A 57,671-nucleotide genomic window follows, 5' to 3' on the forward strand; every position below is an offset into this window, starting at 1 on the left:
TCAGCCTCACCCTGCTGGTCGCCACACTCGCCTTCCCCGCCCATGCGGCCGGGTCCGGCATGCCCTGGGAAGCGCCGCTGCAGTCGATCCTCGAATCCATCGAAGGCCCGGTCGCCAAGATCCTTGCGACCATCGTGATCATCCTGACCGGCCTCGGCCTTGCTTTCGGTGAGAGCGGCGGCGGCATGCGGAAGCTCCTGCAGATCGTCTTCGGCCTGTCGATCGCCTTTGCCGCGACCTCGTTCTTCCTCTCCTTCTTCTCCTTCGGCGGCGGGGCAACGCTCTGATGGCTGAGGCGACGCCCCTGCCCCCCGGCTACAGCGTGCCGGTGCATCGCTCGCTCACCGCGCCGATCCTGCTCGCCGGCGCGCCAAGGCTTGCGACCATCGTCAACGGCACGCTGGCCGCCGCGCTCGGCATCGGCCTCCAGCTCTGGGTGGTGGGCCTCGTCTTCTGGATCGTCGCGCAGGGAATCTGCGTGTTCGCTGCCCGGCGCGATCCGCAATTCACAGACGTGCTGATCCGGCACATCCGCCAGAAGGCTTATTACGCATGCTGAACCTCCGAGAATACCGCACCCGCCCGGCCTCGCTCGCCGACCATCTCAAATGGGCCTGCCTCATCGCGCCCGGCATTGTCCTCAACAAGGATGGCAGCCTCCAGCGCACCATCGCCTATCGCGGCCCCGACCTTGAAAGTTCGACGGCGGAGGAACTGGTCGCCGTCACGGCGCGGATGAACAATCTCCTCCGCCGGTTCGGCTCCGGCTGGGCGCTGCATATCGAAGCGGACCGGCGGCCATCGGTCACCTATCCCGAAAGCACTTGGCACGATCCGGCGGCCTGGCTGGTCGACGAGGAACGCCGCGCGGCTTTCGAAGAGGCGGGACGGCATTTCGAGACCGATTGCTATCTCACCCTCGCCTGGATGCCGCCGGCCGATCGGACAGCAAGGATCGAGCAGCTCTTCATTGAGGATCCGGCGGACGCCCCCGCGGCCTTCTGGAGCGAGCATCTGACGTATTTCGAAACCGAGACTAGCCGTGCCCGAGACATGATGGCGGACCTCATGCCGGAGGCGCGGTTCCTGAACGACGATGAAACGCTGACTTATCTTCATGCCTGCATCTCTACGGCACGTCAGTCTGTGCGGGCGCCATCCGTGCCGATGTGCCTCGATGCGCTTCTGGTCGACACCTCCCTGACGGGCGGGCTCTCGCCTCGTCTTGGCGAGGAGACGCTGAAAGTCCTGACCATCAACGGGTTCCCCGCAACCGGAGAGCCGGGGCTCCTGTCGGAACTCGACCAGCTCGGCTTTGCGTATCGCTGGGTGACGCGGTTCCTGCCCCTCGACAAGCCGGACGCTGAGAAGACGCTCAGTACTTACGTCCGCAACTGGTTTGCGAAGCGCCGGTCCCTCACCTCCTACCTCCGTGAAATCCTCACCAACGAGTCGGCGACGCTGCTCAACACGGATGCCGACAATCAGGCCGCTGACGCGGATGAAGCCCTGCAGGCGCTCGGCGCCGGCCATGTCGCGTTCGGATACTGCACGACAGCGATTGTGGTCCGGCACGCGGATGCTTCGATTGCCGAGGATCAGATCCGTGCTGTCGAGCGCGTCATCCGCGGGCGCGGCTTCACCTGCGTCGCAGAAAGCGTGAACGCGATCGAAGCCTGGCTCGGCACGTTGCCGGGCGAGGCCTATGCCAATGTCCGCCAGCCGCTGCTGAACACGATCAATCTCGCCCATATGGCGCCGCTCTCTTCGCTCTGGGCAGGACCCGAGCGCAATACGCATCTCTCCGGCCCGCCGCTCCTGATGGCGCGCTCTGCCAGTTCGACCCCATTCAGGCTGGTCACCCATCAGGGCGATGTCGGCCACATGATGGTGGTCGGGCCGACCGGAGCCGGCAAGTCGGTGCTTTTGTCCCTGCTGGCGCTACAATTCCGTCGCTATGAGCAAGCCCAGGTCTTCATCTTCGACAAGGGCGCATCGGCGCGCTGCGCGACGCTCGCAATTGGCGGGACCTGGCACGAGCTTGGTCTAGACGGCGATCTCGCCTTCCAGCCTTTGAGGGATGTCGAAGGCGAAGCGGGCCTCGCATCGGCACAAGCCTGGGTGCTGGGGCTGATTGAGCAGGAAGGTGTCACGGTGACGCCGGAAGTGAAGCAGGCCGTCTGGACGGCTCTGCAGAGCCTCGGCGTGGCGCCGGTCGCCCAGCGAACGCTGACGGGTCTCGCCGCCCTTATCCAGTTGCCGGACCTCCGGCAGGCGCTCGAGCCTTATTCGTTGGCCGGACCCTATGGCGCCCTGCTGGATGCCGATGAGGACCGTCTCGAAACCGGCGACTTGCTCTGCTTCGAGATGGACGCGCTGATGCAGGACAAGCGGCTCGCCGCGCCCGTGCTGGCGCACCTGTTCGCGAAGCTTGAGACCCGGTTCGATGGCCGGCCGACACTGCTCATCCTCGACGAGGCCTGGCTGTTCCTCGATCATCCGATGTTTGCGGGGCGCCTGCGTGACTGGCTGAAGACGCTCCGCAAGAAGAACGTCTCCGTCGTGTTCGCAACGCAGAGCCTGTCGGACATTGCAGCAAGCGCGATAGCGCCTTCCCTTATCGAAAGCGCGCCCACGCGCATCTTCCTTGCCAATGCGCGCGCCGAGGAGCCTTCGCAGCGCGCGGCGTATGAAGGGTTCGGGCTCAATGCGCGCCAGGTCGAGCTGATCGCGCGGGCGACGCCGAAGCGGGATTATTATGTTCAGACACCGGACGGCAATCGCCTGTTCGATCTGGATCTCGGTCCCGTCGCGCTCGCCTTCTGCGCTGCCGGGTCGAAGGCCGACCAGAAACTGATTTCGGAGATTTGTGCTGCGGTCGGCCCGGACGGGTTCGCACCGGCATGGCTTGCAGCCCGCGGGCTTAACTGGGCCGCAGACCTCATCGGAACCGAAGGAGAGATGCCATGCGCCGCCGAATGATTGCCCTTCTGCTGGGGTCTGTTTCTACATTTGGACTGGCCGCGCCTCCTGCCAATGCCTTGCTCGGCGTCGGCGACGTCGTCATCGACCCGACCAATCTCGTCCAGAACATCCTGACCGCCACGCACACGCTCGAACAGATCAACAACCAGATCCAGCAGCTCCAGCATGAAGCGCAGATGCTGGTGAACCAGGCCGAGGATCTGAAGCGGCTCGACTATGCCTCGACCCAGCACCTGAAACGCCTGCTCGAACGGATCGAGACTCTGATGCGGGAAGCCGGCGAAGTCACCTACGAGGTCGAGCAGTCCGAGCGGCAGTACCGCGAAGCCTTCCCGGACTCCTATGAAGACCTCACCAATGAAGAGATCGTGGCGGAAGCCGCAGACCAGTGGCGGATCAGCCGCGACGCGTTCCGCGCCTCGATCCAGGTCCAGTCGGGGATCGTGACCTCCATTGCGGAGGCCCGCAATACCCTGACCGACCTTGTCGGCGAGAGCCAGTCGGCGACCGGGAACCTGTCCGTGGCGCAGGCCGGCAACCAGCTCGTTGCCCTTTCGGTCGAGCAACAGATGCAGATGCAGCAATTGATGGCCGCGCAGTACCGGATGGTGGCGCTGGAAGAGTCGCGCCGGGCGGCCATCGAGGAACAGGCCCGCATCCGCCACAAGCGCTTCGTCGGCGACGGCGTCGCCTATACGAGGGATTAGGGCGATGGAAGACCTCGGCGTCATTGACCAGTTCGTCGCGACATTTTCCGCTTATATCGACAGCGGGTTCGGGCTCCTTCAACCGGATGTCGCCTTCCTGACAAGCGCGCTGATTGCCATCGACATTACCCTGGCAGGCCTCTTCTGGGCCATGGGTCCGGACACGGACATTGTCGGCAGGTTCCTGAAAAAGGTCCTCTATGTCGGCGCCTTCGCCCTGATCCTTGGCAATTTCGCGCTCCTGTCCGACATTGTGTTTACGAGCTTTGCGCAACTGGGGCTCAATGCGACCGGCGGTACGATCACGGCCGAGGACATCATGAAGCCGGGCTTCGTCGCCGCGACCGGGTTCGATGCGGCCCTGCCGCTCCTCGACGAGATCGAGAAGCTCACCGGCCCGCTCGCCTTCTTCGAGAACTTCGTGATCATCGCGGTCCTGTTCCTCGCCTGGGTCATCACGCTGCTCGCCTTCTTCTTCCTCGCAATCCAGCTCTTCGTCACCATCATCGAATTCAAACTGACGACGCTCGCCGGGTTCGTGCTGATCCCGTTCGCGCTCTGGAACAAGACCTCATTCCTTGCTGAGAAAGTGCTCGGCAATGTCATCGCCTCCGGTATCAAGCTCATGGTCCTGGCGATCATTGTCGGCATCGGCTCGACCATCTTCTCGTCCATCACCTCCACGTTCCAACCTGACGAGGTGACGCTCGAACAGGCCGCCTCCGTAATCCTGGGATCCCTCTCCCTGCTGGCGCTTGGCCTGTTCGGGCCCGGCATTGCAACCGGGCTCGTCTCCGGTGCGCCGCAGCTGGGCGCCGGCGCCGCCATCGGCACGGCCGCCGGCGTTGCCGCCGGAGCGGTCGCGGGCGGCAGCCTTGCCAAATCGGCGGTTGGGGCCGCTGCCGGTGGGGCGCGGAGCGCTGTCGGCGCTGCCGCTTCGATGACGGGCGGCGCCCGCACGGCCTACCAGATGAACGCGGCTGCCTCCGGCAAGACCGATGCCGGCGCCGCCGCGGCGGGCATGAGCGGTGTTGCGGGCGCAGGCGTCCGCGCAGCGGCGTCCGGCGCACGGAACCTCGCCGGTCGCATGTTTGGCAATCCCCGGGACAGCCATCAGGCCGGCGCGCGGGCCGCTTTCGCCGCAACAGGCGGCACAGGTCCCGCGGGTCCGCCGTCTCCTCGCGGACCGGACTCTTCCCCGGACTGGGCCCGGCGCATCAAGCGGGACCAGCATGTGCGCGACGCCGGCATGATGGCCGCAACTGCCGTGCGCGATGGCGACCGGCCGGGTGGCGGCACATCGATCGAACTCAGGAAAGACGAGGACTAGGCAATGCTCTGGAAGCGCAACTCCACCCGCTATGGCGAGACCACGGCGCCCGTGACGCCCTACCAGCGCGCGGCGCAGGCCTGGGACGACCGGATCGGCTCCGCCCGCGTCCAGGCGACCAACTGGCGGCTCGCGGCACTGGGGAGTCTGGCCTTGTCCTTCGTACTCGCAGGCGGCCTTGTCTGGCGTTCGACCCAATCGATCGTGACACCTTACGTGGTCGAGCTGACCGGCGAAGGCGCTGTGCGCGCCGTCGGTCCCGCCGACGGGCGTTATGAGCCGACCGATGCGCAGATCGCTTATCACCTCGCCGAGTTCGTGAAGAATACGCGGTCCATCTCCATCGATCCGGTCGTGGTCCGGCAGAACTGGCTGAAGGCCTATGCCTATGCGACCGACCGGGCCGCGGCGACACTCAACGATTATGCGCGCGACAACGATCCGTTTGCGGAGGTCGGCAAACGCTCGGTCTCGGTCGATGTGACGAGCGTCGTGCGGGCCTCGGACGACAGTTTCACCGTGCGCTGGCGCGAGACCGCCTACCGGAACGGCACCGAGACCGGCCAGTCAACGCATACGGGCGTCTTTTCGATCGTCATCGATCCGCCACGCACCGAAGAGGCCCTCCGGGCCAATCCCCTCGGCCTATACGTCCACGGCCTCAACTGGTCGAAAGACCATCAATAGGAGCATACCTTATGAAACGCCTTGCCCTGATCCTGCTTGCTTCCTCGTCTGCCTTGGCGGCATGCGAAACCCTGCCCGCGTCACGCGGCCCCGACATCACGCTGGATGAACCGGACTATGTCGAGGATCTCTATCTCGCCCCGGATGTGGAAGAGACAGAGGTCGCGGACGCCACGCCAGCTCCGGAACCGGTGGTCTACCGCACCTACACGCCGACGATTGTGACGGGTGCCGTGCCCGGCCAGCTGAAGCCGATGCCGACCAAGACTGAGACGCCGTCCCTCAAACCCTATCAGGCGATCGAGGCCGCAAATGGCAAAGCAGCCATTGAGCCTTCGCTCGACAATTACATGAACGCGATCCAGGTCTATCCCTATACGGTCGGCGCGCTCTACCAAGTCTATTGCGCGCCGGAACAGGTGACCGACATCGTTCTCCAGCCCGGTGAGGAGCTTGTTTCCGTCTCGGCCGGCGACACGGTTCGCTGGGTTCTGGGTGATACGGTCTCGGGAACCGGAACGGACTCGCAGGCCCATATCCTGATCAAGCCGACACAAGCCGGCCTCAAGACGAACCTCATCATCACGACGAGCCTGCGCGCTTACCATCTCGAACTCCGCGCCTTCGAAGAAACATATATGGCGGCCGTCTCCTGGCGCTATGCCGACCAGCAATTGGTGACGCGGGTCGCAAGCTCCAGCACGGCGCGCGCATCGGCATCCTCCTCGCCGGCAGGACTGCAGCTCGACCGGCTGAAGTTCCGGTACGACATCGACGGCGATGCGCCGCACTGGCGGCCGGATCGCGTCTTCGACGATGGCCGTAAGGTCTATATCCAGTTCCCGACCCGGCTCGACCAGGGCGAGGCGCCCGCCCTGTTCGTTATCGGCCGGGACGGCAAGTCCCAGCTCGTCAACTACCGGATGTCCGGCGACTACTATGTCGTCGACCGCCTGTTCGCCCGTGCCGAACTCCGCCTCGGAGAGAAGCGCCAGGATGTCGTGAAGATTGCGCGCAATGACCTTGGAAGCACGAAGCCATGACGGAGACAGTTACCCCTCCGCCCCAGCCCTTGGAAATCCGTGGGAAACCACGACCCGTGAAGAGGTTCTCCAAACGGGCGCTGATGGTACTCCTCGGCACCGGCAGTGCGATCGTTCTTGGCTCGCTGGCGTTTGCCCTGCAGGGACCGAAGGAAGATGCTGGCGGTCCTGCGCGCGAGCTCTACAATACCGGGCATAATCCGGAGGCGGATGGATTGGCCGCGCTGCCGAAGTCTTACGGGGAGCTGCCGCCAAAGGAGGACATTCTCGGTCCGCCGCTTCCAGGCGACCTCGGCGGCCCGATCCTGAAGGCTCAGCGCGAAGGGCGCATGGGGCTGCCGGAGGAAGTTACACCTGAAACGGATCCGATGCGCGAGCAGCTGGCGGCGCTTGAAGCCGAGCTTCGGGCACGCGAAGCGGCACTGACGGATGCCGCACGGGGGAGCGGTGTGTTTTTCCAGGTGGGGTCGAGTGCTGGGTCGAAGACTGTTATTGGGAGTGTAGCATCTGAGGCAACGGGGTCGCTGAGATTTCCGGACCTGTCGGCATTTGCGCCGTCCCGAGAGGGTTCGTTCGGATCGTCACTCCGCGAGGATCCGAACCGGCAGGTGCGGAAGCTGGAATTTCTGGGCGAGGAACCGGATCCGTCGATCTACAATCCGCACCGGCTCGAGAGGCCCGTCTCGCCCTATCAGCTGATGGCGGGGACGATCATCCCGGCCACGCTGCTGACCGGCGTCAACTCCGACCTTCCGGGCCAGGTCATCGCGCAGGTGACGAGCCCGGTCTATGACACAGTGACAGGTGAGACCGTGCTCGTGCCGCAAGGCGCACGCCTGATCGGGCGCTATGACAGCGTGATCGCGTTTGGCCAGTCACGAGCCCTCCTTGTCTGGAGCCGGATCGTGATGCCGGACGGCTCCTCTATCCGGATCGACAATCTCGCCGGCGTTGATGCCCGCGGCTATGCCGGTCTTGAAGACAAGGTCGACTATCATTCCTGGAACCTGCTGCAGGGCGTCGCGCTTTCGACCCTGCTTGGCATTGGCGCCGAACTTGGCACCGACGATGAGGGTGATATCGCCCGGGCGCTCCGCCGCTCAGCGCAGACCGGTGCCAATGAAGCCGGTCAGGAAATCGTTCGCCGTAACCTCGACGTCCAGCCCTCGATCACGATCCGGCCGGGCTGGCGCCTCGGAGTACTCGTCAACAAGGACATCGTTCTGAAACCCTATGAAGGAGGACACCAACCATGACCAAGACCAGTCTGAAGATCGGACCGCTGCCGGACAAGACACCGCAGAAGCTGACAGTTCTGATCGAACCATTCCTCGCCGCTGAGCTTGAAGACTATGCGCGGGTTCACAGCCAGCTTCATGGCGAAGACGCTGCCGTACCCGTGCTCGTCCCTCACATGCTCGAAGCGTTTCTCGCGAGTGATAGCGGGTTCCGGAAGGCACGTCGCAGTCTCCCCGACATCTCCCGTTCCACCGGCTGATCAATTCGCCATAAGTGAAGGAACTTAAGCATGCGCCACGAGAATATCTCAATCGGGACCGGCAATCCGCTCGACGTCTTTCCGGACACGCTGCGCGAACGTGTAGGTTCGCTGGCACGGCGTCTCGGCAAACCTTCCGAATATGTCCTGATCGACCTTGTCGAAAGCGCGCTTGCACGCCGGAACCAGGTCGCAAACAACCACAAAGCTTCTGAGGATGTACCGCACTGGTCGAGCCATGGAGATGACGATCTCGTGGACCCGAAGGAAGCCAGCCTCCGAATGAAGCTTTCGGTCTCAACCCTCGCGAAAATGCGGTGCAAGGGCGACGGTCCACCTTACATCAAGCTCGGCTCGCGGTCAGTTTATTACAAAGTGCGGGATGTAGACGCCTACCTTTCCGACCGTCAGTTTCAGTCGACCTCCGAGGAATAAAACAGCCTTTAACCTGCTTTTTGCGCCGGAAAAGCAGGCTACAAGCTTATTGATGGGCGGAGATCGGTTAGACCCTGAAGACCTCATCAGCGACCTCGCTCACACTCGATTTTTGATCATTTTTCGCGATTTTTCGACATTTTGAACGTTATTCGTATTTTGTGAGTGTTTTTCGGGAAGAATACGATTAGATCAGAATTGCGTTTTGAGGGTTTTTCATCGTGCCCCACGAAAACTATGATTTTTCGCCCGATTTGAGGGTTTTTCGCGACCGCCACGTTCCTGAAGGTGTGCGACTGTGCGGCTATGCGGCCCTGATCCACGCCTTCGACCTCGACATCCCGCTCCCGCGCGTGCTGAGTGGAGCAAAGCCAAGCTTTGCAGAGATGACTGCAGATGGTTGGCAGCTCTATTCTCCGCGCCATCTGCCGGATCCAGGTTTCGCCGGACACCTGACCTTCGCGCTCCGCTATGAGCCCGTGGACCTGTTGATCCTTAAAGCCCTCTTCCAGAAGACCGGGGCAGCCCCGGTCGAAGACATGGTTCGCGCCAGTCCGAACGGCCAGTATGCAAGGCGTGCCTGGTTCTTCTTCGAATGGCTGACCGGCACCACGCTCGACCTGCCCGATGCTGGCGCCGTAGGTTACACAAATGCGCTGAACCCGGACATTCAGATTGCGTGCCGTGGGACCAATTCGCAGCGCCATAGGGTCCGGAACAATTTGCCGGGGTCACCGGACTATTGTCCGCTGGTCGCACTCACACCGCCAATCAAGGCATTTCTCGATCGCGACCTTGCCGGCGAGGCAGCGGCAATCATCCGGCCAATCGGTAACGATCTTGTTGCCCGGGCGGCGGCCTTCCTGCTGCTCGCCGACTCCCGGTCGTCCTTTGCCATCGAGGGCGAAAACCCGCCACAGGACCGCCTGCAGAGCTGGGGACAGGCCATCGCCCAGGCGGGACGCAATCGCCTAAGCCACGAAGAGCTCTGCCGCCTGCAGAGGATCGTCATTCCAGACGCTCGCTTCATGCGGATGGGCTACCGCATCGAGGGAGGGTTTGTCGGAGAACGTGATCGCCACAGTGGCTCTCCCCTGCCCGAACATATCAGCGCTCGGGCTGAAGACCTGCAGGCGCTCATGGCGGGGTTGCTCAATTTTGCAAATACAGACGCGTCCGGCCTCAATCCGGTCGTTGCAGCAGCGCTGATTGCATTTGGATTTGTCTATATCCATCCGTTCGAAGACGGTAACGGGCGCATCCATCGATACCTGATCCACCATCAACTCGCTTCCTCAGGATTCAATCCGCCCGGACTCGTCTTCCCTGTATCGAGTGCGTTTCTGTCACGCATCATCGAATACCGGGATACACTCCGCTCCCATTCAGAACGTATCCTGCCCTTCATTCGGTGGCGGGAAACAGAGACTCATAATGTCGAAGTCCTGAATGAGACGGCTGATTTCTACCGCTACTTCGACGCGACACCGCACGTCCAGTTCCTGTTCGAATGCGTCGCCCAGACGATCGAAAGGGACCTTCCGGAAGAGCTGCTGTTCCTTGAACGCTACGACCAGTTCAAGACACGCATTGAACAAAGGCTGGCTTTTCCTGATGCCCGCCTCGATCTGTTGTTTCGATTTCTCAAGCAGAACAATGGCACCTTGTCCCAGCGCGCGCGAGAGAATGAGTTTGCTGCTCTGACGCCTGAGGAAGCGGTCTGGGCCGAGGCGGTCTATGCAGACGCCTTCCCTCCAGTTGCCCCTTAAGCTCGCTTGCGCGCGAACGCATAGGCAGCCTCGACGCCATCTGCCACGGGACGCTGGGAATCGACGAGCAGGTGAGCATAACGCTCCGTGGTAGAGGCCCGCTGGTGCCCAAGATTGGCGCCAATCATCTTCAGCGACTCGCCGGCATTGATTGCGAAGGACGCATAGGCGTGACGGAAATCATGTACTCTGAAGTCCTTGATCTTCGCGCGCGCAGCGATCTTCTCCCAGGTATGGCTGATGCGCTTGATGTGATCAGAGCCGCTTCTTGAAGACGGGAAAACATACTCCGCCTCCTCATCAGCTTCTTCGCTGCGGCGCGTCAGGATCTCTACGCATCGCGCCGACAGGGGCAAAGATTTGTACTTCTTTACACCACCCGTCTTGTGGCGAAGTGGCGGAAGCTTGAGGATACGCCGCTCCAGGTCGACCTCTTTCCATTGGAGCGCCTTGATCTCAGAAGCGCGTGCAGCTGTCAGAAAAATCAGCTCAAGGCAATCAACCTGGTCCTGAGTGATCTCGCCTTCCCCCAACAAGGCATCGATCGCCTTGAACATGCGTTCGGCTTCTTTCGTCGTCAGATAACGGTCCCGAGCCCCATCCTGTATCTTGTTGATCTTGAGACACGGATTGGACTCGACCAGTTCGCGCTTCACGGCCCAGCCGAGCATTGCCGACAAGGAACGCACCGCGTGCGATGCAGCCCCCCGCCCGCCACGAACCCTGCTGCCGGACCCCTTTGCCATTTCTGCTGATACGCCCGTCAGAACATCATTCTGGAACCGGGAAATATGGTGCGGTCTCAGATCACCGACTGTGATCCGTCCCAGAAGACGGCGGGCATGATTGTTGAGGTAGTTCTTGTCATTTGCCCAACTCGACTCCCGCTTGTCCGGTTTGTCGATCGGGCCTTGGTCAAGATAGAGATCGATGAGCTTCGAGATGGTCAGCGCGCCAATCTTCTGCTCAACGCGCTCCAGGGTTTTCTGCGCTGATGGGTCATTTCCCTTGGCCACTTCACCAAGGATTTCCTTCGCCTTGTCTCGGGCGGTTTCCGGCGTCCATGGATCGCCATGCTTCCCAATCGTGTACCAGCGATAGCGGCCGCCGAAACCATAGCCGACGACATAAACCTTGCGCCCAGTTGGATAGACAACGAGGCAAAACCCCTTCTGCTCGCTGTCCCAGATCCGCGTGCGATTCCCGTGCTCAGCGATGGCAGAGTCCACCAGCCGTTTCGTGATGCGGTGTTCCCCAACTCTCTTCGCCACCTACCCAAATCCTCATAGGTTCTTCCAAAAGTCTATGCAAAATTATGATTTGCATGCCATTTGGAAGATAAACTTTTTCGGTATTCTCATATTTTACAAAAGGATGCACCGAAATTCCAGCTAGAAAATAGCTAGAAAACGGACGGAATTCATGGGTATCAATAGGAAACTTGTCCCAACAATGGGAAGGACAAAAATGCGCTTATAATGCTGTTTTTATTACATTATTATCTATTTTCATCTAAGATGAACAACTTGCGAATTTGACCCCTATTAGCTTCCCAAGCTGACGACGAGGGTTCGATTCCCTTCACCCGCTCCAAGCATTTATCCCTGAAAACTTGGACGCGCAGCGTGGGGATGCATCGCCGCGCGTCCTTTCGCGACCGGACTAGCCGACGACCGGGTGGCCACGGCCTTTCATGCAGTCAATCACAATGTCGCGGCGCTCATTGCGCGTTTCGACCATCGTCGCACCAGCACCCGCCACGGCGCCGACAATTGCCCCTGCGACGGCACCTTCCGTGTCATTCACGTCATCGTCAGCAATGCCTGCCAACATGCCCAGCCCAGCGCCGATCATGGCGTTGTTCCTTGTGTCTCCATTGATGTAGCCGCGCTCAGTGGCCACCGCCTGGCAGGATTCGAGATCTGCCGCATAGGTGACGCTGGTCGGACCGTCCGCAACGGGTTCATAGCTCGCACCGGAACTGGCGCAGGCCGCCAGGGCAAATCCGGAGGCGATCAGCGTGGTGAGTTGAAAAGATGTCATGTTGTGGTTTCCAATTTTTATTGAAGGATTTTTTGAAATGGCCGGTTCGTTCCGGTACGGATCAGATGATGCCGTTCACCAGCAACACGCTGGCGAAGATCATCAAAAGGACCGCACCGGTCAGAGCGGCGGAGGTGGAATCGAGCGCGAGCGAACCTGCACGCGCAGAAATACTGCGTGTCATTTGGACTCCTGTGGACTAGACAAGGCCCCTTCTTGCTACATATTATGTAGCGACACATATTGCTACTTTTTCCGTAGCGCAAGAGGGTGAATTCCCGATGAGTGAGAAAAAAGCACAACGGCCGATCATGGCGCTGCTCGACATTCTTGGTCAGAGATGGGTTTTGCGCATCATCTGGGAATTACGTGATGCCCCGCTTACATTCCGCGCCTTGCGGGAGCGCTGCGATCAAATCTCGCCGACGGTGCTGAATCAGCGCCTCGCCCTGTTACGCGAAAATGGATTGGTGGAGCTTGGCGACGCGGGTTACCAGCCCACGCAATCCTGTAGGGAACTGGGCGGTATCCTGATGCAACTCAGCGACTGGTCGAAAAGCTGGGACCAGCCCTCAGGGTCGTAAAATTCAAACGGCCGCCGACTCGTTTTCGACCTGCGCACAATCCAAGATTGTGCAATATCCACTTCAGGCAGCGCAGCGTGACTTCCCGACTCGGTCCGCCGTTGGCCGCGACGTATCGCACTGCACAAGAAACGCTCAGCCTCGGATAATTACGCCCGAATGCAGGCAAGATCCGGATTTTAACACATTCACTCTGTTGTGCGCAGTTCCCGCACTCCGGCGACGCCGACATCTTGCGGGCAGATTCAATAAGTCGCTGGGAGTAAAATGCGATGCGCCGCCTCAACACCCGTTTGAAATTCGGAATATGTATTGCCTCGCTGATTGCGGCATCCATGACGACTGCCGCGCAAGCGCAGGAGACGGCAGCAGAAGAACAGGCGACCATGAAGGCGGTGGTTGTCGAAGGCCGCCGGGTCTCGACCGCCGACACCGCCATCGGGCAGGACGAAGCCACCAACACAGTGGCCGTTACCCGCGAAGAACTCCTCTCCGCACCGGGCGGCATCTCGGGCCTGAAAATGCTGGAATCCCTGCCGGGCTTCAACGTGCAAACCGACGGCGCCCTGGGCCTCTACGAATTCGGTAACTCGGTCACCGTGCGTGCCTTTAACCTCCAGCAGATCGGCTTTGTGCTGGACGGCGTGCCAATGGGGCGGTCCGATGCGTTCGGCGGCAGCCCGATCTTCCGTTACGTGGACAACGAAAACCTTGGCGCTGTGGTTGCCTCCCCGGGTGCAGGTGACGTTTCCCTGCCGAGCTATGCCTCGCTCGGCCCGCTCGTCTCTTACAATACGGTCGACACGTCAGACACGCCCGGCGGCATGATCTCCTACACGATGGGTGATGACGACCTGGAGCGCAGCTTCATCAAACTGGAATCCGGCAACTGGAATGGCCTGTCGGCCTATGTCAGCCGGTCCAAAACGGACAGCAGCCTCTGGCGCGGCCCGGGCACGATCGACCGCGAGCATATCGAAGGCAAGATCAAGTACGAGTTCGACGAAGATACGTTCGTCAAGTTCGGTTACGTTCACAACGACTTCCACGACTACGACTCGCCGTCTGGTCCGGAGTCGGTGTTCCAGAACAACTACTTCTACGGTTATCAGGATGCGATTCCGGAAACCGGCTGTATCAATCCGATGCCGAACGTCTATGATTACAACGGCGATAACGTAATCGACGGGAACGACTTCGCACCGATCTTCACCGGTTCCAGCTGCACCAGCTACTACGAAGATCGCATCAACATCCGTGATGACACGATGTACACCCTGAACTTCCAGACGGATCTGGCCCCCGGTGTCATGCTGACGGCGACGGCCTACCAGGAAGACAAGGACGGCTTCGGCGTCTCGCCGGACAGCTACTCCAACTCACTGAACATCTATAATCGCCAGGTGGCAGCCGGCCTTGATGTCGTTCATCCGCGCGGCGTCCAGTACGGCCTGTCCGAAGTTGGCGGCACGCGTACCGGCCTCGTCGCCGGTCTGGAATGGGAAATCGGCAACCATACGGTCGAATTTGGCGGCTGGTATGAAGACGAAGACTATGACCGTACCCAGCAACGCCTGAACAAGACCAATGGCTCGGCAGATGGTGACGTGATCTGGGATGAGGTTGCCTACTACCGCCGCAACTACACTTCCAACCGCAAGACGACGCAACTTTACCTGAAAGACACCATCAGCCTGATGGACGACAAGCTCAACGTCGAAGTCGGCGTAAAGAGCCTCAGCGTCGACTACTCGCTGAAAGGCTATCGCGACTACAATGACTATGAGGTTTTTGGCCCGCAGAGTGTTGGCGAGACCTACGAAGACACGTTCCTGCCGATGGCCGGCGCGGTCTATGACCTCAACGACACGGATCAGGTCTTTGCATCCTACTCGCAGAACTACGCCCTGCCGCGCGGTGCTGACGATATCTTCTCTATTGCATCCACGGATGCTTCGACAGAACCCCTGCCGGCACCGAAGGGTGAGGAATCCGATAACTACGAAATTGGCTTCCGTACCAACCGCGCCCAGTTCTATGGCTCGGCTGCGTTGTTCCTCACTTCGTTCGATAACCGTCTCGTTGCCGGCAGCGTGATCAATCCGGCCACTGAGCAGCCGGAAGCATTCTACATCAACGCAGGCAAAACCGAGGCCTACGGCTTCGAACTCTCGGGTGTCTACAAGCCGGACTTCCTCGGTAACAAGGTCTATTTCGACGGCAACCTGACCTACAACCATGCTGAATCGAAAGACGCTTTCAGCGGCAACCCGGCTGGCTCAATCCTGGCTGACAGCCCGGAATGGCTGTTCACCGGTGGTGTGACATATGAGCCAACCGAATGGATGGTTGCCAATGTTTCCGGTAAGTACACCGGCAAACGATATGCCGACTACTCGGAAAGCTACGAAATGGATGCTTACACCGTCCTGAGCGGTTACCTCGACCTTGGTGGTCCGAATGATTTCGGTGTCCCGGAAAATGTGAGCCTGCGCTTCAACATCGACAACCTGCTGGATGAAGAAGTTCCGACGGCCTTCGTTTATGCTGGCTCGGCCTACTTCCGCCCACTGAACCCTCGCACCTTCCAGGCGACCCTGACGGTGCGGTTCTGATCATGCCTTACAGCAAACTCTCTCCCAATATGAAACCGAGTGAATACCATGCTAGCTGATGCACTCCCGCTAATCCTGTCCATGCTGGTGGCCGGCGCTTTCGCCGGTCTCCTGGCGGGGCTGTTCGGAATCGGTGGCGGCTTTGTTGTCGTTCCGGCTCTCGCAGCCGTCTTCACCCTCCTTTCGACATCGGGACAACCGATGTCCGAGGACAAAATCATGCACGTGGCCATCGGCACTTCGCTGGCAACGATCATCTTCACCTCTCTCCGGTCTGTACAGGCACACGCGAAACGAGGGGCGGTGGATTTCAATATCCTCAAGCAATGGGCGCCCTGGGTTGTCCTGGGCGTTGTCCTCGGCCTCAGCGTTGCCCGTTTCCTGGACGGCAAGTCGCTGAAGATCATTTTCGGCGTCGGCGTGTTCATCATGGCCTGGCACTTCCTGTTCCCGATCCTGTCCAAGCGCACCGTGTCGGATGAAATGCCGAAGGGCGTCGCCCGCGGTGGCCTCGGCAGCTTCCTCGGCGGCTTCTGCACTCTGTTGGGCATTGGCGGTGGCACACCGGCCATCCTGATCATGACCCTTTCCGGTCAGCCGGTTCACCGGGCGATCGCAACTGCGGCCGGCTTCGGTACGATCATCGCTGTGCCCGGCACGATCGGTTCGATCATTAGCGGCCTGGGTGAAACCGGACTGCCCTTCGGCTCGATCGGATACGTGAACGTCGTCGCGATGCTGGCGATCATCTCGATGAGCATGATCACGGCACCGATCGGCGCGGCACTGGCCCACAGCCTGGATTCTGCAAAGCTGAAAAAGGCGCTGGGCGTCTACCTGCTGTGCACCTCCAGCCTGATGCTGTGGACGGCATTCCACCACGCCCCGGCAAAGAACCCGCTGACGACCGCTTCGGCTGTCCAGGTCACGACGGAACTGCCTCACATGGGCGGACGCTGAGGCGACCTGGCGCCGGACGCTTCCTCTCAGGAAGTGCCCGGCGTAGCTGCCCGGCATTCTTGCCTGACGTAACGCAAGCCGCGCCTGAATGGCGCGGCTTTCTTTTGAGGCTCAAGGAACCCGCTCATGCGCTATTATGAAGACCTGGTGATCGGCACGGTCACAAAATCCGAACGAACCTATGACGTCACCCGCGAGGAAGTGATCGAGTTCGCTGGAAAGTACGATCCTCAGCCCTTCCACCTTGATGATGACGCCGCAGCGAAAACGCATTTCGGGCGCCTGTCAGCCTCCGGCTGGCATACCGCTGCGATGACAATGCGCATGATGGTAGAAGGTTGGAGCACGCAGGAACCGACAGCCGGACTGGGCTCTCCGGGGGTCGATGAGCTGCGCTGGAGAAAGCCCGTCTTCCCGGGTGATACGCTACGGGTGGAATCGAAGCTCATCGGCAAGCGGCGCATGAAAAGCCGACCAGAGATGGGCCTCATGAAGACAGAGCAGACCATCTACAACCAGGATGGCGAAATCGTCATGAGCATGGTGTCCAATGGGCTGATCCAGGTACGAAATCCGGACAGGGACGCCGAATAGCTGGTCTATTCAGCGGGCACCATCGCCGGCTTGTCATCCGGGCGTACGGCGCGGCGGATCACGTCAATATAGTCCTTCGAGATACACTCGAAGCCATCATAGTAGCCGCGTGACGCCAGCAACTGGTGAAGCCGCTTCAGCCTGTAGGGCGGAACCGTAGCGAACATGTGATGCTCCAGATGGAAGTTCACATCGTTCGGGGCAATCAAAACACGCTGCCAGAAAGGCGCAACAGTGGTGCCGGTGTTCAGGCGAGGATCAAGCTGTGTGCGGTCCTTGGCTGTTCCGTGCTCACCAATCTGACGCAGGCGTACGATCGCCGGATAAACAAAGAGCTCTGCAGCCCACCACATGAGATAGGCCCACGGCGCACCCGCCAGCGTCAACACGCCCAACAGCAGGACATGGAAAGTCAGCCACGGCCAGTTGCGGGACAATCTGAAACTCCGAATCTTGCGCATCGTATCGCGGATCCCGGTACGTCCCGTGAAGTCGCGGACGAACTTCCGGCGCAGGCTGTCTTTGGAGACAGGGTAGTTTTTGACGAACACGATATCCGGGTCGTCCGGTGTGCCGGCATATTTGTGGTGCTTCAGGTGATAGGCCCGATAAGCCGGCAGTGAGATGTTCATGGGGGCGCCGACAAGGTAGTGCCCCACGAACTCATCTACTTTCGGGTTCTCGAAGAAGGCGTGGTGAGCGCAGTCATGGTTGATAATACCAAACCCCAACTGGCGTCCGCCGAGGATAGCAATACCCGCAAGAATCGTTAGTGGGTTCGGCCAGATTATCGCTATGGCAAAAGCCGCAGCGACCAGGCCCCAGTTCCAGCTCAACGTTGCGAATGCCCTGAGGTTCGATTTCTTGCGCAATTCACGCAGTTCGTCTTTCGTCAGGACATCAGATAATTTGAGCTGGTTCGCCACGACGGTTCTCTCCCATTGAACTCTTTTACCGTTTATTACATTGTATGGCAGTATAGGTCAATCTGTGTATTATTTTAAGCCTCTCGATCCGAAGGATGTGTCACCGCGCGCGCTGGTCCTGTCATTGATGAGCAGTGCATTCACGGCACCGCAATCGATCGGCCGCCTGATAAACGCGGCCGCACTTTTCGACATAGAGCCGGCAACCCTGAGAGTGGCGGTGGCCCGCCTTCTCAAAGAAGGGCTGCTGGAAAGCCCGGATCGCGGCGTCTACCAACCCGGGCCGAAATCCAGGGCACTGACCAGGCGGGTCCAGGGGTGGAAGCAAGTCGCAGACAGAATCGTACCCTGGCAGGGTGATTGGTTGCTCGCACTGACGGGGCATCTCGGCAGAACTGACCGCAAGCAGTTGCGAGCGCGGGAAAGAGCCCTCGGCTTGTCCGGCTACAAGGAGACGGAATCCGGCTACTGGGTTCGTCCTGCAAATCTCTCGCGCAAACTGGAAGACCATCGCGCCGACTTGATTGGGATCGGCGCAGACGAAGACATCTCCCTACTACGCGTCAGCGACATTGCGCGATCGGAAGGTGCTCCCTGGACAACGCTCTGGTCGACCGAAGACCTCGCCCGCACATACGAGCAGGCGACCGAAATGATGTTGGCCAGTCTCGAACGTCTTCCAGACCTTCCAAAAGACTTAGCCGCACGTGAATCCCTCCTGATTGGCCAGGCCGTCATTCGTGCCATCAACTTTGATCCGCTACTGCCCCCAGAGCTGGCTGATCAGGCTGCATTCTTCCGAATGGTCGATACGATGGTGCGATACAATGATACCGGCCGGAAATGCTGGCAGGCATATTACACCTCCACCGAGAAGAGCTGAGGTGCGAGCCGTTTGACGGCGGCATCTTGAACCTGACGGCAATCGCTCCCACGATTGCCTGCTGAGACTCGAACTGGATACCATGCCTGACGCTCCCGCCCCGCCACCGTTTTCCATTCCGCTGTACCGGCGGATCTGGGTGGCGAATGTTGCGTCACAGTTCGGCAGCCTGATCCAGAGTGTCGGCGCGGCCTGGCTGATGGTCGAACTGGGCGGGACGAAAACCCAGATCGCCCTTGTTCAGGCGTCCGTCACATTGCCTATCATGATCCTCGCGCTGCTCTCCGGCGCCATTGCGGACAACTACCCCCGCCGCCTTGTAATGCTGGCTTGTCAGAGCTGGATGTTCATCCTGTCAGTGGCGCTATGCGTCTTTGCGTGGTTCGGACACCTGACGCCCTGGGCCTTGCTTGGGTTCACGTTCCTGATCGGCTGCGGCACGGCCATGAATGCGCCGTCGTGGCAAGCCACCGTCGGCGACATCGTGCCCCGCGGAACGATCGCGGGTGCTGTTGCCATGAATTCCATGGGCTTCAATATGGCCCGCACCGCCGGCCCGGCGCTTGGCGGCGCGATCGTGGCCGCCTTCGGCTCTGCAGCAGCTTTCACGGTAAATGCCTTCAGCTATCTCGGAATTATATGGGTTCTGTTCAGTTGGCGCCCGGAAAAGCCGACCCGGCCGAGTCTGAGGGAAGATCTCGGAACGGCGATGATGGCCGGGGTTCGCTATGTGACCCTGTCTCCGCCCATTCGCAGGGTTATGTTCCGGGCCACCCTGTTCGGTTTCGCGGCAGCGAGTGTGCCATCCCTCTTGCCATTGGTCGCGAGCCATCTCGTCGGTGGCAGCGCTGTAACCTTCGGCATCCTGTCTGGCTCGTTCGGGGTTGGCGCTGTCATGGGCGCCCTTTCAAATCGACCGGTGCGGGCGCGTCTGACCAATGAAGCCATAATCCGACTGACTGTCCTGGCCATGATTGCGGGGGCCATTGTGATCGCCCTCAGCCCCTGGCTGCTCCTGACCGTGGGGGGGCTGGTCATTTTCGGTTGGGGCTGGCTGCTCGCCATGGCAACAATGAATGTGACGGTGCAGATGTCTGCGCCGCGTTGGGTCGTGGGCCGGGCGCTGTCACTTTACCAGATGTGCGTCTTCGGGACGATGGCCGCAGGAAGCTGGATGAGCGGCTTTCTCGCCGAACATCATGGGATCGCAGAAGCAATCCTGATCATGGCAGGCGTACAGGTAATCGGCCTGATTGCCGGCTTCTTCCTGCGCCTGCCGGAGGTGCAGGATCTCAATCTCGAACTGGTCGGCCGCTGGAAAACACCGGATGTGAAAGTGCCAGTCGAACCGCGTGCGGGGCCAGTGCACATCGCTGTGCATTACCGCATTCGCGAGGAAGACATACCCCGCTTCCTGGCTGCCATGAACGAGAGCCGTCGCGTGCGCCTGCGTGACGGGGCGCGCAATTGGGCGCTGGTGCGAGACTTGAGCGACCCGGACGTCTGGATCGAGAAATACCGGTTCGGCCGATGGATGGATTACGTCCTGCACAATGAGCGGCGCACCCATGCCGACCGGGAGAATCTGATTATCCTGCACACCCTTCACCAAGGCAGCTGGCCCCCACCCATTGTGCGGATGCTGGAACGGCAGGTTACCGGAGTCACGGTTGATCCGGACCTTTCGCCAGAAATATCGATTGACCCCACTCGCAATGACTGACTTCCATTCGCAGTAGCTCTGCATCCAATTGGGCCCTTGATCGCATCTCCTTGTCATTCGGCGCCAACGCGCCAGCCACGATAAGGATGATAAGATGAAACTGCGGGCAAAACACAAACGGCACGCGGGATACTTTTTGGCGGCAGCAACTGTTCTGACTTGCGCTGGAAACGCAGCTGCGGACACAGACCAGCTGGCACCCACTGCCTGTTACATTGCAAGTCATGCACATGACCAAGCAACCGTCTCCCTCCCATTCAATATCGTACACGGAAGAGTCTACATTGAGGCTGAGGTAAACGGTCAGGGCCCATTCACTTTTGCAGTGGATACTGGCGCGAGTGGCCTTGGGCGCGCCGATGCCAGTCTGACCGACGAGTTGAACCTGCCCTTTGCCGACAAGGCCGAGTCCAGCGATGGTGTCACTGTTTCGGACGTAGACACCGTAAAGATCGACTCGCTGAACGTCGGCGGTCTGATCCGCACGGACCTGGAACTCATCAGTCGCGACTATAGCAGCAGCGCCCCAGCCGGCGCAGAGATCTCCGGCATCGTCGGACGGGACTTCTTTGACGACGGATTGCTCGTCATAGACTTTCCGAACAAGACGCTCACTTATTCAAAGACGATAGGCCTTAGCACTGTAAATGAAGGTTCGATCGTCTATGAGCGGCCTTATCGGATTCCGGTCACCATCGGAGACGTCAAAGTGGAAGCCAATCTCGATACGGGCGCAGGCGTGGCGCTCGTCTTGCCTCAGGCGCTCTACGACCAGGTATCCTCCGCCCCACTTGAAACAGCTGGACGGGCCAGGCTGACAAACACAACGGTCGAAACCGGCCTGGGAATCGTGTCCGGTCCCATCACCATCGGAGAAACAGTCACGTCGAACGTAGAAGCTCGCGTGTCGGAGCGTTTCCCGGAACCAGTGGTCGGCGGACACATCCTGCAGGCCTATGTCATCGCCATCGACCAGCGCTCAAAACGCGTAGCTGTCTGTCCCGGCACGTGATCATCAAGAAGGTCAGGCCGGGTGCGGCTCCTGAATGCTTTCGAGATAGGTAATCAGTGCGTCGATTTCATAAGGGCTGAGCACGAACATGGGCATATCCGGGTGACCGACCACGATGCCTTCGGCAAGCGCCTCTTCAAGATTTCGAACCGGGTAGTTTTCGGACAATTGCCGGAAAGGTTTGGCATCCTGATGAGGGCTGTTGCCGGTCGTACCGATAGCGTGACAGGTGGAACACCGCGTTTCCGCAATCAGCCGGCCGACCTTGATCTTGCTGTCATAAGCAAATTGCGCTGCGTCCTCCTCGACCGGGGGCGCAGCTGATGCAGCAGCTTCTGTTTCCGCAGATGGTGTCGAATTGCATGCCACCAACATTGTCAGCCCTGTTGCCAGGCCCATGGCGAGGAGTCCGGTGCGTCGCAGAAGCATGTGAGTCCCTTTCAGTCAGCATCATCAGTCTAGACCCGCCAGGGGCGTACGCCTAGCACCACAACATTACACCCTCGTCAGGCATTGCCGGTCAGCAGGTATCCGATGTGCACCAGGCTCCGACCGACGCGGGCATCAGCACATCCTCCCCCCTGCTGCCCTGCCGATAGACGGTGCACCCTTTGAGCCCAAGATCGTATGCCTTTCGGTAGACCCGCTCGAAAGATTCGTAGGGCATGTCATTGTTGGCATTGATCGTTTTGGAAATGGCGTTGTCGATGAATCCCTGCGCGGTCTCCTGCATGGCGAGATGAGCGTCAGGCGATAATTCTCCCGCTGTGACGAATGCTGGCGGCAGACCTTCACCACCGCTTTCACGCCATAGGCGGAATGCATAGTCCTCAATCGCCATCGTATCATATCCGCCGTCCATACGCCTGACACGTCGATCCAGAGACGCAGCAAACACCGGCTCAATGCCGGCAGAAACATTCCCCGCGAGGAGGCTGATCGACCCGGTCGGCGCGATCGCCAGCAAGTGACTGTTTCGGATACCTTTCTCACGAATCGAGGCTCTCAGCGCTTCAGGCAGACGTCTCGTGAATGGCCGATCAAGAAACGACTCCGCTTCGAACAAGGGAAAGCTTCCCTTCTCTTCCGCCAAATCGACGGACGCTTCATAAGCGGCGTTGCGCATCATGCCGAGAACATGGGCCGAAAATTCGCGTCCCTCATCGCTGTCATATGCGAGTCCGAGCATGATCAAGGCGTTTGAAAGACCGGTGATCCCAAGACCGATGCGGCGCCCGGCATGCGCTTGCTCGGCCTGTGCTTTCAATGGATAGTGTGAAACGTCCAGAACATTGTCGAGAAAACGGACACCCAGCCGCGCAGTTTCAGCGACGCCATCGAAGTCGAATGATGCTCCGTGTGTGAACGGTTCCCGGACAAAACGCGTCAGATTGATCGAACCGAGATCACATGCCCCATAGGGCGGCAAAGGCACTTCCCCGCATGGATTGCAGGCATGAATGGTTTCGGCATAGCCGAGATTGTTTTCGCGATTGATGCGGTCAATGAACAGGACGCCGGGCTCTCCTGCTTGATAAGCCGCATCCAGCATTCTTCCCCAAAGATGCTTTGCCCTGACCACGCGGACGACCTTGCCATCAAACACGAGCGGCCAGTCAGAATCGGCATCAACCGAACGAATGAAATCATCGGTGATCAGCACTGACAGATTGAACCGGGACAGCACGCCCGTCTCAGTTTTCGCGTCGATGAAAGATTCCATGTCGGGGTGATCGCAACGCAAAACAGCCATCATCGCGCCGCGGCGGGTACGGTCTGCTGTCATGGTTTCGCACATCGCGTCCCACAGATGCATGAAGGAGACCGGTCCGCTGGCGACATTTCCTGTGCGGACCGCTGCAGTTCCAGCAGGCCGGATCGGTGAGAAGTCGAGACCAATCCCACCACCAGCCTGCAATGTGATGGCACTTTCGCGAAGAGAGTGAAAAAGGCCATCAATGGAGTCGTCCAGCGCCCCCATAACGAAGCAGTTCAGCAAGGTCGCGTTACGTTCGGTTCCGGCATTGGCGAGGATGCGTCCGCCGGGAAGAAACCGATCGTCCGCCAACAGGTCCTGGAACCTGCCAGCCCAAACATCCTGTCTACCTGGTTCAACAGCCGCTATGGCCTTTGCGACGCGCGCCCATGTTTCTTCGACACGGGTCTCGTTCCTGAACCGGTATTTTCTCTGCCAGATGTCTTCGGATACCGGCGCAAGTGAGTGGGGAGGCAGCAACGAATTCACGGCAGCCGACCTCCCCTCCTCAGCTCAGGACAGTTCGTCCGGTGGCGGATAGCCCATGGCTTCCAGAGCATTCTCGATATAGTCGCTGCCCATTTGCAACTCCTCGAGATAGTCCGTCACGTCGAACGGCTCCGCCTCTCGGGCAGCCCGGCGTGCCGCAGCCCAATCACTCGCCTCATAGTCACCACGGCCGACCCAGATCAATGCGAGGAGGTCGTGTTTGGCATCGATGTTGAGGCCGCGGATCAAGCCTTCCAGTTCATCGTCCAGCACATCTTCGTGTGGCTCTTCAGCTTCGTCCGCAATCGCCTCCAAATCCGTGATCGGATCATCCCCAATATCGCTGTCGACCACATCGTCCTCTTCCATCGGCATTATGCCCTCGCCCTGATATGATTGGGCAAGAACGGCAATCCGATAGGCGACATCCGGGTCTATGGTGAGGTCAAAAGCACGATCGCCCTGAATGACTTTCTTCATCCGAGTCCCCTTAGTGCGACAGAAGCAGAGGCACCTTTGCCTCACGAAGCAAGGTGCGCGTCACACCTGGCAGGAATGCCTGCTGCAGGCGGGAATGTCGGTATCCTCCCATGACGATCAGGTCAGCATCGAATGAGGTCGCAACGTCCATCAGTGCTTCCGCTGTGGAACGGCCAATGCTGTCTTCATTCCTGACTTCGACGTCTCCTACGTGGCGGGCGAGATGAGCTCCGACGTCCCAGGCAGGACCGGCGCCGTGACTTGTATCACCGGGTTTTGCATCAACGGTCGCGACGCAGACTTTTGCATCGTCCGACATCAACAGCAGGCTGTCATGCATGGCACGAGTGGCTTCACGGCTGGCATCCCAAGCGATCATGGCGCGCTCTCCGACTGTCGTACCCCTCCAGTCTTCCGGCACGATCAGCACGGGACGGCCACCTCCAAGCAGAACGCCTTCCAGCATGTCGGCATGCGGTTGCTCGTCAGATTTTCCTGGTGCCCGCACGACGACAATATCGGCATGGCGGGCATTCATCGCAGACAATGCCTCCACCCGGTTCGGAAACGCCTCGAAATGGCGCATTTCCACGGGCGTATCCAGAACGCCCAAATTCTCTTCGAACTTCGTCCATGCGCTGGACATTGTATCCCGCGTCTGCTGAAGAATCGAGGCGTAGACCTCACCAGCTGATCCATCACCATATCCAAGGATCATCGGCGGCAGAACCGTGAACGCGGCGCAGCTGAGGTGAGCATTTTTGGACGAGGCGAGCGCGCGAGCGAAGTCGAAAGCGGCCTTGTCCCCGTCAGGCGAAGCCATACAAACGCTGATATCCTTGATGTCCACTTGAAATCTCCATTCCGGGTAAAATGATCTCAAAGGACAACATAGCGGAAAATCGTCCGATTCAATACGCGTCCCTACGTAGCAGAAGTTTGCGCCTTTATTGGTAATAAGGGGGACGTCAGGGTAGAAAAACATATGAGCACTGCCACCAAGTCCAGCCAGTCAGCCGCCGATCCGGATATTTTGCTGGAAGGCAAAGGTCTGGAACGCTCGTTTGTGACGGGTGAAGTCGCCGTCAGGGCCTTGCGTGGTGTGGACATTTCGCTGAAGCGCGGCGAACTGGTTGTCCTGCTCGGCCATTCGGGGAGCGGAAAATCTACGCTGCTGAATATTCTTGGCGGACTGGACCGTGCAACAGACGGCACGCTCCAGTTCGAGGGCCAGGATCTGACCCATGCGAGTGATGCCGAACTGACCCGGTACCGGCGACGTTCCGTCGGCTTTGTGTTCCAATTCTACAATCTTGTCGCCGGTTTGACCGCCCGGGAGAATGTCTCTCTGGTCACCGAGATCGCCAATCATCCGATGAAACCGGATGAGGCGCTCGAATTGGTCGGCCTGGGTGAACGGGTGAAGCACTTTCCGGCGCAGCTTTCGGGTGGAGAACAACAACGGGTCGCTGTCGCGCGTGCCATCGCCAAACGGCCCCAGATCCTGTTCTGCGATGAGCCGACGGGCGCACTGGACAGCCAGACAGGTATCCGCGTGCTCGAAGCGCTCGACCGCGTGAACCGCGAACTGTCAACAACAATGCTGATCATCACCCACAATGTCGGCATTGGCGACATCGCCGACCGCGTTCTGCGGATGCAGGACGGGGCGATCATTGAGGAGACAAGGCCCAACCGGCGCCTAAAGCCGACGGAGATATCCTGGTGAAGGGCCTTTCACCTCTCGATACAAAGTTGCTGCGTGATATCTGGCACATGCGCGGACAGGCGATCGCCGTCGGGATCATCGTCGCTTGCGGCGTCGCGATCATGGTGATGGCGCTTGGAACACTCAGCACCCTGCGGGCCAGCCGCGATGCATACTATGAGCGCTATCGCTTCGCAGATGTCTTCGCTTCGGTCCGCCGCGCGCCTGAAAACGCAGCGTTGCGCCTCCGGGAAATCGACGGGGTGCAGACAGTGGAAACACGCATCGTGCGGCTCGTGATCCTGCGCATTGAAGGAGTGGAAGAGCCGGCCAACGCCCAGATTGTATCCCTGCCGGACGAGGGCGAAAGCATCCTGAACCGGCTTGTCCTGTTCCACGGACGTTATCCCGAAGCCCGCTCACCAGATGAAATCATCATCTCAAACGCTTTCGCAGAAGCCAATGACCTGAACACGGGCGACGCCATCGAAGCGGTGATGAACGGTCGTCTGAGATCACTGACCGTGGTCGGAATCGGCGATAGTCCTGAATTCATCTATGCGCTCGGCCCCGGCACGTTGCTGCCCGATGATCGCCTGTTCGGAATTTTCTGGATGCGGCGACGCGCGCTGGAAGCCGCTTTTGATCTCGACGGTGCTTTTAATAGTGTCAGCCTGACCGTCGCACCTGGAACCGACACTCAAACCGTAATTGATCAGGCTGATGACGTCCTTGCACCGTATGGAGGCACAGGCGCTTTCGATCGCTCGGACCAGTTGTCCAATGCATTTGTCGATTCCGAGATGAACCAGCTCAAGACAATGGCGCAAATCATTCCCACCGTCTTCCTGGTCGTATCGGCAATCCTGATACATTCCATCCTGAACCGGCTAATCCAGACGGAACGCCAGCAAATCGGCCTGATCAAAGCCTTTGGGTACTCGCGCAGGGAGATCACCTGGCACTATCTGAAATTTGCCATCGCAATCACGACAGGCGGCGTGCTCGCAGGCTGCGCACTCGGCTTCGTACTCCAGAACCTGATCACCCATCTTTACGCCGAAACGTTCCGGATCCCGGACCTCACCTGGCGAGTCGACGCGTTCGCACTGGTTGCCGGATCGGTCGCAGCACTGGGCTCAGCAATAGTCGGCGCGATGAGCGCAGCACTTGGAGCCGCAAAACTTTCGCCAGCCGAAGCCATGCAACCTGCCCCACCGGTGAATTATCATCAGGGCTGGCTACGCTATATTTTACAGATGCGCTGGCTGGACGAACCGACGCGCCTCATCCTGCGCCACATTTTCCGGTTTCCTGCACGTACGGGCGCGAACCTCTTTGGCATTGCCGCAGCGGTCACCCTGCTGATCGGAACGCTTTTCAGCTTCGATGCCATTGATGACATGATGGACCAGATGTTTTTCCGCACAAACGCACACGATGCTGCGGTTACCTTCTTCGAAGCACCCAATGATACCGCAGTGGCAGAACTGTCCCGCCTACCCGGTGTGATGTCTGCAGAAGGGGTCCGGGATGTGCCGGCGAGACTGGTATCGGGCTACAGGTCTGAACGGGTCAGCATCTCAGGGCTACCTGAAGACGCTCAGTTGAGACGCATCCTCTCTGCAGACGGACGGTATGTCGACATCCCCTCCACAGGAATTGTTCTTTCGTCCCAGTTGGCTGGCATGCTGGACGTAACGACGGGCGAGACCGTGACGGCCCATATTCTGGATGCGACCCGGCCGGTCGCGGACCTGCCTGTCACGGCGATCATTGACGAATCTGTTGGCACTCCAGCGTTCATGGACCTGGAGGCGATGAACGCGCTGCTGGACCAGCCGCCTACCGTGTCAGGCGCCTACCTGAAACTGGACCCCCACAATCAAAAGGCATTTGAGAACAGCGTCATCGAGCGCCCGGGAATAGCCGGCGTCTCGCTGCGCGCGGCGGCGACCGCCTCCTTCGAGGAGACACTTCAGGAAACCATCTACATCATGATGGGAATTTATGCCGTCATCGGCGGCGCCATTGCTGCCGGGGTTGTTTACAATGCGGCCCGCATCAGCCTGACAGAGCGTGGACGGGAACTGGCCAGCCTCCGTGTCCTCGGTTTCACGAATAATGAAGTCGGCTACATCCTGCTCGGTGAGTTGGCGATAATTGCGCTAATCGGCATCCCTCTTGGATGTATTGGCGGCATCGGCCTCGCTCACCTGATCGCGACAGCGATGGCAACAGAACTTTATCGGATTCCCGTTACGGTGAATCCCTCAACACTTGGTATTGCGGCACTGATTGTTCTTTTATCCTCCACGATTGCCGCATTGTTCGTCGTCCGCAGGGTCCGCTCACTGGACCTCATTGCTGTTCTGAAGACAAGGGAATGAAGATGCCATCAGTCCGTATACGTATCTGGATAGGGCTCGCCGTTCTGGCATTTCTGGGCTTCATGTGGGCTTTTTCGCCGCGCGCGATTGAAGTAGATGCCGCATATGTTGCACGCGACGACATGACGGTCACAGTGTCTGATGATGGCATGACAAGGGTCCGCGATGTCTTCGTGCTGTCAGCGCCCCTCGACGGTACCATGTCCAGGGTGGAGGTGGAACCGGGAGACCAGGTGACGGTGGGAGAAACCGTTATCTCCACAATACGCCCGTTGTTGCCGCCGCTGCTGCCGGCCCGCGTGACAGCGCAACTGAAATCGAATGTCTCATCAGCGGAGGCAGCGCTCACAGCGGCCCGTGCAGATGCAGAACGCCTTCGCGCCGAACACAATCGTCTCAAGCGCGACCTGGATCGCGCCAAAAAGCTGCTTGAATCCGCGACTGTTTCCCAACAGGCGGTCGACAATGCTGAAGCGGCTGAACGCGAAGGCTATCTCGCCCTGCGCTCCGGTGAAGCTGTCATTGGTGTGCGACGGCAGGAACTCGCTGCCGCCCGCGCAGCCCTGATGCCCAGCGAAACTCAGAATGGCAGCGATACGGTCGCGGTCATCGCGCCTCTCTCCGGCCAGATCCTGACGGTTGACCGCGAAAGCGAGGGGCCGATCGCACAGGGTACTCCCATCGTCGAAATCGGAGACTTGAACTCCCTCGAATGTGTTGCCGACTTTCTCTCGGAAGAAGCCGTACGGGTGAAGCCAGGTGATCCGGTGATGTTTACGGACTGGGGTGGCCCCCCGCTGCCGGGCCGGGTCCGCCGCGTCGAACCTGCCGGTTTCACCAAAGTCTCAGCCCTCGGAATAGAAGAGCAGAGGGTCAACATCATTATGGACCTCAACGACCCGTCGGCACGACAAAACCTTGGGCATGGGTACCGCTTCGTCGCAAATATCGCGGTCTGGGAAGGTGCCAGCCGATTGGTTGTTCCCATGTCAGCGCTGTTCCGGGATGCAGATGGCTGGGCTGTGTTCGTGATCTCCGATGGCAGAGCCCAATGGCAAAGTGTTTCAGTCGGGCATACCAACCGGACGTATGCAGAGATCCTCAGCGGTCTTGACGAAGGCAGCCGCGTGGTTATCCACCCACCTCGCCAATTGGAGCGTGGCGCGAAGGTGAAGATCCGTGCAACGCCCAAAACGCAGCGCGCAACAGACAGCTCTGCCGCCGTCACAGGCTGAAACCGTGTCGGGAATGTTACGCATCGTCTTCTCTCGTCTTCTGGACTATCTTCCCTGAAGGAGGAAACGAACAGGGAGGAAAGAATGCACCTCAGAAATGGAGACTGGGTCGTCGTTTGCGATGCCGGGAAATATGTCGTTTACGAAAATCAAGGCGATACTGACCGGTTGGACCTGCGGATCGTCAGTTTTGACGACCACGTCAATCCGCCCACGCATGGGCAAGGAACCGACAAGCCAGGCCGTTATCCTGGACCAGCGGGACAGAGTTCGGCTGTCGGAAACACTGATTGGCATGAGCAAGAAGAGAAGCGCTTCATCGGAGCACTCGCAGCACAAATGGATGGATGGGCGGGTGCCGAACCCGATCGCCGCTTCGTGCTTGTGGCTGATCCACGTTCGATGGGAACACTTCGACACATTCTCAACGAACACACGCTAAGCCGGATCGACCACTCGATCACAGGTGATCATGCTCATCGTCCTGTCTCAGCCATTGAAGCACTCATCAGTGAGGCATGACGGGTTCAGATGCTGCCGAGCGAAATCGCCGCGATCATAGCCAATAGGCCAGATGAAATGGTGAGGGCGCCAATCAACAGCACCAAGGTGCTGAAGCGCCTGGTTCCTGCCCCCAGCGCCAACACAACTTTGAAAACCGTATTGACCATGACCGCTATCATGATCGCACGTGCGGCGACCTGATCCGACAATTCTCCGGCACTGAGGTGCCCCATCGAGAGGGTCACCGCATCGGCATCGACCGCGCCAGCAAGGGTTGCGACACCAAACACGCCGCTGTCTCCCCACACGGCCTGTGCCAACCGCGACAGAACCAATGCGCCGGTCAGCACGGCTGCAAAAACAAGCGCTGATTTCAGATCCAGCGGGTTCGGCAAGGCCAGCTTCGCTTCAGTTCTGGCTGGCTGGCGCCACAGCATAAAGCCGGCAATGACAACAGTCGCAGCCAGCATCGCCCCGAGAGGCTGCCACAACATCGGCAGCAATGCCGGCCGGATGGCCGCGACGATAAGGGCCGTACGCATGACCATAACGGACCATGCCATGGCTACACCCCCAGCATAGGCCGACGGCCGGCCACCTGCTTTTGACAACTGAGAGAGCGACAGGGTCGCTGCGGTCGAAGAGGCCAGCCCGCCAGCGAAAGCCAGCAGGCCGACACCGGCACGCTCCCCCAGTGCCTTCACACCCACATAGCCCACAAACCCAAGGCCGCTGATCAGGACCACCATCCACCAGATGTGCCGAGGATTGATGACCCGATACGGGCCCAGCCCCACATCCGGCATGGCCGGCAGGATCACGACCGAGATCAGCAACAAACGCAAAAACGCGCTCATCTCATGTGCGTCGATCCGGTCCAGCAACCGGTGCATAGGTTCACGTAACCAGAGAATGAACGCCGTCACGACCGCCCCGCCACCCGCCAGCAGCGGCGACAGCTTTACCGCAACCGCCCCCAGGCTGAAGGTGATCAGCGCCGCAATCATCGTTGTCGCACTCACATTGCGGGACTCTTCAATGTGAGCCTCGAAGCCTTGGCGCAGCAAAAGCGCAAGCCCGATCGCCCCTGCCGATATGATCAGGCCATTCCCGGTATCCAGCGTCGCAGCGAGCCCGCCCACAAGTCCAATGAGACCGAACGTACGGAACCCGGCAACACGGCTCCCGGTCGGGTCGCCACGCTCTTTCCAGCCGCGCTCCAGCCCGATGATCAGGCCAATCGCCAGCGACGCCAGAAGGCTCGCTGATAGAGTCATGACACTTTGGGGCGGCTCCAAAAACTCCTCCCGGCCTGCAAGCCGACAAGTCTAGCGCCAACTCCCCTCCGGGCGCCATCCGTATTCTCCACCGCCGATGGCGACGAATGAACAGCTTGTGAAACCGGCACTTGTGGCATTTGATAATCAGGCATCCGAAGCACGAAAAGGTCCAGACATGACCGACAAGATTACCTTCCTCGGCGGCGTCGGCACGGTAACCGGCTCGAAATACCTGATCGAGACGCACGGTCGGCGCATTATGGTCGATTGCGGCCTGTTCCAGGGTTTCAAGCAATTGCGAAACCGGAACTGGAAGCCATTGCCCATCAAACCGTCTGACATCGATGCCGTGGTGTTGACCCATGCGCATATCGATCATTCGGGCTATCTGCCCTTGTTGGTTCGCGAAGGGTTCAGGGGTCACATCCACGCCACAACGCCGACACGCGACCTGTGCAACATCCTGCTACCGGATAGCGGCTACCTTCAGGAGCATGAAGCCGAATTTGCAAACCGCGAAGGATTTTCCAGGCACCACCCGGCCTTGCCGCTCTACACCCAGGCCGATGCCGAAGCCTGCCTGAAACATTTCCGCACCCATGGATTTGGCGACAAGGTCGAGTTGGGTGATGGCGTCAGTGCGACATTCGTGGAGGCCGGACACATCCTGGGAGCAGCTTCAATTCTTCTGGATACAGGCAGCAACAAGATTGCGTTCTCCGGCGACCTCGGCAGGTACGACAATCCCATCATGCATGACCCCTCCCCGATCACCGAAGCTGACTATGTGCTGGTCGAGTCGACCTATGGCGATACCGTTCACCCGAAGACCGATCCAGAGGACATTCTGGAAGCAATCATCAATCGCACCTTCCAACGCGGCGGCACCGTGATCATACCGTCTTTCGCTGTGGGCCGGTCTCAATCACTCTTGTTCCATATCAGCCGTCTGCGGGCGGCGGGGCGCATTCCGGAAATGCCTGTCTATCTGGACAGCCCGATGGCGATTAATGTCAGCGAATTATTCGTACGCCACGCTGCTGCCCACAAGCTGACCCAGGAAGAAGCGCGCGCCGCCTGCGACGTGGCGACATACACACGCCAGAGCGAAGAATCCCGAAAGCTCGATACTGATCTGATGCCAAAGATCATTATCTCCGCGTCCGGCATGGCCACCGGCGGACGGATCCTGCATCACTTGAAAGTCTACGCACCAGACGCACGCAACACGATTCTATTTGCCGGGTTTCAGGCGGGCGGGACCCGCGGTGCCGCGATGCTGGCAGGCGTGCGAAAGATCAAGATTCACGGCGGCTATTATGAAGTGAATGCGGAAGTTCAGAACCTGCACATGCTGTCTGCGCACGCCGATGCAGACGAGTTGATGCGCTGGCTTGGCAATTTCAGTGCGCCGCCCAAGGAAACATTCATTGTTCACGGCGAAGCAACAGCTTCCGACACTTTGCGGCACAGGGTGAGCGAAGAACTGGACTGGTCCTGCAAAGTGCCCGAACAAGGCGAGACAGTACGGCTGAAATGAAAGACTACACAGCCAACCTGATGCGTGCAAGGCGCCTCGGCGTGCTGACTCAGCACGAAATGATCGCCCTTGTTCATGCCGACTGCCCGGTCTGCCGCTCTGAAGGGATGAGCGCACACAGCCAGGTCACCCTGACTCATGGCGACAAGTCCGTCATTGCCACGCTCTACCAGGTTACGGAGGACTGGTTTCCTCTCGGGTCTGTTGGGCTGACAGATCAGGCGTGGGAACGCCTTGGTCTGGAAGATGGCGCTTTGGTGCGCATCACGCATGCGCCGCCACTCGCCTCTTTGTCATACGTCCGTGAACGTATATTCGACGATGGTCTGACCGATGAACAGATCCGGTCGGTCGTGACAGACATTGTCAGAGGCGCCTATTCGGACATCCACCTCACCGCGTTCGTTACGGCGACGGCCGCAAAGCCACTTTCAACGCGGGAGGTCATTTCGCTCACCCGCGCCATGATCGATACCGGGGAACGGATCGACTGGGGCGTCGTGCCCGTAGCGGACAAACATTGTGTCGGAGGTCTGCCTGCAAACCGGACCACTCCGATTGTCGTATCGATTGTCGCCGCGAATGGACTGCTCATCCCAAAGACATCCTCGCGCGCCATCACTTCTCCAGCCGGGACCGCAGACACGATGGAAACCCTCACGCGCGTAGACCTCGACAGGGAGGAGCTGCGCGAAGTGATCAAGAAGGAAGGTGGATGCTTCATTTGGGGCGATGCGGTCGACTTCTCACCTGCAGATACAGCCATCATACGCGTTGAGCGCGCGTTGAATTTCGACTCTGCAGGTTCAATGGTCGCGTCGGTTCTTTCCAAGAAAATTGCCGCCGGCGCCACGCATGTTGTGATCGACATCCCTGTGGGACCAACAGCGAAAATCCGCAATCGCGCGCAAGCCCGGGAACTTGCAGATCTGTTCCGGAGGGTCGCGGTCACTTTTGGACTTGAGCTGCGCATCGAAGTGACGGACGGGTCTCAGCCTATCGGGCGTGGCATCGGCCCGGCGCTGGAAGCCCGCGACGTGCGCGCTGTCCTCGAACGCACACCGGAAGCCCCGCAGGATTTGAGGGATAAATCTCTCGCACTTGCCGGAGCTGTTCTGGAGCTGACCGGTAAAGCTGAAGTTGGCAAAGGTGTAGCACTCGCCACGGACACGCTGGATAGCGGCCGGGCGTGGGACAAATTCATTGCCATTTGCAAAGCGCAAGGCGGGGTTTTTGAACCACCCGTCGCCGCGTTCCAACGGCCCGTGAACGCGACGCGCAGCGGCCGTGTCGCCTCAATCGACAATCACCGCCTCGCCCGTGTCGCCAAACTTGCCGGTGCGCCGGATGACAAGGCTGCCGGTCTCGATCTTCATGTGAAAATCGGAGACACTGTCCGTCAGGGCTCACCCCTGTATACGCTGCATACCGAGTCGATCGGCGAGCTTTCCTATGTGCTCGACTACGTGAAATCCAATCCCGACATAATTGAGCTGACCAGATGACACGTTTCCTGCTCTACTTTCTTCCAGGCGCAGGTCACCTCGCTGCGCCACTGGCCCAGGAACTTGGTGCCGACATCGGCGAGATCGAATTTCACAAATTCCCGGATGGCGAGACCTACCTTCGCTTCCTGACCCCGCCGGATGGGCGTCATATTGCGCTGGTCGACTGCCTGGATCGTCCTGACCCGAAGCTCATACCATTATTGTTTGCGGCTATGACTGCGAAAGATCTTGGCGCGAAATCTGTCGGCCTGATTGCGCCCTACATGCCGTACTTCCGGCAGGACATCGCCTTCCACCGCGGGGAGTCCATCAGTGCCCGGCACATTGGTTCACTTCTTTCAACGCATCTGTCATGGGTGACAACGCTTGACCCGCACCTGCACAGGCTTGCCGGCCTGGACGACGTTTTCACCATTCCCGGCGAACTCGCTCATGCGACAGCCCCTATTGCTCAGTGGATCAACACGCACATAGAAAGCCCCATCATCTACGGGCCGGACGAAGAAAGCGAGCAATGGGTTAAGTCCATCGCAGAAGCCTGTGGCGCCCCTTATGATGTCTTCCGGAAAACCCGGCTGGGCGACAGGAATGTGCAGATCGAAGTACCGCCCGGCATGGCAGCCAGCGACCATACACCTGTCATCATTGATGATATTATTTCGTCGGGGACGACCCTTGCGACGCTGGTACGTACACTGTGTGAAAGCGGGCAACCACGCCCCATATGCTGCGCTGTTCACGGCATTTTTGCAGAAGACGCCTACGAACAACTGATTGCGGCTGGCGCGGCCAGAGTGGTCACGACGAACGCCCTGCCGCACAAAACAAATGCAATCGATGTGACCGGGGCTCTGGCGGACGCAGCGCGCCGGATCGCCCTACCCGAGGATTGACGCGATCCAAAACCGGTAGGACACTTCCGATTTGGGAGGAATGCCATGTTCGACATGCATACATTTGTTTCGGACTGCCGCGACGCCATTGCGGAAGATCCGACCCATCGCACTGTGCTGGAAGTCATGGAAGCCGCGTTTCAAGACCCCGGCGCCATTCTCGAAGCTGTTGGCGAGCCAACCGGCGCGGGCATCGACGTACTGCACAGATCAGATACGCTGACAGTCCTGAACGTCATCTGGGGCGCCAACTCAACCCTGATGCCCCACAATCACGAGATGTGGGCAATTATCGGGATCTATACGGGGCGTGAAGACAACATTTTCTGGCGCAGAGTGAAGGAAGACCCATCCCGGGTGGAAGCTGCGGGTGCCCGCACGCTGCTGACAGGCGATGTCGCACCGCTCGGCAAGGATATCATCCACTCTGTGACCAATCCTCTGGGGCGCCCGACAGGCGCAATCCATGTTTACGGAGGGGATTTCTTTTCCCAGCCCCGCAGTGAATGGGACGAAGAAACTCTCTCAGAACGGCCTTACGATATCGAGAAGGTCAAAGCATTCTTCGATAGCTGATGTCCGCCCCCCCAATCAGGCAAAGTGCAAACGGCGATACTTTCCACGGAAATAGAGCAAGGGATCACGGCGCGGTTCAAACCGGGCACGAACAACTTCACCGACCAGAATGACATGATCACCGCCCTCATGCAGCGCGTGCCGGCGGCATTCAAAGTTGGCAAGTGCCCCAGACAGAAGCGGCGCACCGTTATGCCCGCGCCGCCATGGCGTGGCAGCGAACCGGTCCTCGCCGGATCTGGCAAAGAGATTGGACGTCGGCTGCTGACCGATGTGCAATACATTCACGGCAAAGTTTTCCGCAGCTTCCATGGCGGACAGGCTGCCTGCCGATTTGGCAATGCAAACGAGAAGAAGCGGCGGATCCAGCGAAACGGAAGTGAATGAGTTTGCCGTCAGGCCGACCGGTTGTCCGTCTCCGTCCAGCGTGGTCACTACCGTTACTCCGGTGGCGAAGCAACCGAGCGCATCTCGCAGGGTCCGAGCATCAGACCCCTGACGGTATTCCGGTGCAAATCGCGGCACCCTGCGCTCCAGGAAATCCAGTAGCGTCGCACTGAACATGTCTGCCCGCTCCGCGGCGACCATCTGTCCAGCATCCCGGATCTCGGCATATTCAACATTTTCAAGCTTGCTCAGAAAGCGGTTTGCGTCGTCGACCCCGGATAGTTCGCTTCTGGCTCCCCGAACAAACAACACCGGCATATTGATATGCGCCGCAGCATCCGACACGCGTGCGACAGCCGTCTCGGTGTCGAACACTTCTGCGAATGCCGGGTCGTAAATGGAGTTATCTGACGCCCCAGTTTCCTGACGGCACGCCGCATCGAAGTCCATGTCCGGCACAGAATCTATGAGCACCAATCCCGCGGCAAGATGTGCACCTTCCTCGCCGATTGCCGCAGTGGCGGCCCACCCGCCCACAGATGCCGCCACGATCACCGGGCGCGATGCCATCTGCGCAAGCACGGCTCGCAGGTCCTCGACCAGAGACTCGAAATCATAGCGGCCATCCAACGGCCGCTCACTGTCGCCATGTCCACGCAGGTCGATACGAATGACATGACGTCCCGCTTTGACCAGCGCATCAGCAACGTCTTCCCACACGGCGCGGGTTTGTGCCCCGCCATGGATCAGCAATACAGCCGGATCATCCGGCGACCCTAGCGCATCACCTTTCAAAACGGCTCCGCCAAATCCTTTGAAACTGACCGGCTGCATACGGTCTCCTGTGCGAGTGGTGATGTGATCTCACATATATGACGCTACTTGCGCAGAACCAAGGCTGCTCTGCCCCACAGGGGTGGTCCACCGGTTTTGTTAGTCCGGCGGTTTTCACGTAGCGGCGTTCATGCCGCTACCTCCTCACAGTAAGGCGGTATGAACGCCGCGGGCAAGATGGTTTGTGGAGCGGGTGGCCGGTAGCCCAGAGAAGAGTGCGGGCGCGCGGTGTTGTAGTGCCGCCGCCAGGTTTCGATCAGGATCTGGGCCTCCCTGAGATCGAAGAAGATTTCCCTCGCCAGCAACTCGTCCCGGAGCTTGGAGTTGAAACTTTCGCAGTATCCGTTTTCCCATGGGCTTCCCGGTTCGATATAGAGCGTCTTCACGCCGATACGTGCCAGCCAGTCACGGAGGGCTGTTGCAATGAACTCAGGGCCATTGTCAGAGCGTATGTGTTCCGGCGGCCCATGCCGAACGAACAGCTCACCCAGCGTGTCGAGGACATCCCGTGAGTTCAGCTTTCGCTCGACTCGGATGGCGAGGCACTCCCGTGTAAACTCGTCGACCACACACAGCATGCGGAACACACGTCCATCATGGGTGCGGTCCTGCACGAAGTCATAGGACCAGACATGGCCTTTGTGCGCCGGCCTCAGCCGCACACACGAGCCATCATTCAGCCAGAGACGACCGCGTTTTGGTTGTTTCATCGGCACTTTCAGCCCCTCCCGTCGCCAGATGCGGTAAACCCGCTTCTCGTTCACATGCCAGCCATCATTTCTGAGGAGCGCCGTGATCCGGCGATAGCCATACCGGCCGAACCGTTCGGCCAGGCGGATAATCGCCGATGTCAGGGCGTCCTCATCATCTCGCCGTATGGGCTGCTTGCGCTGGGTCGAACGGTGCTGGCCGATCACACGGCAAGCCCGGCGTTCGGAGACGCCAAGCTCTTCCACCACGTGATCGACTGCAGCACGACGACGCGAAGGGCTTAGAACTTTCCCCGCACGACTTCCTGAAGGATCTGGTTGTCCAGCGTGAGATCAGAGACTGCGCGCCGAAGCCGGGCGTTTTCCTTCTCCATATCTTTCATGCGCTTGGCTTGGTCGACCTGCAGGCCGCCATACTCTTTGCGCCAGCGGTAGTAGGTCTGTTCGGTCACACCGACGGCGCGCGCCGCCGAAGCTGCAGTTTCACCGCGAGCGAGGCGAACCTCCACCTCCCGCAGTTTCGCAATAATCTCTTCAGGCTTGGCTCTCTTGCCCATGTCTCAGCTCCATATCTGAAGCCGGAACTAACTCAAATAACGGACCACTTTTCGGGAGGCAGACCAGTCAGTGCTGGCGTGTCTGTGATGTAAGCCAGGAGGTTCTGACCGAGCCCGGTGAAAATGAGGATCGTCGGTCCGGCAATGACCACGAAGATCAGAAGGGCGAAAGCAATGGTCATGTTGAGGTTGCTAAGGAATTTTACGCCGCCATCCATCCCTCGCAAGACCGAGAGGACTGCGAGCCCTGTCATGATGGCAATAAGGGAAATTTGCAGGTATCGGTTGGGCTCAAATCCAAAGAGATAAGCGAGGCCACTAGTTGCTTGGGTTGCCCCGATGCCAATCGTCGTCGCGAGGCCGAATACAGTCGAAACGACAGCGAACATGTCGATGATGTGCCCTGGCCAACCCCATACACGCTCACCGAACACATGATAGCATGCTGACCGGATGCTGAGCGGAAGTCCCTTGTTGTGGGCGAAGAAGCCAAGCGCCAGACCCACGATCGCGTAGATCGCCCATGGCGCGAGGCCCCAATGGAAAATTGTCGCGCTGAAGGCGAGCCTCTCAGCGGCGGTTGTATCCGGGGGAACGTTCAGCGGCGTGCCATACCAGTCCGTGTAATATGCCAGAGGTTCTGCGGCCCCATAGAACATGAAGCCCACACCGACACCTGCGGCAAACAGCATGGCCACCCATGAATGCGTCTTGAACTCCGGTTGGGCTGCGGCGCCTCCCAGTCGGATCCGGCCCAGAGGGCTGAAAGTAAGGTAGAGTGCGAAGGCAAACACGATCAGTGGCGTGATAGCAAAAAGCCAATCGGCGCGCTGGAGCGTCCAGGTTTTGGCGGCAGTCAGATAGTGGGTCGCCGCGGCGGGAAAAATCAGGCTCATCGCCCCGAATAGGACAATTAATCCGGCGCTCAGGAAGAAAACCGGATTGTGAACGTCCAATCCCGCGATTTCGACGTTGTCCTGACCGACCTCGTAGTCGGTCTCGTACACAAAGAGGACTTCGTCTTCGGGGGCGTCTGCATCTGTCGTTTCCGTGCCGGATGCGCTCTGGTCGAAATCTTGAGCCATATGCGGCTATTGCCGCAATTACGTCGATAGTCAAACGATTGGGCTGCAGGTCATGCACACCTGTAAGGCGTGAATGTGGACTCTATGTAACAGTTTCTAACCAATCCCCCCTCTACAGCAGTCCTTACTCTTTAGATTATCGAAATAACCAAGTAGCCCTGAGCCATCGAGCAGCCACGATTCTTATGCTGCGCGCCGCGTTGGTGTGCGCGCCACGGCTGGAGCTGACCCAAGGGGAAGAATATGAAGAAGTTAAAGTACGGCGCGTCGCTTATGGCGATCGCCGGCCTCGTCGTTTCGCATGCGCAAGCGCAGGAAACCACGACGCCCGCATCAGCAGCAAAAGTTAAGCGCCTTCAAGCCGTTACGGTGACGGCGACCAAGCGTGCCGAAAGCGCCCAGAGCATTCCTGTTGCTGTGACCGCGCTCGGCGAACAGGAGCTCAAAGCGCTCGGCGTGAAGAGCTTCAACGACTACCTTATCCAGCTGCCCGGCGTGACCGCAGGCGGCGCTGGCCCTGGCCAGAACACCATTTACATCCGCGGCCTCGCATCCACGACCCCGAACCTCACGGTTGCCGGCGTGGCGGGGCTCGCGCCGAATGTCAGCTTCTATCTCGACGAACAGCCGCTGGCCCAGCCGGGCCGTAACCTTGACGTCTATGCCGCCGACATCGAGCGTGTGGAAGTCCTCTCCGGTCCGCAGGGTACGCTGTTCGGCGCCAGCTCGCAGGCTGGTACGGTCCGGATGATCACGAACAAGCCGTCCCTCAACGGCTTCGATGCCAGCTTCGGCGCATCGACCTCGTTCACCGATGGTGGCGAGATGAGCAACAGCGTCGAGGCCATGATCAACATTCCGGTCAACGACAAGCTGGCTGTACGAGGTGTGGTCTACAGTGACACGCAAGGCGGCTACATTGATAATGTCGGCGGCACGCTGACCGCTGAAGAATCCGGCCGCTTCCGTCCGGCTGGTACGATCCGGGCAAATGGTGTTCCGGTGAGTGCCCAGCGCGAAGGCTTCCAGGCCGGCGCAGACCTGTCGGATGTCACATTCATCGCGGCCAACAATGGCACCATTGCTGAAAACGACATCAATGATGTGACCTATCAGGGGTTCCGCCTGAGCGGCCTCTACGAAATCAACGAGGACTGGGACATCCTGCTCCAGCACTCGCAGCAGCAGATCGACGCCGAAGGCGTGTTTGCCGCGGATCCGGAACTGGACGATTACGACATCGTTCGCTTCACACCGGAAAGCACCGAGGACAAATTCCACAACACGGCCTGGACGGTGAATGGCCGCATCGGCGCGCTGGAAGCCCTCTACACTGGCGCGTATACGGAACGCACCACGGATCAGGTCGTGGACTATTCCGACTACCTCTTCGTCGGCCAGTACCTGCCCTACTATATCTGCGACTATTCCGTGACCTATCCGGCCGCCGCGCCGACTGGCACCTGTTACGCACCGAACCTCTTTGTGAATTCTCACAGCGAAACCAAGGTGCAGACGCACGAACTGCGCTTCAACACGCCTGAACAGTACCGCTGGCGCGCAACGTTCGGCGGCTTCTTCAGCGACCTTGAACTCGCTGAGCGCAACGACTTCGTCTATCCGGGCTCGACCCAAGTTGCCTACACGGATGGTACAATCGGCTTCGTTCCGAATTATCCGCTGACCAATACGGACGTGACCGGCGAGATCGGCAGTGCCTATCCGGGCTACTACAGCCAGCCGGGCCCATTCCCGGAAGGCGTGATCTTCCGCAACGACGTGAAGCGGACCGACAAGCAGTTCGGCATCTTTGGGGAAACCAGCTTCGACATCAGCGACCAGTTCTCGCTGACCCTCGGTGCACGCTACTACGATGTTGAAGTCGACCTGGAAGGCAGCGCCAACTCTTCGTTCTACAATCTCTACGTCACCGAGGCGGATGGCGACCAACAGGTCTTCGGTACCAATATCTCCTACATCTACGGCCCGGACAGACCGGCGGGTAATCCGGACAAGGCGGCAACTGACGGCTTCATCTACAAGGTGACGGGTGAGTGGACGCCAACGGCGGATACGCTGTTCTATGCAACCTATTCGGAAGGCTTCCGCGCAGGCCTGCTGAACCGTCCGGGCGGCGCACAGGGACCGGGTGGCTACGTCGTGCCGTACGCCGTGGATACCGACGAAGTGAAGAACTATGAAATCGGTTGGAAAACCGAACTGTTCGACAATTCGCTGCGTTTCAACGGCTCTGCCTTCTTCGTCAAGGTCGATGGCCTGCAGACGACGATCTTCGACCCGTCGATCGTGAACCTGTTCTTCTCCGACAACGCAGCCAATGCAGAGATCCAGGGCGTTGAAGGTGACTTCACCTGGGCCCCGGCCTCCATCGACGGCCTGACCGTTGCGGGTGCCTTCTCCTTCCTCGACACGGAGATCACGGAAGTCCTGGTTCCGACCAATGATGTGATCAAGGGATCAGACCTCGCCTTCGCACCGTCCTACCAGGGCAACATTCGTGTGCGTTACGAGTGGGATCTGGAGCAGCAAGTCGCCGGCCAGAACCTGCGGGCACATGTCATGCCGCAGCTCGTCATCTCCGATGACTCCTTCACCGACGTGATCGAGATCAACAAGATGAAGCTCGACGGTTACACGACGCTCGGTGCAAGCGCCGGTGTCACGGGAGACAACTGGACTGCCGAACTGTTCGCCACCAACCTGACGAACGAGTATGCGGCCCTCAGCGGCAGTTTTGTCTATGACCGCGAGCGCATCACGCCGATGCGGCCACGGACGATTGGCATCCGCTTCTCCTACGACTACTAGGACAGCCCGAGACTTGATCCTGAAGCAGTGCCCTGACACTTTCAGGGCGCTGTTTTCTTATTGAGGGATACCCCGACGCGATGACCGATCTGGCCACACCTGAAGCTGCCCTTCAGCAGGCACAGAAGTCGATACAGTCCGGTGACTTCCGGACGGCGTCGAAGATCGCCGCAGATATCCTGGCCCAGCAGCCACAGCACCGTGACGCCCTCTACATGGCAGCCGTTTGTGCGCGATATGAAAACCGCAATGACGATGCCTTCACCTGTCTTGCGGAACTGAAAGCCGCTTCGCCGGATTATGGCCGCGCCTGGCAGGAGGAAGGCCATCTCCGCCGCAAGCTGGGCGACAATCAAGGTGCCATGACCGCGTTTGAGCGAGCCACCCGTTACAATCCGTCCCTGATCGCCAGCTGGAAGGCGCAGGCAGAGCTCCTCGCCGCTTCCGGCAATACGGGCGCGGCGAACAACGCGATCGCGCAGGCGCAACGGCTGCAGGCCCTGCCCCGCGAGCTGCTGGCGGTGACCAATCACATCCACGAAGGCCGTATCTTCCGTGCGGAGGAAATCGCGCGCGCCTTCCTGCAGCGACACCCAACACATGTCGAAGGCATGCGCCTTCTCGCCGATATCGGGTCACGCCTCGGCGTGCAGGAGGATGCCGACTTCCTTCTGGAGAGCGCTGTCGAGCTCGATCCGGACAATATCCAGCTCCGCCTCGATTACATCCAGGTGCTGCGTAAACGGCAGAAGTTCGCCGCTGCGCTGGAGCAAGCCAATTTTCTCATGGCCCGCGATCCGGACAATCCGGTCTTCCAGTCTCACTATGCCATCGAAAGCATGCAGGCAGGCGACTACGAGACCGCGCTCGAGTATTTCGACCGTGTCCTGACGGTTCTGCCAGACGATCCCGCGACGCTTGTCTCGCGCGGACACGCGCTGAAGACCTATGGCCGCACCGAAGAGGCCATCGCTTCATACCGTCGCGCAACCGAGGTCGCACCCGGCCATGGCGATGCCTGGTTGGTCTGCCTCCCGAAAAGTGGTCCGTTATTTGAGTTAGTTCCGGCTTCAGATATGGAGCTGAGACATGGGCAAGAGAGCCAAGCCTGAAGAGATTATTGCGAAACTGCGGGAGGTGGAGGTTCGCCTCGCTCGCGGTGAAACTGCAGCTTCGGCGGCGCGCGCCGTCGGTGTGACCGAACAGACCTACTACCGCTGGCGCAAAGAGTATGGCGGCCTGCAGGTCGACCAAGCCAAGCGCATGAAAGATATGGAGAAGGAAAACGCCCGGCTTCGGCGCGCAGTCTCTGATCTCACGCTGGACAACCAGATCCTTCAGGAAGTCGTGCGGGGAAAGTTCTAAGCCCTTCGCGTCGTCGTGCTGCAGTCGATCACGTGGTGGAAGAGCTTGGCGTCTCCGAACGCCGGGCTTGCCGTGTGATCGGCCAGCACCGTTCGACCCAGCGCAAGCAGCCCATACGGCGAGATGATGAGGACGCCCTGACATCGGCGATTATCCGCCTGGCCGAACGGTTCGGCCGGTATGGCTATCGCCGGATCACGGCGCTCCTCAGAAATGATGGCTGGCATGTGAACGAGAAGCGGGTTTACCGCATCTGGCGACGGGAGGGGCTGAAAGTGCCGATGAAACAACCAAAACGCGGTCGTCTCTGGCTGAATGATGGCTCGTGTGTGCGGCTGAGGCCGGCGCACAAAGGCCATGTCTGGTCCTATGACTTCGTGCAGGACCGCACCCATGATGGACGTGTGTTCCGCATGCTGTGTGTGGTCGACGAGTTTACACGGGAGTGCCTCGCCATCCGAGTCGAGCGAAAGCTGAACTCACGGGATGTCCTCGACACGCTGGGTGAGCTGTTCGTTCGGCATGGGCCGCCGGAACACATACGCTCTGACAATGGCCCTGAGTTCATTGCAACAGCCCTCCGTGACTGGCTGGCACGTATCGGCGTGAAGACGCTCTATATCGAACCGGGAAGCCCATGGGAAAACGGATACTGCGAAAGTTTCAACTCCAAGCTCCGGGACGAGTTGCTGGCGAGGGAAATCTTCTTCGATCTCAGGGAGGCCCAGATCCTGATCGAAACCTGGCGGCGGCACTACAACACCGCGCGCCCGCACTCTTCTCTGGGCTACCGGCCACCCGCTCCACAAACCATCTTGCCCGCGGCGTTCATACCGCCTTACTGTGAGGAGGTAGCGGCATGAACGCCGCTACGTGAAAACCGCCGGACTAACAAAACCGGTGGACCACCCCTGTGGGGCAGAGCATCTCAAGCGATCTCCAACAGTGTTGGGATCCAGCCCATCATATTTTCCCGGCGCCGCCTTCGTCGCTTCGACTCGCTGAGGAAAAGTCAACGTTCGCAGTTCTTTAATCGATCCCGCATGAGCGGGCGCATCCGCCAAGGCATCATGGTATGTCCACACATCAGACTTCTTGATCTTGAAAAGTGGCTTGTCTTCTCCCAGCAGCTGACAAAACTCCGTCCACGCAGTTTTTCGTCGTGAAAGCGTATGAGGTTTCACTGACGATGAGGAACCTTGTTTCACCTTTTCATGAACATCCCAATACTTGCTCAGGGAGATACGCCCTTCTTTCGACAATGGCGTGTTGTCACCTGCCGCAACAACCGGCTCTGTGCGCGCCTCGAGTTGAAGAGCTGTCGTGGGAGGAATGTAAGATGAGTTCATCACTGTGGCGGAAATCCGCCGATAGACGTCCCACATGACATCCGCCGCTGCGTTCAACAGCGCGATCCTCAACTCACCATCATTCGATACGGCAACAGATACTTCCGCGGCATTCTCCAGATAGTGGTTCACGACCCAGCCGACATGGGCTTCCATTGCGTCAACCGAACGATCCTCCAGCAACTCTCGTATGTAAGGAAGCGAGGCATCATCAAGGTGGAGGGGGCGTCTTCCGTCCAGTCGCAGCTCTGCGTCTTCTGTCACACTGCTCTCAAAAACATATTTGCAAAATCGGGCGAAGTGTTCCGACTTCACAACGTCTCGCAATGTTGAGAACTTGCCTTCGATTTCGACGATCTTGTGAGCCGACAGACGATTGGCCTCACCGATGTCGCGCGTTCCAAGCGACAGAATGATGTGCGACCTCAAACCTGACCCGCTCGGCTGAGGAAAGTTCGGCTGAACATCCGCTGGGATCGGATACCGGATCTCGTAGATCCCACTCGAACGCTTATAGACATACCCCATCGACCGGTATCTTCTCCTTCCCATGATGCACTCCTGCCTCGTTGATGAGGCCATCCGGAGACGCACGCTTCCCGACACATTTTTCACGTTGAAATCGGCGTTGAAAAACCGATTCACTCAGTGTCGTAATTCGTTGATTTCTAAGGGGAAGAAATCGGTGGCAGTCCCTAGGGGAATCGAACCCCTCTTTCCAGGTTGAAAACCTGGCGTCCTAACCGATAGACGAAGGGACCGCACCGGTTCGAAGAAGAGGCCGTATAGCGAGGGACGGCGGCTAGCGCAAGCCATGTTGGTGAGGGTTGCTGCACAATATTTCAGGCGCTGGCCGCATCCATGACGTCCAACTGCACACGGCGCCGGCCATTCCACTCATCCGCCTTGAGTCGCCCTGCAAGATGCACCCGGTTCCCTGGCATCAGCGCCTCACCCAGCGGTGCGCCAACCGCACGCCACGCGATGCAATCCAATCTACCTGAAGCATCTTCTGCGGTGAACTTCCAGTGGTTGGCGCCGACCTGGCGAGCGTAGGAAACCTGTACAGATTGGAGCGCAAATATGGGTTCCGGCGCGCCTGCACCGAACGGGCCGATCTCTGCAACACGGTCCACCAGTTCCGGTGAAGCCGCGCCCGGGGCCAGCACTGCGTCGATCGCCAGTTCCAGGGCCGCGGCACGCTCTGCCGTAAATTGCGCCATGTGGGCAACCATCCAGTCGTCGAAGGCGCTCAGCTGCCCAGGCTCCAGGCTCAGACCACCCGCCATGGCATGCCCGCCACCTGAAAGGATCACGCCCTCGCGCGCGGCGGCCGCAATCGCGTCACCAATGTTTACGCCCGGCACCGAACGGCCCGAGCCTTTGGCGACTGGGCCGAGGCCCTTGCCCCAACCGATAACGATGCTGGGCAGGTGGAAACGGTCCTTCAAGCGGCCAGCGACGATTCCGATCACACCTGGGTGCCAGCCTTCGCCCGCCGCAATGAGGATGCCTCGGTCAGGCGCCTTCTCCAGCGCTTTTTCAGCCTGAATGATCGCCTGGTCGAGGATGGCCGCTTCCACAGCCTTGCGCTCTTCATTGAGGGCATGCAGCTGTTCAGCCAGCGCGATGGCCTCAGCGCGGTCGTCGGTGGCAAGCAGTTTCGCGGCAAGCCACGGATCGCCAACGCGTCCTCCGGCATTCAAGCGCGGCCCCAGCATGAATGTCGCGTGATAGACGGTCTCGACCTTCTGGATGCCGGACACCTCCGCCAGCGCCCGCAGGCCCTCATTCTGGCCGCGTGACAACATGGTGAGCCCCTGGCGGACGAAGGCGCGATTTACGCCATGAAGCGGGGCCATGTCGCACAAAGTACCGAGCGCCGCGAGGTCCAGCTGTGCCATGATATCCGGAAGCCCCTCAGGTGGGGCAACGCCCCGCTCACGGGCGAGCCGGTTAAGAGCGGCCACGAAGACGAAAACCACGCCCGCAGCCGCAAGGTGCCCTTGTCCGGATGTGTCATCTGGCCGGTTGGGATTCACCAGTGCCCGCGCCGGTGGATTGTGCCCTGCCATCAGATGGTGGTCGATCACGACGACTTCGAGACCAATCCGCTGGGCCTCTTCCAGCGCACCGACGGCAGCTGCGCCACAATCTACCGTGATGACCAGATCCGATCCGGTCTCTTTCAGGTGCCGGAAAGCTTCCGGCGAAGGGCCGTAGCCTTCTTCCAGCCGATCTGGCACGTATAGGCCAAGTTCCTGACCCCAGGCGCGGAAATAGCGCGCGAGGATGGCGGAGCTCGTCCCACCATCCACATCGTAGTCTGCGAAGACCGTAACGCGCTTTTTCTCGAGAATGGCATCCAGTACGACCTCTGCGGCCTTATCCATGTCAGCGAAGCTGGATGGGTTCGGAAAGGTCTCTCGCAGGGTCGGCGCCAGATAGGCGCCGGACTCTTCCGGGTCGACCCCGCGCTCCGCAAGGAGACGCGCCAACAGGTCCGATCCGCCAACAGCCGGCGCAAGCCTTCGGACCAGCGCCTCGTCGGCATCCGCAAGCGTCCAGAACCGCCCCGTGGCAGAGCGGTCCACCGCGAACAGGCGGCTATTATCGGCTTTGTGGGCGGTAACTGTCATGAGGCTCCGGGAATCAGGATTCCCGGAAGCCTATCACAGGGATGGGGCAATTGCCCCGGCTCTTATGCCTTCCGGTTGGACCGGATGTAACGCACCATGCCATCGGCCGACGTCATGACCAGCGTATGGGTGTGCACACCACCGTCACGGTGCTGGACACCGCTCAGCATGGACCCCTGCGTCACGCCCGTCGCGCAGAAAACCGTGTCGGACGACGCCAGCTCGTTCAGGGCATAAGTGCGGCCGAGATCAGTAATGCCCACGCGGGCAGCCCGCTTCTTTTCGTCATCGTTGCGGAAGACCAGACGGCCGAACATCTGGCCGCCAACGCACTTCAGGGCCGCTGCAGCAAGCACACCTTCAGGTGCCCCGCCAGACCCCATATAGAGATCGATGCCCGTAAGGGGATTGGTTGTTGCAATCACGCCAGCGACGTCACCATCCGTGATCAGGGCAACGCGGGCGCCAACGGAGCGGAGGCTCTCGATGATGTCTTCGTGGCGCGGCCGGTCCAGGACGCAAGCCGTCATGTCCGAAACATCGACCCCTTTGTGTTTGGCGAGCGCCGTGATGTTCTCTGCCGGGCTGGCATCGAGGCTGATGATGCCTTCCGGATAGCCCGGGCCGATGGCGATCTTGTCCATATAGGTGTCCGGTGCGTGCAGGAGGCCGCCCTTCGGCGCAATTGCCAGCACAGCGAGGGCATTCGCCATGGCTTTGGCGGTCAGCGTCGTGCCTTCAAGCGGGTCGAGGGCGATGTCGATCTCCGGGCCATTTCCGGTGCCGACTTCCTCGCCGATATAGAGCATCGGAGCTTCGTCACGCTCACCTTCACCAATGACGACGCGGCCTTTGAAATCGACCTGATTGAATGCCGTCCGCATGGCATCCACGGCAGCCGCATCAGCCTTCTTCTCGTCTCCACGACCGACCAGTTTTGACGCGGCGATGGCTGCTTCCTCGGTAACGCGCACCATGGCATCCGCCAAGCTGGGCGTCAGAATGTTGTTTTCCATAATTTTTTTATCTCCGAACGCGGGATTCTTGTCTCTTATGCCTAGTCGGTAAGCAATTAGCTTGCCGCCTCGATACGAATTAGCCGTGGCGCGTCAATCGGCTTTGCAATTTTTTCCAACCGCTCCAGCGCAGCCTGCATATTTGAGCGCGGACAGCGATGGGTCACGATAACGACCGGTGCAGCGCCGGATTCCTCACCTGATTCCTGCAACAGCTTGTCTACGGAAACGCCTTCTTTGGCGAGCGCTTCCGTCAGGGCTGCCAGCGCGCCTGGCTGGTCCGGCAGATATACGCGAAGGAAGAACGGCGCGACTTCCGTTGGCGCGCCCTGAACGAATGGGCGACCGGTGTGGTGTGCGGCGCGCCCGAATGCCGGCCGGATGGCCGGGCGGAACATTTTTGCGACATCGCCCATCACCGCACTTGCGGTAGGGCCAGCCCCTGCTCCGGGCCCCGTCAGCGTGATCGCGCCGACCGGATCGCCCTCTATCCGGACAGTGTTCAGACTGCCGTTAACGCGCGCCAAAGGATGGCTGGCCGGCAAGACCAGCGGTTCAACGCGGCAAACAACTCCCTCATCGGTCAGGAGGCCTTCAGCAATCAGCTTGATACGGTAACCGAGGCGGTCTGCAAGACGCAGGTCGAGCAGGCTGACCTTGTCGATACCCGAGACACTGACCTTGGAGAAATCGAGGTCCGCCGAGAAGGCAATGGCCGACAGAATGGCCGCCTTGTGGGCTGCATCCAAACCGGACACGTCCAACGTCGGATCCGCTTCAGCATATCCCAGCCGCTGAGCCTCTGCGAGCACGTCATCGTATTCGCGGCCCTGCTCCAGCATGATTGTTGTGAGGTAATTGCACGTACCGTTGAGAATACCCGTGATGCGCTTGATCTCGGTGCCGGCGAGGCTGTCGCGCAATACGCGCACAACCGGAATCCCCCCGGCAACAGCCGCTTCAAACAGAAGGTCTACCTGCTTTTCTTCAGCCAGTCGGGCCAGCGCCATACCGTGCTTGGCAATCAGCGCCTTGTTCGCCGTCACAACATGCTTGCCAGCCTTCAACGCAGTTTCCACGGCGAATTTGGCAGGGCCATCAGAGCCGCCCATAAGTTCCACGAAGACATCTACTTCCGGGTCTTCGGCCAGCGTGGCCGCATCGTCGAACCAGCGGTAAGGGCTGATGTCGACCGGTCGATTGCGCGACTGGCTGCGTGCGCTGACGCCAGTGATCTGCACTTCGCCTGGCAGGCGAAGGTTCTGCTGGCGCTCAACCAGTTCAATCAAGCCGCAGCCAACATGGCCAAGCCCGGCGATGCCTATCTTCAAAGGTGCCAAAAGGGCCCCCTGTTTGTTGCTGAATGTCCGCGCTGGTGCCTAGCTGGTTTGGCGCCCGGGGGAAAGGGGGCGACCGCCCAAACCGGTGGCATTGCAGTAGATTGAAACCCGGTGCTTAATGCGCGGACAAAGAAACAGAGCGGGAGGACGAAATCATGCCAATCAATCAAGACGCCGTAGGCTCCAAGGGGACACCGCGTACATGGGCATGGGACTCACGCGATGCCCTGCTCTATGCACTCGGAGTTGGCAGCGGGATGGAAGATCCAGTCGGGTCTGAACTGGAATTCACCACCGAGAACACGATGGGTGTCGACCAGAAAGTGCTGCCCACCTTCGGCGTGCTGGCGGGTTTCAATGCCAGGGGCGGCAAAAGCGCGATGGCCAATGCCGGGACCTACGATCCCCGCATGCTGGTCCACGGTGAACAGGGGATCCGCCTGCACCGCCCGATTCCGGTTGAGGGCGAAATAAGCATCGTCGATGCAATCACCGGCATCTACGACAAAGGCAAAGGCGCCGTCGTCGCGACGACAGCCGAAGCGACTTTGACGGCGGATGGCAAGCCGCTCTTCGAGCTAACGTCATCCGTATTCATTGTCGGCGAAGGCGGCTTTGGCGGCGACAAGGGCCCCTCCGGCCAGACGAATGTTGCGCCAGTGCGGGCACCGGATCACGAAGTGACTTACCAGACCCGTCCGGACCAGGCCTTGCTCTATCGCCTCAGCGGGGACCGCAATCCGCTGCACTCCGACAAGAAGTTCTCAGACGTTGGTGGGTTTCCGAAGCCAATCCTGCACGGCCTCTGCACCTATGGCTTCACTGGACGCGCCCTATTGGCATCACTGTGCGGGAACGACCCGGCCCGCTTCAAGGCCATGGATGGGCGCTTTTCCTCTCCTGTCCTGCCGGGCGAGGCATTGACCATCAAAATCTGGACCGGCGAAGGTGGTGACGGCACGGCCATCTTCCAGACCGTTGGCGGAGACGGCCGTGTGGTGATCAACAATGGTGGCTTCAGCTACGCCTGAGGCGCCTTAGACCGGACCGCATAAGCAAATAAAGAAGCAAAACCAACCTCAGATCCTGTGGCCCGAAGGCGATAGCCAATCAACGCGAGATGCATGATGAAACTGAGCAGAATCCTGGGTAACTTGTTTCTGCCCATTCTGGCTTTGGGACTTTCAGGTTGCGCGTCGGCTCAGGATAACTGCCCGACTGCTGCCAGCTACCTCGTTCAGATACAGGATGCAGACACCTTCAGGGTTGAAGCGGATTTCTCGTCGCCCGCCTCACAACTTGATCTGTTCTTTTTTCCCATAGAAGAGCGGCCGCAGGGACAAGCTGAATCCATCCGCAATCTTCAGGGATTCAGCGCTTCAGGCGATGTTGTCCAACTTGACTACATCGGCGAAGGCGCCTGGAAGCCGGTGGGTGAATCCGGCGTGTCGCGCGTAATTTATGAAGTGCGGGCGGACCATGACGAAGTCGACTGGGGGATCGGCGGCCCGGGCAAGGACGAGGTGGCCACCCGGTTCGACAATTCGTTCTTTTTCGCTGGGCATGCATTTTTTCTGATCGATTATGACGCGCCAGCCTGCCCAATCACGGTTCAGTTCGATGTGCCGGAAGACTGGCACATCACCTCACCGTGGAAACTGGAAGACCAAACAATCACTGCAGCCAACCCGTGGAACCTGGCTCAGAATGCTTTTGTCATCGGGCCTGCTGAACCGGCACGGGCGGAACTGCCGGGTTTAACGGTGGACATGCTTGCCTCCAGTGACGCAAAAGTGATTTCCGACGGCGTGTCCGAACTCCTCAAAATTGTTCCGCAAACATACATAGAGTATTTTGGCAGCTCCCCGGAAGACAAGTATTCTGTGTTTCTATTCACTGACACAATGTCCGATGGCGGCGCATTCCAGAACAGCTTTGCGATGCGGATAGCGACCCCGATATCACCAGCCGACAAGATCACCTGGTCTCACACCCTTGGTCACGAAATCATGCACCTGTGGATCGGCGCAGGCGCCATCCACGGCGCAGACCCAGACGAAATATATTGGTTCACGGAGGGGTTTACAGACTACCTGACGATCAAACTGATGTATCAGGCGGGCCTGATGGACGAGGCAATGCTCAAGCAGCGCATTGCGAACATTCTACGCCGGTACGAAATTGCCAAGCGCCGCTCGCCGGGCATCTCTCTTGCCGATGCCGGCACGAACAAGGGCGAAAACTGGGAACTGGTCTATGGGGGCGGATCATTAGTCGCACTGTTGCTGGATGCCACGGTGTCGGCAGAAAGTCCGGACACGTTCCGGGATATGATGCGGGATCTCTATAAAGCATCCGAAACCGCATACACGCTCACAAGCCTTTTGGAGCGCATGAATAAAGCGACATTTGGTCAAGCCAGCGAAATCGTTCGCTGGGTAGACTCACACCCGCAAGCAAGCGAAATTCGCGAACGGCTGCTGCCCTTTGGCGTGGATATGACGACATTCAGGTTCGACGAGGCTTACGTCGAATTCACGCCATGCAAGGAGGTAAGCTGTGTGCCCGGGTTTCTCGCGGGGGAGCACACAGAGTGATTGAAGCCCCGGTTCCGATTTTAAGACAAAGGAACCGGAGCCAATGAAGCGGTTACTCCGCCGCAGTCGCCGCCGGCTTGATTTCTTTCACGCCGCGCTTTTCCAGGAATTTCCGGATGTTACGGGCGGCCTGGCGAATGCGTTGTTCGTTCTCCACGAGAGCGATGCGGACATGGCCGTCGCCATGTTCGCCGAAGCCAGCGCCTGGGGCGACGGCAACGTGGGCCTCGTTTATCAATTGCAGCGCGAATTCGAGGCTGCCGAGATGCTTCAGTTGTTCCGGGATCGGCGCCCAGGCAAACATGGAAGCTGCCGGACTCGGCACGGGCCAGCCGGCGCGTGTGAAGCTCTCCACCAGCACGTCGCGGCGTGACTTGTAGATGGCGCGGGTCTCATCCACGCAATCCTGCGGGCCGTCGAGGGCGGCCACAGCGGCCACCTGGATTGGCGTGTAGGCACCGTAGTCGAGATAGGACTTCACGCGGGCGAGCGCGGCAATCAGCTTTTCATTGCCAGCCACGAAACCCATGCGCCAGCCTGCCATGGAATAGGTTTTCGACATGGTCGTGAACTCGACCGCGATATCCTTTGCCCCGTCGACCTGAAGGATCGAAGGCGTAGGCTCGTCGAAATAGATTTCGTTGTAGGCAAGGTCCGAGAGGACCCACAGCTCATGCTTTTTCGCGAACTTGATGGCGTCCTTGTAGAAGTCGAGGTCGCAGACAGCTGCCGTCGGGTTGGACGGATAGCAGAGCACCATGGCCGTCGGCGGCGGCACAGAATAGTGCACGGCCTTGCCGAGGTTCGACAGGTATTGCTCCGGCGTCTGGGCCGGCACGCCACGGATCGAGGCGCCCGCGATGATGAAGCCGAAATGGTGCAGCGGATAGGATGGGTCCGGCGCCAGGATCACGTCGCCCGGAGCCGAAATAGCCTGCGCAAGGTTGGCGAACCCCTCCTTGGAGCCTAGCGTGACGATCACCTCCCGGTCCTTGTCCAGTTTCACATCGAAACGGCGTTTGTAATAATCGGTCAGCGCGCGGCGCAGTCCCGGAATGCCACGCGAGGCAGAATAGCCGTTAACGTCCGGCCGATGCGCCGTTTCACACAGCTTGTCGACGATGTGCTTCGGAGTCGGCAGGTCCGGATTGCCCATGCCGAGGTCGATGATGTCCGCCCCGTCTGCGCGCAGTGCCGCCTTGGTGCGGTTCACCTGCTCGAAAACATAAGGGGGAAGTCGGCGGATCTTGTGAAAGTCGGTATTCATTTGCGTTTGACCTTGAGGCCTTCAGTAACTCTGGGAACGTTGAACGCAGCTTGGATCTGGGCGATCTCTTCCTGCGTCAGGAAATCGGGATCAGCGGGCAGTCCCGCGAATTCCGCTTCTACCCGCTTCAGCAGCACGGCCATCTGGCCTGCTACATCCACGGGTGGCTCCGCTCGTTCATTAGAGTCAAAATAGGCCTGCAATATGTCAACGCGGGCAGCTGAGTCAGGCAATGTCTTGCCGGGAAGCTGGTCGACAGGGATTTCCTGAACCTCTGCCAGCTTCGGATAGCCTTCCCCCCGAATTTCCTTGCGGCGGGCATCGTACCAGTCGGGTGCCTGATTAATTGCCTCGCGAACACGCGAAAAAGAGTTCGTGCAGCCCGCAATGAGCAGCACAGATACGCTTAAAAGGGGAATCGCGGTGTTTTTCATGCTCGGACTCACTAAATCACAAATATTCGGGCGCATAGTAAAGGACAGCTAAAACAGGCATATTTTGTACGAATGAGTGGCAGCGAGCGAATTAAGGACACCCCCGCGCCTCTGGCTGAACTGATGATGAGCCAGGATCCAGCGCGTATGCAGATGCTGATGACGACGCTTGCGCTGGCAAACGTCGAGTCTCAGGGCTTGCTGGCGGATGTCATGATGGGATCCGGCCCGCTGGGGACCGTTTCCCAGGGCGACCCGATGAATGTGGGCGAAGCCTTCCGCGCTGTGGGCTGGAGTTTCGCCACCAATCCGGCCGCCATGTTCAATGCAAACCTTGAACTCATGACCAGTTGGATGAAGCTGTGGCAGGAAATGTCGCTGGAGGCGATTTCCGGCAAACCCGAAAAAGACAAGGACAAGCGCTTTTCCGACCCTGAATGGGCCACCAATCCCGGTTTTCGCTTCATCCGCAAAGCCTACGAAGTGAATGCCAACTGGATGAACAGCCTGGCGGATCAGGCGCCGGGTATCCCGGAAAACCTGCAGCTGCGCGCAAAATTCTTTACCCAGTTGCTAACCGACACGCTCTCGCCGACCAATTATCTGGGCTCCAATCCGACCGCCCTGCGCGCCTTCTTTGAAACCGGCGGCCAGAGTGTGCTGGAGGGCCTTCGCCTCGCCCGCGCCGACGTCAAGAAGGGCGGCGGCAAACTCTATATCAGTCAGACCGATGAAACCCCGTTCAAACTGGGCGAGAATATCGCGACCGCGCCAGGCCAGGTGGTTTTCCGCAACGACCTGATCGAGGTGATCCACTACGCGCCGTCGCAGGAAAAAACCTATTCCCGTCCGCTGCTGATCTTCCCGCCATGGATCAACAAGTTCTACATCCTGGACCTTCAGGAAAAGAACTCGATGATCCGCTGGCTGGTCGATAAAGGCGTACCGGTCTTTGTCGTGTCATGGCGCTCGGCTGACGAGATCACGCAGGACTACACCTGGGACGACTATGTCCAGAAAGGCGCTTACGCCGCCATCGAGGCGACTTTGCAGGCATCTGGCGCAACCGGCGTCAACACGGTTGGCTATTGTATTGGCGGGACCTTGCTGTCGTCCGCGCTCGGCCACATGGCCAAGACCGGATACGACAAGGTGAAGTCTGCCACCTTCTTCGCCTCGCAATCCGATTTCGAATTGGCGGGTGACCTGAAGGTGTTCACCGACGGGCCGGGTCGCAAATACATCGACGGCATTATTGAGGAAAATGGCGGCGTGATGCCTGGCTCAATGATGTACGAGACCTTCAACTGGCTTCGCCCGATCGACCTCGTCTGGCGCTACGTCATCGACGAATACATGCTGGGCAAGGCGCCCCGCCCGTTCGACTTGCTCTACTGGAACGCCGACCAGACCAATATCCCGGGCAAGGTGCACCAACGATACTTGAAGGACTGCTACGCTGAAAATCGCCTGGCGACCGGCAGCTTCGACGTGCTGGGAGAAACAGTCGACCTGAAGCAGGTGAAGATCCCGGTCATGGTGCAGGCCAGCAAGGACGACCATATCTGCCCGTTCGAAAGCGTGTATCGCACCGCCCTCGTCTTCGGCGGCGACACGCAGTTCGTTCTGTCAGGGTCCGGACATATTGCCGGCGTGGTGAACCATCCAGACGCGAAGAAATACCAGCATTGGCTGAACCCGGACCTGACTGAAACGGGTGGTGAGTGGCTGGAGAATGCCGAAGAAATTCCCGGCTCCTGGTGGCCGACCTGGTGGGATTGGCTTCGCCCGAAATCTGGCCGCAAGGTTGAGGCAAAGCAGCCCAAGGACATGGGTCTCGGCGCAGCGCCGGGCAACTATGCCAAGGTTCGCCTCGCGGACATCAAGCTCCCGCTCTAGGCTTCCAGCCCCGCCTCTTCATCAAGTCCAAGCGCGATATTGAGATTCTGCACGGCGGCGCCGGACGCGCCCTTGCCCAGATTGTCGAGCCGGGCAACGAGACGGACTTCCTCATCAGATCCGAAAGCAAACAGCTCCAGCCGGTTGGTGCCATTGCACGCTTCCGGTTCCAGCCCGCTCAGTGCATCGCATTCGGCCAGCGACGCCACTTTCACGAAGGCTTCGCCCTCATAGGCCTTTGCCAGCGCGGCATGCAGGTCCGCCCGTTTCGGCTTGCCCGGCAGCGCCCATAGCGGCAAAGCAATCTGGGTCAGCATGCCCTGCGCAAACCGGCCAACAGACGGCAGGAACATCGGCGCATGATCCAGCCGGGCGAAACGCTTCATTTCCGGCAGGTGCTTGTGCTTCTGGGTCAGGGCGTAGATGCGGTGATTGTCCGGCGTGCCGCCTTCCTCGAATTCGGCGATCATGGCCTTGCCGCCGCCGGAATAGCCTGAGACTGCGCTGACCGTCACCGGCAGGGATGTGGGCACGAGACCCGCCCCGGTCAGCGGGCGCATCAGGGCAATCATGCCGGTCGGGTAACAGCCGGGGTTGGCGATCCGCCGGGACGCGCGCAGGGACGCCCGCTGTGACTTGTCCATCTCAGGAAAGCCATACGTCCAGCCTGGCGCTGTCCGGTGGGCCGACGACGCATCGATCATGACCGTATTCTGGCTGGTCACAAGCGAGACGCCGAGGCGAGCCGCATCGTCCGGCAGGCACATAATCACGGCGTCCGCCATGTTCATCAGACGCGCGCGTTCGTCATTATCCTTGCGTTTGTCCGGATCAATCGAAATCAATTCCAGATCAGACCGGCCCCTCAGCCGATCGGCAATCTGAAGCCCGGTCGTGCCGGCTTCGCCATCAATGAATACTTTGGGCAGCATTGCGTTCCCGTCCCTTTGCAAACGCAAGACAAAAGAAAAGCGGGCGCTCCGTCACCGAAGCGCCCGCCCGAAAAGAATATACCGGATGCGGCTTAGCGCTTCGAGAACTGGAAGCTACGGCGGGCTTTCGCTTTACCGTACTTCTTACGCTCGACGACACGCGGGTCGCGGGTCATGAAGCCGAACGGCTTCAGCACGCGGCGCAGGCCCGGCTCGTAAGCGACGAGGGCGCGCGAAATGCCGTGGCGCACAGCGCCAGCCTGACCCATGAGGCCGGA

General features: G+C 59.5%; 52 protein-coding genes and 1 tRNA gene (2 of these 53 running past the window's edge). 32 read left to right on the plus strand and 21 right to left on the minus strand.

Features of this window, described 5'->3' with window-relative positions:
• The 11 genes from R3C98_RS09805 to R3C98_RS09855 form a co-directional block, all read left to right on the plus strand.
• Window positions 1-287 carry the 3' portion of a TrbC/VirB2 family protein gene (locus tag R3C98_RS09805; RefSeq protein WP_347448050.1) on the plus strand. Its footprint begins 25 nt before the window's first position, so only the last 287 of its 312 coding nucleotides appear in the window; its start codon lies off the left edge, out of view; it ends in the stop codon at window positions 285-287.
• Window positions 287-559, plus strand: a complete 273-nt coding sequence (locus R3C98_RS09810) for a VirB3 family type IV secretion system protein (RefSeq protein WP_371313884.1) — start codon at window positions 287-289, stop codon at window positions 557-559. The genes R3C98_RS09805 and R3C98_RS09810 overlap by 1 nt, the downstream gene beginning before the upstream one ends.
• Complete coding sequence (trbE, locus tag R3C98_RS09815; RefSeq protein WP_371313885.1) at window positions 553-2,982, plus strand: conjugal transfer protein TrbE; 2,430 nt, start codon at window positions 553-555, stop codon at window positions 2,980-2,982. The genes R3C98_RS09810 and trbE overlap by 7 nt, the downstream gene beginning before the upstream one ends.
• A complete protein-coding gene (gene trbJ, locus R3C98_RS09820; protein WP_371313886.1) occupies window positions 2,967-3,692 on the plus strand; it encodes a P-type conjugative transfer protein TrbJ in 726 nt (241 codons plus the stop codon). Before trbE ends, trbJ begins: the two co-directional genes overlap by 16 nt.
• Window positions 3,693-3,696: 4 nt before the next feature.
• Window positions 3,697-5,022, plus strand: a complete 1,326-nt coding sequence (gene trbL, locus R3C98_RS09825) for a P-type conjugative transfer protein TrbL (RefSeq protein WP_371313887.1) — start codon at window positions 3,697-3,699, stop codon at window positions 5,020-5,022.
• A 3-nt stretch (window positions 5,023-5,025) separates the two neighbouring features.
• Window positions 5,026-5,709 (plus strand): conjugal transfer protein TrbF, encoded by a 684-nt coding sequence (gene trbF / locus R3C98_RS09830; protein ID WP_371313888.1) that lies wholly within the window; start codon window positions 5,026-5,028, stop codon window positions 5,707-5,709.
• 11 nt (window positions 5,710-5,720) lie between these two features.
• Window positions 5,721-6,752: a P-type conjugative transfer protein TrbG gene (trbG, locus tag R3C98_RS09835; RefSeq protein ID WP_371313889.1), complete on the plus strand. Its 1,032-nt coding sequence runs from the start codon at window positions 5,721-5,723 to the stop codon at window positions 6,750-6,752.
• A 56-nt stretch (window positions 6,753-6,808) separates the two neighbouring features.
• Window positions 6,809-8,008 carry a TrbI/VirB10 family protein gene (locus R3C98_RS09840; RefSeq protein ID WP_371313890.1) on the plus strand — a complete coding sequence of 400 codons (1,200 nt, stop codon included), beginning with the start codon at window positions 6,809-6,811 and terminating at the stop codon, window positions 8,006-8,008.
• The gene (locus R3C98_RS09845) at window positions 8,005-8,250 is read left to right on the plus strand and encodes a DUF2274 domain-containing protein (RefSeq protein ID WP_371313891.1); all 246 of its coding nucleotides are present in this window, start codon (window positions 8,005-8,007) and stop codon (window positions 8,248-8,250) included. Before R3C98_RS09840 ends, R3C98_RS09845 begins: the two co-directional genes overlap by 4 nt.
• A 30-nt stretch (window positions 8,251-8,280) precedes the next feature.
• Window positions 8,281-8,685 carry a helix-turn-helix transcriptional regulator gene (locus R3C98_RS09850; protein ID WP_371313892.1) on the plus strand — a complete coding sequence of 135 codons (405 nt, stop codon included), beginning with the start codon at window positions 8,281-8,283 and terminating at the stop codon, window positions 8,683-8,685.
• A gap of 221 nt (window positions 8,686-8,906) precedes the next feature.
• Window positions 8,907-10,454 carry a Fic family protein gene (locus R3C98_RS09855; protein WP_371313893.1) on the plus strand — a complete coding sequence of 516 codons (1,548 nt, stop codon included), beginning with the start codon at window positions 8,907-8,909 and terminating at the stop codon, window positions 10,452-10,454.
• On the opposite strand, the gene R3C98_RS09860 is transcribed toward R3C98_RS09855, so the two are convergent.
• From R3C98_RS09860 to R3C98_RS09870, 3 genes are all read right to left on the minus strand, one after another.
• Entirely contained in the window at window positions 10,451-11,725 is a 1,275-nt protein-coding gene (locus R3C98_RS09860; protein WP_371313894.1) for a tyrosine-type recombinase/integrase, read from the minus strand. The genes R3C98_RS09855 and R3C98_RS09860 overlap by 4 nt on opposite strands.
• A gap of 391 nt (window positions 11,726-12,116) precedes the next feature.
• On the minus strand, window positions 12,117-12,497 hold the full coding sequence (locus R3C98_RS09865; protein WP_371313895.1) for a glycine zipper family protein: 381 nt from the start codon (window positions 12,495-12,497) through the stop codon (window positions 12,117-12,119).
• A 61-nt stretch (window positions 12,498-12,558) separates the two neighbouring features.
• On the minus strand, window positions 12,559-12,681 hold the full coding sequence (locus tag R3C98_RS09870; protein ID WP_371313896.1) for a hypothetical protein: 123 nt from the start codon (window positions 12,679-12,681) through the stop codon (window positions 12,559-12,561).
• A gap of 97 nt (window positions 12,682-12,778) precedes the next feature.
• Between R3C98_RS09870 and R3C98_RS09875 the strand changes: the two genes are divergently transcribed.
• The 4 genes from R3C98_RS09875 (at window position 12,779) to R3C98_RS09890 (ending at window position 17,250) form a co-directional block, all read left to right on the plus strand.
• Window positions 12,779-13,081, plus strand: coding sequence for a winged helix-turn-helix transcriptional regulator (locus tag R3C98_RS09875; protein ID WP_371313897.1), 303 nt, complete (start codon window positions 12,779-12,781; stop codon window positions 13,079-13,081).
• Window positions 13,082-13,353: 272 nt separating this feature from the next.
• The gene (locus R3C98_RS09880; RefSeq protein ID WP_371313898.1) at window positions 13,354-15,696 is read left to right on the plus strand and encodes a TonB-dependent receptor; all 2,343 of its coding nucleotides are present in this window, start codon (window positions 13,354-13,356) and stop codon (window positions 15,694-15,696) included.
• A gap of 48 nt (window positions 15,697-15,744) precedes the next feature.
• Entirely contained in the window at window positions 15,745-16,656 is a 912-nt protein-coding gene (locus R3C98_RS09885) for a sulfite exporter TauE/SafE family protein (protein WP_371313899.1), read from the plus strand.
• Between the two features lie 126 nt (window positions 16,657-16,782).
• Complete coding sequence (locus R3C98_RS09890) at window positions 16,783-17,250, plus strand: MaoC family dehydratase (protein WP_371313900.1); 468 nt, start codon at window positions 16,783-16,785, stop codon at window positions 17,248-17,250.
• Window positions 17,251-17,255: 5 nt separating this feature from the next.
• Here the strand turns inward: R3C98_RS09890 and R3C98_RS09895 are convergent, their stop codons facing one another.
• Complete coding sequence (locus tag R3C98_RS09895) at window positions 17,256-18,176, minus strand: fatty acid desaturase family protein (protein WP_371313901.1); 921 nt, start codon at window positions 18,174-18,176, stop codon at window positions 17,256-17,258.
• A 64-nt stretch (window positions 18,177-18,240) separates the two neighbouring features.
• On the opposite strand from R3C98_RS09895, the gene R3C98_RS09900 reads away from it, so the two are divergent.
• The 3 genes from R3C98_RS09900 to R3C98_RS09910 all read left to right on the plus strand — a co-directional run bounded on the left by R3C98_RS09900 (window position 18,241) and on the right by R3C98_RS09910 (window position 21,794).
• Complete coding sequence (locus R3C98_RS09900) at window positions 18,241-19,059, plus strand: hypothetical protein (protein WP_371313902.1); 819 nt, start codon at window positions 18,241-18,243, stop codon at window positions 19,057-19,059.
• Between the two features lie 82 nt (window positions 19,060-19,141).
• The gene (locus tag R3C98_RS09905; protein ID WP_371313903.1) at window positions 19,142-20,782 is read left to right on the plus strand and encodes an MFS transporter; all 1,641 of its coding nucleotides are present in this window, start codon (window positions 19,142-19,144) and stop codon (window positions 20,780-20,782) included.
• Window positions 20,783-21,065: 283 nt separating this feature from the next.
• Window positions 21,066-21,794: an aspartyl protease family protein gene (locus tag R3C98_RS09910; protein ID WP_371314033.1), complete on the plus strand. Its 729-nt coding sequence runs from the start codon at window positions 21,066-21,068 to the stop codon at window positions 21,792-21,794.
• A 12-nt stretch (window positions 21,795-21,806) separates the two neighbouring features.
• Here R3C98_RS09910 and R3C98_RS09915 read toward each other — a convergent pair whose 3' ends face one another.
• The 4 genes from R3C98_RS09915 to R3C98_RS09930 all read right to left on the minus strand — a co-directional run bounded on the left by R3C98_RS09915 (window position 21,807) and on the right by R3C98_RS09930 (window position 25,342).
• On the minus strand, window positions 21,807-22,223 hold the full coding sequence (locus R3C98_RS09915) for a cytochrome c (RefSeq protein ID WP_371313904.1): 417 nt from the start codon (window positions 22,221-22,223) through the stop codon (window positions 21,807-21,809).
• 91 nt (window positions 22,224-22,314) lie between these two features.
• Complete coding sequence (locus R3C98_RS09920; protein ID WP_371313905.1) at window positions 22,315-24,039, minus strand: adenosylcobalamin-dependent ribonucleoside-diphosphate reductase; 1,725 nt, start codon at window positions 24,037-24,039, stop codon at window positions 22,315-22,317.
• A 24-nt stretch (window positions 24,040-24,063) separates the two neighbouring features.
• Entirely contained in the window at window positions 24,064-24,519 is a 456-nt protein-coding gene (locus R3C98_RS09925) for a DUF3775 domain-containing protein (protein ID WP_371313906.1), read from the minus strand.
• Between the two features lie 10 nt (window positions 24,520-24,529).
• Window positions 24,530-25,342 carry a universal stress protein gene (locus R3C98_RS09930; protein WP_371313907.1) on the minus strand — a complete coding sequence of 271 codons (813 nt, stop codon included), beginning with the start codon at window positions 25,340-25,342 and terminating at the stop codon, window positions 24,530-24,532.
• 162 nt (window positions 25,343-25,504) lie between these two features.
• On the opposite strand from R3C98_RS09930, the gene R3C98_RS09935 reads away from it, so the two are divergent.
• The 4 genes from R3C98_RS09935 to R3C98_RS09950 all read left to right on the plus strand — a co-directional run bounded on the left by R3C98_RS09935 (window position 25,505) and on the right by R3C98_RS09950 (window position 30,374).
• Window positions 25,505-26,248, plus strand: a complete 744-nt coding sequence (locus R3C98_RS09935) for an ABC transporter ATP-binding protein (RefSeq protein WP_371313908.1) — start codon at window positions 25,505-25,507, stop codon at window positions 26,246-26,248.
• The gene (locus R3C98_RS09940; protein ID WP_371313909.1) at window positions 26,245-28,617 is read left to right on the plus strand and encodes an ABC transporter permease; all 2,373 of its coding nucleotides are present in this window, start codon (window positions 26,245-26,247) and stop codon (window positions 28,615-28,617) included. Before R3C98_RS09935 ends, R3C98_RS09940 begins: the two co-directional genes overlap by 4 nt.
• Window positions 28,614-29,852 carry an efflux RND transporter periplasmic adaptor subunit gene (locus tag R3C98_RS09945; RefSeq protein WP_371313910.1) on the plus strand — a complete coding sequence of 413 codons (1,239 nt, stop codon included), beginning with the start codon at window positions 28,614-28,616 and terminating at the stop codon, window positions 29,850-29,852. The genes R3C98_RS09940 and R3C98_RS09945 overlap by 4 nt, the downstream gene beginning before the upstream one ends.
• Before the next feature lie 84 nt (window positions 29,853-29,936).
• Window positions 29,937-30,374, plus strand: coding sequence for a host attachment protein (locus tag R3C98_RS09950; RefSeq protein ID WP_371313911.1), 438 nt, complete (start codon window positions 29,937-29,939; stop codon window positions 30,372-30,374).
• Between the two features lie 5 nt (window positions 30,375-30,379).
• Here R3C98_RS09950 and R3C98_RS09955 read toward each other — a convergent pair whose 3' ends face one another.
• Window positions 30,380-31,633 carry an MgtC/SapB family protein gene (locus R3C98_RS09955; protein WP_371313912.1) on the minus strand — a complete coding sequence of 418 codons (1,254 nt, stop codon included), beginning with the start codon at window positions 31,631-31,633 and terminating at the stop codon, window positions 30,380-30,382.
• 178 nt (window positions 31,634-31,811) lie between these two features.
• Between R3C98_RS09955 and R3C98_RS09960 the strand changes: the two genes are divergently transcribed.
• Genes R3C98_RS09960 through R3C98_RS09975 form a run of 4 tightly spaced genes read left to right on the plus strand, consistent with a single transcriptional unit; the run spans window position 31,812 to window position 36,153 of the window.
• Entirely contained in the window at window positions 31,812-33,176 is a 1,365-nt protein-coding gene (locus R3C98_RS09960; RefSeq protein WP_371313913.1) for an MBL fold metallo-hydrolase RNA specificity domain-containing protein, read from the plus strand.
• A complete protein-coding gene (locus R3C98_RS09965; RefSeq protein WP_371313914.1) occupies window positions 33,173-34,681 on the plus strand; it encodes a thymidine phosphorylase family protein in 1,509 nt (502 codons plus the stop codon). Before R3C98_RS09960 ends, R3C98_RS09965 begins: the two co-directional genes overlap by 4 nt.
• Entirely contained in the window at window positions 34,678-35,577 is a 900-nt protein-coding gene (locus R3C98_RS09970; protein ID WP_371313915.1) for a ribose-phosphate diphosphokinase, read from the plus strand. The genes R3C98_RS09965 and R3C98_RS09970 overlap by 4 nt, the downstream gene beginning before the upstream one ends.
• A 45-nt stretch (window positions 35,578-35,622) precedes the next feature.
• A complete protein-coding gene (locus tag R3C98_RS09975; protein ID WP_371313916.1) occupies window positions 35,623-36,153 on the plus strand; it encodes a hypothetical protein in 531 nt (176 codons plus the stop codon).
• Window positions 36,154-36,168: 15 nt separating this feature from the next.
• On the opposite strand, the gene R3C98_RS09980 is transcribed toward R3C98_RS09975, so the two are convergent.
• The 3 genes from R3C98_RS09980 to R3C98_RS09990 form a co-directional block, all read right to left on the minus strand.
• On the minus strand, window positions 36,169-37,374 hold the full coding sequence (locus tag R3C98_RS09980) for an alpha/beta fold hydrolase (RefSeq protein WP_371313917.1): 1,206 nt from the start codon (window positions 37,372-37,374) through the stop codon (window positions 36,169-36,171).
• Window positions 37,375-37,502: 128 nt separating this feature from the next.
• Window positions 37,503-38,641 (minus strand): IS3 family transposase gene (locus tag R3C98_RS09985; protein WP_371312552.1). Its coding sequence is split into 2 segments (ribosomal slippage): window positions 37,503-38,383 and window positions 38,383-38,641, totalling 1,140 coding nucleotides; the frame shifts between segments, so codons are not numbered across the junction.
• Between the two features lie 32 nt (window positions 38,642-38,673).
• Window positions 38,674-39,726: a BCCT family transporter gene (locus tag R3C98_RS09990; RefSeq protein WP_371313918.1), complete on the minus strand. Its 1,053-nt coding sequence runs from the start codon at window positions 39,724-39,726 to the stop codon at window positions 38,674-38,676.
• 243 nt (window positions 39,727-39,969) lie between these two features.
• Between R3C98_RS09990 and R3C98_RS09995 the strand changes: the two genes are divergently transcribed.
• The 3 genes from R3C98_RS09995 (at window position 39,970) to R3C98_RS10005 (ending at window position 44,783) form a co-directional block, all read left to right on the plus strand.
• Window positions 39,970-42,555: a TonB-dependent receptor gene (locus R3C98_RS09995; protein WP_371313919.1), complete on the plus strand. Its 2,586-nt coding sequence runs from the start codon at window positions 39,970-39,972 to the stop codon at window positions 42,553-42,555.
• A gap of 80 nt (window positions 42,556-42,635) precedes the next feature.
• Entirely contained in the window at window positions 42,636-43,667 is a 1,032-nt protein-coding gene (locus R3C98_RS10000; RefSeq protein WP_371313920.1) for a tetratricopeptide repeat protein, read from the plus strand.
• A protein-coding gene (locus R3C98_RS10005; RefSeq protein WP_371312552.1) for an IS3 family transposase occupies window positions 43,645-44,783 on the plus strand; the annotation gives its coding sequence in 2 pieces (ribosomal slippage) (window positions 43,645-43,903 and window positions 43,903-44,783; 1,140 coding nt in all). The genes R3C98_RS10000 and R3C98_RS10005 overlap by 23 nt, the downstream gene beginning before the upstream one ends.
• A gap of 6 nt (window positions 44,784-44,789) precedes the next feature.
• On the opposite strand, the gene R3C98_RS10010 is transcribed toward R3C98_RS10005, so the two are convergent.
• From R3C98_RS10010 to R3C98_RS10030, 5 genes are all read right to left on the minus strand, one after another.
• Window positions 44,790-45,797 carry a DUF6538 domain-containing protein gene (locus R3C98_RS10010; RefSeq protein ID WP_371313921.1) on the minus strand — a complete coding sequence of 336 codons (1,008 nt, stop codon included), beginning with the start codon at window positions 45,795-45,797 and terminating at the stop codon, window positions 44,790-44,792.
• A 158-nt stretch (window positions 45,798-45,955) separates the two neighbouring features.
• Window positions 45,956-46,030: transfer RNA gene (locus R3C98_RS10015), tRNA-Glu, on the minus strand.
• Window positions 46,031-46,111: 81 nt separating this feature from the next.
• The gene (gene recJ / locus R3C98_RS10020) at window positions 46,112-47,908 is read right to left on the minus strand and encodes a single-stranded-DNA-specific exonuclease RecJ (RefSeq protein ID WP_371313922.1); all 1,797 of its coding nucleotides are present in this window, start codon (window positions 47,906-47,908) and stop codon (window positions 46,112-46,114) included.
• Between the two features lie 62 nt (window positions 47,909-47,970).
• Window positions 47,971-48,924: a class II fructose-bisphosphatase gene (glpX, locus tag R3C98_RS10025; protein WP_371313923.1), complete on the minus strand. Its 954-nt coding sequence runs from the start codon at window positions 48,922-48,924 to the stop codon at window positions 47,971-47,973.
• A 56-nt stretch (window positions 48,925-48,980) separates the two neighbouring features.
• Window positions 48,981-50,264 carry a homoserine dehydrogenase gene (locus R3C98_RS10030; RefSeq protein WP_371313924.1) on the minus strand — a complete coding sequence of 428 codons (1,284 nt, stop codon included), beginning with the start codon at window positions 50,262-50,264 and terminating at the stop codon, window positions 48,981-48,983.
• A gap of 155 nt (window positions 50,265-50,419) precedes the next feature.
• Between R3C98_RS10030 and R3C98_RS10035 the strand changes: the two genes are divergently transcribed.
• Entirely contained in the window at window positions 50,420-51,295 is an 876-nt protein-coding gene (locus tag R3C98_RS10035; protein WP_371313925.1) for a MaoC/PaaZ C-terminal domain-containing protein, read from the plus strand.
• A 93-nt stretch (window positions 51,296-51,388) separates the two neighbouring features.
• Entirely contained in the window at window positions 51,389-52,861 is a 1,473-nt protein-coding gene (locus tag R3C98_RS10040; protein ID WP_371313926.1) for a hypothetical protein, read from the plus strand.
• A 52-nt stretch (window positions 52,862-52,913) separates the two neighbouring features.
• Here R3C98_RS10040 and R3C98_RS10045 read toward each other — a convergent pair whose 3' ends face one another.
• Window positions 52,914-54,128, minus strand: a complete 1,215-nt coding sequence (locus R3C98_RS10045) for an LL-diaminopimelate aminotransferase (RefSeq protein ID WP_371313927.1) — start codon at window positions 54,126-54,128, stop codon at window positions 52,914-52,916.
• Complete coding sequence (locus R3C98_RS10050) at window positions 54,125-54,562, minus strand: hypothetical protein (protein WP_371313928.1); 438 nt, start codon at window positions 54,560-54,562, stop codon at window positions 54,125-54,127. Before R3C98_RS10050 ends, R3C98_RS10045 begins: the two co-directional genes overlap by 4 nt.
• Before the next feature lie 126 nt (window positions 54,563-54,688).
• Here R3C98_RS10050 and R3C98_RS10055 point away from each other — a divergent pair, with 126 nt between their 5' ends.
• Entirely contained in the window at window positions 54,689-56,461 is a 1,773-nt protein-coding gene (locus R3C98_RS10055; protein WP_371313929.1) for a PHA/PHB synthase family protein, read from the plus strand.
• On the opposite strand, the gene argC is transcribed toward R3C98_RS10055, so the two are convergent.
• Both argC and rpsI read right to left on the minus strand, forming a co-directional pair.
• Window positions 56,458-57,393, minus strand: coding sequence for an N-acetyl-gamma-glutamyl-phosphate reductase (gene argC, locus R3C98_RS10060; protein ID WP_371313930.1), 936 nt, complete (start codon window positions 57,391-57,393; stop codon window positions 56,458-56,460). The two genes, R3C98_RS10055 and argC, sit on opposite strands and share 4 nt — an antisense overlap.
• Before the next feature lie 92 nt (window positions 57,394-57,485).
• Window positions 57,486-57,671, minus strand: the end of a protein-coding gene (rpsI, locus tag R3C98_RS10065) for a 30S ribosomal protein S9 (protein ID WP_035584248.1). It continues 303 nt past the right edge of the window; only the last 186 of its 489 coding nucleotides appear in the window; its start codon lies beyond the right edge, outside the window; it ends in the stop codon at window positions 57,486-57,488.

It is taken from the genome of Hyphomonas sp. (genome assembly GCF_041398465.1).
Lineage (GTDB): Bacteria > Pseudomonadota > Alphaproteobacteria > Caulobacterales > Hyphomonadaceae > Hyphomonas.

Excerpts from the sequence above, each read along its gene's own strand:
- R3C98_RS09965 (WP_371313914.1), top strand. The coding sequence starts at position 33,173 with ATGAAAGACTACACAGCCAACCTGATGCGTGCAAGGCGCCTCGGCGTG.
- trbG (WP_371313889.1), top strand. The coding sequence starts at position 5,721 with ATGAAACGCCTTGCCCTGATCCTGCTTGCTTCCTCGTCTGCCTTGGCG.
- trbL (WP_371313887.1), top strand. The coding sequence starts at position 3,697 with ATGGAAGACCTCGGCGTCATTGACCAGTTCGTCGCGACATTTTCCGCT.
- R3C98_RS09850 (WP_371313892.1), top strand. The coding sequence starts at position 8,281 with ATGCGCCACGAGAATATCTCAATCGGGACCGGCAATCCGCTCGACGTC.
- R3C98_RS09875 (WP_371313897.1), top strand. The coding sequence starts at position 12,779 with ATGAGTGAGAAAAAAGCACAACGGCCGATCATGGCGCTGCTCGACATT.
- R3C98_RS09930 (WP_371313907.1), bottom strand. The coding sequence starts at position 25,342 with ATGGCTTCGCCTGACGGGGACAAGGCCGCTTTCGACTTCGCTCGCGCG.
- R3C98_RS10000 (WP_371313920.1), top strand. The coding sequence starts at position 42,636 with ATGACCGATCTGGCCACACCTGAAGCTGCCCTTCAGCAGGCACAGAAG.
- trbJ (WP_371313886.1), top strand. The coding sequence starts at position 2,967 with ATGCGCCGCCGAATGATTGCCCTTCTGCTGGGGTCTGTTTCTACATTT.
- recJ (WP_371313922.1), bottom strand. The coding sequence starts at position 47,908 with ATGACAGTTACCGCCCACAAAGCCGATAATAGCCGCCTGTTCGCGGTG.
- R3C98_RS09990 (WP_371313918.1), bottom strand. The coding sequence starts at position 39,726 with ATGGCTCAAGATTTCGACCAGAGCGCATCCGGCACGGAAACGACAGAT.
- trbF (WP_371313888.1), top strand. The coding sequence starts at position 5,026 with ATGCTCTGGAAGCGCAACTCCACCCGCTATGGCGAGACCACGGCGCCC.
- R3C98_RS09950 (WP_371313911.1), top strand. The coding sequence starts at position 29,937 with ATGCACCTCAGAAATGGAGACTGGGTCGTCGTTTGCGATGCCGGGAAA.
- R3C98_RS10035 (WP_371313925.1), top strand. The coding sequence starts at position 50,420 with ATGCCAATCAATCAAGACGCCGTAGGCTCCAAGGGGACACCGCGTACA.
- R3C98_RS09925 (WP_371313906.1), bottom strand. The coding sequence starts at position 24,519 with ATGAAGAAAGTCATTCAGGGCGATCGTGCTTTTGACCTCACCATAGAC.
- R3C98_RS09945 (WP_371313910.1), top strand. The coding sequence starts at position 28,614 with ATGAAGATGCCATCAGTCCGTATACGTATCTGGATAGGGCTCGCCGTT.
- R3C98_RS09870 (WP_371313896.1), bottom strand. The coding sequence starts at position 12,681 with ATGACACGCAGTATTTCTGCGCGTGCAGGTTCGCTCGCGCTCGATTCC.
- R3C98_RS09885 (WP_371313899.1), top strand. The coding sequence starts at position 15,745 with ATGCTAGCTGATGCACTCCCGCTAATCCTGTCCATGCTGGTGGCCGGC.
- argC (WP_371313930.1), bottom strand. The coding sequence starts at position 57,393 with ATGCTGCCCAAAGTATTCATTGATGGCGAAGCCGGCACGACCGGGCTT.
- R3C98_RS10045 (WP_371313927.1), bottom strand. The coding sequence starts at position 54,128 with ATGAATACCGACTTTCACAAGATCCGCCGACTTCCCCCTTATGTTTTC.
- R3C98_RS09960 (WP_371313913.1), top strand. The coding sequence starts at position 31,812 with ATGACCGACAAGATTACCTTCCTCGGCGGCGTCGGCACGGTAACCGGC.
- R3C98_RS09995 (WP_371313919.1), top strand. The coding sequence starts at position 39,970 with ATGAAGAAGTTAAAGTACGGCGCGTCGCTTATGGCGATCGCCGGCCTC.
- R3C98_RS09980 (WP_371313917.1), bottom strand. The coding sequence starts at position 37,374 with ATGCAGCCGGTCAGTTTCAAAGGATTTGGCGGAGCCGTTTTGAAAGGT.
- R3C98_RS09865 (WP_371313895.1), bottom strand. The coding sequence starts at position 12,497 with ATGACATCTTTTCAACTCACCACGCTGATCGCCTCCGGATTTGCCCTG.
- R3C98_RS09955 (WP_371313912.1), bottom strand. The coding sequence starts at position 31,633 with ATGACTCTATCAGCGAGCCTTCTGGCGTCGCTGGCGATTGGCCTGATC.
- trbE (WP_371313885.1), top strand. The coding sequence starts at position 553 with ATGCTGAACCTCCGAGAATACCGCACCCGCCCGGCCTCGCTCGCCGAC.
- R3C98_RS09880 (WP_371313898.1), top strand. The coding sequence starts at position 13,354 with ATGCGCCGCCTCAACACCCGTTTGAAATTCGGAATATGTATTGCCTCG.
- R3C98_RS09935 (WP_371313908.1), top strand. The coding sequence starts at position 25,505 with ATGAGCACTGCCACCAAGTCCAGCCAGTCAGCCGCCGATCCGGATATT.
- glpX (WP_371313923.1), bottom strand. The coding sequence starts at position 48,924 with ATGGAAAACAACATTCTGACGCCCAGCTTGGCGGATGCCATGGTGCGC.
- R3C98_RS09905 (WP_371313903.1), top strand. The coding sequence starts at position 19,142 with ATGCCTGACGCTCCCGCCCCGCCACCGTTTTCCATTCCGCTGTACCGG.
- R3C98_RS09810 (WP_371313884.1), top strand. The coding sequence starts at position 287 with ATGGCTGAGGCGACGCCCCTGCCCCCCGGCTACAGCGTGCCGGTGCAT.
- R3C98_RS09975 (WP_371313916.1), top strand. The coding sequence starts at position 35,623 with ATGTTCGACATGCATACATTTGTTTCGGACTGCCGCGACGCCATTGCG.
- R3C98_RS09845 (WP_371313891.1), top strand. The coding sequence starts at position 8,005 with ATGACCAAGACCAGTCTGAAGATCGGACCGCTGCCGGACAAGACACCG.
- R3C98_RS10040 (WP_371313926.1), top strand. The coding sequence starts at position 51,389 with ATGATGAAACTGAGCAGAATCCTGGGTAACTTGTTTCTGCCCATTCTG.
- R3C98_RS10010 (WP_371313921.1), bottom strand. The coding sequence starts at position 45,797 with ATGGGGTATGTCTATAAGCGTTCGAGTGGGATCTACGAGATCCGGTAT.
- R3C98_RS10050 (WP_371313928.1), bottom strand. The coding sequence starts at position 54,562 with ATGAAAAACACCGCGATTCCCCTTTTAAGCGTATCTGTGCTGCTCATT.
- R3C98_RS09890 (WP_371313900.1), top strand. The coding sequence starts at position 16,783 with ATGCGCTATTATGAAGACCTGGTGATCGGCACGGTCACAAAATCCGAA.
- R3C98_RS09970 (WP_371313915.1), top strand. The coding sequence starts at position 34,678 with ATGACACGTTTCCTGCTCTACTTTCTTCCAGGCGCAGGTCACCTCGCT.
- R3C98_RS09915 (WP_371313904.1), bottom strand. The coding sequence starts at position 22,223 with ATGCTTCTGCGACGCACCGGACTCCTCGCCATGGGCCTGGCAACAGGG.
- R3C98_RS10055 (WP_371313929.1), top strand. The coding sequence starts at position 54,689 with ATGAGCCAGGATCCAGCGCGTATGCAGATGCTGATGACGACGCTTGCG.